This window comes from Hymenobacter jeollabukensis (genome assembly GCF_005771675.1).
Taxonomy (GTDB): Bacteria; Bacteroidota; Bacteroidia; order Cytophagales; family Hymenobacteraceae; genus Solirubrum; species Solirubrum jeollabukense.
The window spans coordinates 57,672-112,190 of record NZ_VAJM01000001.1 but is presented as its reverse complement, the minus strand read 5'-3'; the positions used below and the strand labels follow the sequence as shown (position 1 = coordinate 112,190).

The window sequence follows — 54,519 nt, the reverse complement described above, 5'->3', positions numbered from 1 at the left end:
CAGCTGGTAGTGAATGTCCTGGGTGAGCAGCGAGGCGGCGGGCTGGTCGTCGGCGTCGAGGGCGCGCACGTTCAGGCGCAGCCGCACGCCGCGGAAGGAGTTATTGCCGACGAAGAAGTGCACGTCTTCCAGCTCGCTGCCGGGGCGCAGGGCCAAGATGGTGCCGACTTCGCGGCCCAGCTTACGGGCGGGGTCGGCGTCGCCGTTGAGGTGGAAGTTGTACTGGGTGAAGCTGAACGAGCCCTCGTGCCCGACGCGCCGCCGCTGCCAGGCCCCGGGCCGCACCGTCACCGCCGAAAGGGTATTGGTTTGGGGGAGCAGGCGCACCGGCTGGCCCTCGGTCAGGGTGCTGGCCAGCAGCTTGCGCGGCGCGTAGCCCACGCAGCTCACCACCACCGTATCGGCAGGCTGGGCGCCGGCCAGGGCCTGGGGGGCGAAGTAGCCGGCGGCATCGGCCACGGTGCCCAGGGGCTTGAGCTGGACGCCGACCGAGGCGTAGGGCACGGGCTGGCCCGTGGCCGCGTCGAGCACCTGCGCCCGCGGCTGCTGCGGCGGGCAGGACGAAAAAAACAGCAAGGCCAAAGGGGCGGATACAGGGGCAAACAGCATTAGCGCACGAGCAGAATGGTATGCTGGCAGGAGGCCACGCCGCGGCTGGCGGTTGCAGCGGGCCTTGCCAACACCCGCCGGCTGGCCCGAAGCCGCTGAGTGTTAGCCCAGAATAATGCGCGGTTCGGGCACCCGCCCGGCTTCATGGCCCGGCCACTCGGTCCCCAGGTCCAGCAGCCAGCGCGGCGGCGCGGCCTCCAGGGCCAGGGCGGCCAGGTTGAGCCAGCTGCCGGCGCGGTCGAGCACCACTGAGTCGGAAGTCACAACGATGTCGGTGGCGGCGGCCAGCACATGGTCAGGGTTCATCACCACTTCGGCCGTCCAGGGCAGGCCCAGCTCCGGGCCCAGGTCGCGCAGGCGGGCGGCGAGGCGGCCGCTGTTGGATACCGGCTGATCGAGCAGCCAGCGGACGGGGCCAGGATTGAGGTGCCGCAGCGCGGCGGCCAGGCGGATGGCGCGGTCGGTTTCCTGCACGGCCCGGTAGGTGCCGTGAATGCTCGACAGGTCGCGCAGGGCCGAGTCGCGGCCGCGCAGCACGACGCCGCCGCTCAGGGCCGTTTCCAGCGTGATGAGCAGGTTGAAGCCGTCAATCGACACAGGGCGGCCGCCGAGGTCGGCGGCGGGCAGCTGCTTGGCGGTGCGGAGGTGGTACTGCTCATCGGGGCAGGCGGCGCGGCCCACGGCCCAGCGCTGCCGCTCGGTGAGGGCGTACCGGTCGCCCACCAGCTTGAGGGTGCCGCCGGGCGGATAGCCGCGCGTCAGCAGCCAGGACATTTCCGCCACAGCCCGGCGCAGCACCGGTACCCACTGGGGCGCGAATAGCTCAGTATCGGCGGGGTGAGGGCCGCGGTGGCGGGTGTCGGCAGGGCGCATGGGCGGTTGGGGTGATGAAGCGCGGGGGGGTAGGGCCGACGGGTATTAAGGGGCGAGGCGCACCGGCACTATGCTGGCGGCGACCGGTCGGCCGGCTTTGGGCCGGCTGACCGGGGCGGTAAGCTACTCCGTCAGCAGCGAGAAGTACAGGCTGGGCTGCAGCGGATGAATGGTCCAGAGGGCCTGGCTGTTTTCGCGCTCCACCATCGTCTGCTTGGCCTCGCGCTTCACCGGGATGCTGAAATACTTGTTTTCGGGCTTGCTGGTCTCGCTCTGCAGCCACTGAATAGTGGCCACTACGGGCTGGGCGGCCAGCGCAATGTTGTAGGGGCGCAGGTCGAGCGTCACCCAGCCTTTTTGCCAGCGCACCACCTTCAGCTGCACGTCCTGGCTGAGCAGCGGCTTGCCCGGGCGGCCGTTTTCCAGCGCGTAAAGGTTGAGGCGGAAGCGCAGGTGGTCGTAGGTGTTGTCGAAGAGGAAGAGGTGGAATTCTTCCAGCAGGGCCGGCCGCTCGGGCGTGAGCACGGCGCCCAGCTCCCAGCCCCACTCGTCGTCGACGGTTTCCTTGCCCGAAGAACCGGCCATCCAGCGCACGTCGCCCTTTTCCTGGGTGCGGCCCAGGGTGGCGGGGCGCACGGGGCGGTGGGCAATCTGCACGGTTTGCAGGGTGGTTTGCTCGGGCCGGAGCTTAAACTCGCGTTGCCCGGCGGCCAGGGCGGCGGGCAGCACCACCTCGCGCGAAAAGCCTACGCTGGTCACGATGAGCGTATCGGCCAATGACGGCAGGCGCAGCACGTAGCGGCCCTGCTCGTCGGCCACGGTGCCCAGGCCGCGGCGGGGCACGCCGAGGGTGGCAAAGGGCACAGGCAGGCCGGTTTGGGCGTTGAGCACCTGGCCGGTGAGGGGTGGGGCTTGGGCCGGAGCCAGGAGCGGGAGCAGCGCGAAGGGGAAGCTGGCCAGAAGCCGTCGAAACATGCCGGAGCGGGATAAGGAAGGAGGATAAGCGGCAGGTGGGGCCGAGGGAGGCACGAGTGTGCGCGGCGCAAACTACGGCATCCGGCTGCAAACGGATGCGCAGCAGACGGGCAAATAGGCCGGTCGGTGCGTCACGGGGCGAGAAAGACGCTTATGCGCTCGGGTTCATGCCTCCGTACTTCGCCGAGACCGGTCCATCCGCCGGAACGAAGAAAAAACGCCCGTCGACCCAGGGGCCGACGGGCGGAGCAAGCTACTTGGCGGCCCGTTTTTCCAAGGCCTGTTCCAGCTCGTCGGCAGCCTTCTCGATGTCGTGGTAGCCCTGCTGGGCGGCGCGCTCCTTGGCGGCCAGCAGCCCGTCGCGGTGTACGGCCTTGAAGTCGCCGAAGGGGAATTTGTAGCGGCCCTTGGTATCCTCGCCCAGGCTGGTATCGAGGCCCAGGTGCCACCGGGCGTACTCCTCGATTTCGTGCTTGGCGAGGTACTTGTTTTCGGCCGCAGTGTCGGGGTTGTGCTCCCGCCAGTGGCCGGAGTCGTTCTTGAATTTGCCGTCCTTGATCAGCTGCCGGGCGTAGCGGACGGCGTCGGGATTGAGTTTTACGGACATAGCTCCTGTGGTTGTTGGTGCAGTCGGGCAGTACGCGGTCCGGCAGCCGGCCGTTAAGGTCGAGCTGCGGGCGGCACATGGGGCGAAATGCAGCAGAAGTCTCGGCCGCAGTAGCCGCCCCTAGCCAAAGTGCAGGCCGTGGCCCAGCACCACCCGGACCAGCACCAGCACCAGCACCACCAGCACCAGCAAGCCGCTGGCTACCCGCGTTTTCTGCGGCATATCCACCGTAAACTCGAACAGCTCGTTGCTGCTGCCCACGGCCAGCGGCACCAGGGCCACAACCAGCGTGGCCAGGTGCAGCCACTCGCTGGTGCTCATGTCGGGGTACTTGGCCAAGCCGATCAGCGCTGAGCCCAGCAGCCAGGGCGCAAACAGCGTGGCCCCCAGCAGGCGGCGGCGCTGGCCGTAGCGCATGAGGGTGCGCGAGTCGTGGCTCTGCAGAAACAGCGGGGCCGTTAGGTAGCCCAGCGCCAGCAGAGCCAGCCCGCTGAGCACGGCCACGGCCACGTTGACGGCATTACCGGCCAGAAATACCCAGCTCGGCACGTACCAGAAGCCCGACTGCGTAATCGTATCGGCCACCATGGCCCCGAAAAAAAGGTTGAGGCAGTGCAGCACCAGCCACAGCAGGTACTGCTTCAGCAGGCCGCGCCGCAGCCGGGCCCGCTGCCAGAACCACAGCGCCGCCACGACGCCTAACACCAGGCACACCAGCGGCCCCACGCTGTAAACAGCCACCACCGCCTGCCGCCACCAGCTCGAATCGGCAATCAGAAACTTCACCCGACTCAATTCCCACACGCCCGGAATGTGCAGCTGCCGGGCCATGAGCACGGTGGCCAGCCGGTACGCGGTATCGGCCGTGAGGTAGGCCAATATGAAGAGCAGGGTGGCGTTGAAGCCGGCAATCAGCGTCTTCTGGCCGATATCGGTGGAAGAAGACTGCAGGGACGTATCGGTAACGGACATGGCGGGGGGAACTAGCGCTAAAATAAGCGGGTTGCCCTCGTACCACCAAGGCAGCGCCGGGGCCGCCGGTAGTTTTTGCGGCCCGAAAACGCTACCTTCGCGGTTGCAACACGCCTTTATTACCGCTGAGTGAAGAACATCCGCAACTTCTGCATCATCGCCCACATCGACCACGGCAAAAGCACGCTGGCCGACCGCCTGCTGGAATTTACCAGCACCGTAGCCAAGCGCGATATGCAGGCCCAATTGCTCGATAACATGGATCTGGAGCGCGAGCGGGGCATCACCATCAAGAGCCACGCCATCCAGATGCAGTTCCCCTACAAGGGGGAAATGTACACGCTCAACCTCATTGATACCCCCGGCCACGTCGACTTCAGCTACGAAGTGTCGCGCTCCATTGCCGCCTGCGAAGGCGCTCTGCTGATCGTCGATTCCTCGCAGGGCATCGAAGCGCAGACGATTTCCAACCTGTACCTGGCCATTGGGGCCGACCTGGAAATCATCCCGGTGCTCAACAAAATCGACCTGCCCCACGCCATGCCCGAGGAAGTCTCGGACGAAATAGTGGATTTGATCGGCTGCAAGCACGAGGATATTATCCATGCCTCCGGCAAGGCCGGCATCGGCATCGAGGAAATCCTGAACGCCATCGTGGAGCGCGTCCCCGCGCCCTCCGGCGACCCGGAAGCCCCCCTGCAGGCCCTGATTTTCGACTCTGTCTTCAACTCCTACCGCGGCATCGAAGTGCTGTTCCGCATCAAGAACGGCACCATGCGCAAGGGCGACAAGCTGCGCTTCCTGGCCACCGGCAAGGAGTACGGCGCCGACGAAATCGGGGTGCTCAAACTCAACCAGGAGGCCCGCGGCGAAATGTCGGCCGGCAACGTGGGCTACCTGATTTCGGGCATCAAGGAAGCCCGCGAAGTGAAGGTGGGCGACACCATCACCCACGTGGCGCGGCCCACCACCGAGGCCATCGTGGGCTTCGAGGACGTGAAGCCGATGGTATTCGCCGGCATTTACCCCGTCGATACCACCGAATACGAAGAGCTGCGCTCCTGCATGGAAAAGCTGCAGCTCAATGACGCCTCACTGGTGTGGGAGCCGGAAACCTCGGCCGCGCTGGGCTTCGGCTTCCGCTGCGGCTTCCTGGGCATGCTGCACATGGAAATTGTGCAGGAGCGCCTGGAGCGCGAGTTCAACATGACCGTGATTACCACCGTGCCCTCGGTGCAGTTCAAGGTCATCTCGAACCGCGACGAGCTGAAAATGGTATCGGCCCCGAGCGAAATGCCCGAGCCGAACCTGATCAAGCACATCGAGGAGCCCTTCATCAAGGCCCAAATCATCACGGCCGCCGAATTCGTCGGCCCGATCATCACGCTCTGCATGGAGAAGCGCGGCCTGATCAAGGGGCAGTCGTACCTGACCTCGGAGCGGGTGGAGCTGTCGTTTGAGCTGCCCTTGTCCGAAATTGTGTTCGACTTCTTCGACAAGCTCAAGACCATTTCGCGCGGCTACGCTTCCTTGGACTACGAGCTGATCGGCTTCCGGCAGTCGGACATGGTGAAGCTGGACGTGATGCTCAACGGCGAGAAGGTGGATGCCCTGTCGGCCATCGTGCACCGCTCCAAGAGCTACGACTGGGGCAAGCGCCTCTGCGAAAAGCTCAAGGAGCTGCTGCCGCGCCAGATGTTCGAAATTGCCATTCAGGCCGCTATCGGGCAGAAAATCGTGGCCCGCGAAACGGTGAAAGCCCTGCGCAAAAACGTAATTGCCAAGTGCTACGGCGGCGACATCAGCCGTAAGCGCAAGCTGCTCGAAAAGCAGAAGGAAGGCAAAAAGCGGATGCGCCAGGTCGGGTCCGTTGAGATTCCGCAAGAGGCCTTTCTGGCCGTCCTTAAAATTGATTAATGCAAAAACGCGGTTCCGATCGGGCCGCGTTTTTTGTTTCCTTTCACTTCATGCAATTCTTGCAAAAGCGCTGTGTGACTAACCCCAACCCCATGAACGACGCGCTGACCAAGAACTGCACGAGCGAAGCCCAACTCGAAAAAATCCGCCGCGGCCAGGAGCTGCGCTTCCGCTGGCGCGACGATTGGCCGGTGATGGAGCAGGCCATCCTGAAAGCCGGCCGCGAAGCCATTGCCCGCAACACCGAAACGGCTGCCAGCGAGAAGTAACCCCAAGCCGGCCGTCGCCGCGAAGTGCCAATGACGCAACAAACCTTTCTGAGCACCGAGGACCTGCGCGCTTTCGTGACGCAGCTGGTTGGTACCCGGCCATGGCGCAGCCGCGCCGGCAATGGCACCGGCTCCATCTTCACGCTGGAGTTCGGTGAGCCGCTGCCCACGGATGCGAATCAAGGAGCGTTTTCCCTGATGGTGTATTGCGCCTGGCGAATCGTGCGCGAAGACCAAGTGCTGCTTAGCTGGCACGACGACTCCGATGCTTTCCTGGCCCCAGGGCTGAAGGCGCTGGAAGGCCTGACGGTTGCTGCCGTGGAGCTGTCGGCCTGGCGGGACCTGACCATCCGGTTTGCCGATGGGCAAGCCTTGCACATCCTGAACGAACTCTCGCCCCACCGGGACTGGGACTGCAGCTGGTTTGTTATCCACCAAAACCGCCAGATCTACGGCGTGCAGCCCGATAACGCCATCGTACTGGAGCCAGTCGGGCGTAACAGCTGACCGGCCGGCCGGCCGCTAATTCCGAACACCAACCCTTCTCTCACATATGACCACTGCTCCCGACGCCACGACCTACCGCCTCATCGACGGCAAGCAGACCGCCGAGAACATCAAGCAGGAAATTGCCGCCGAAGTAGCCGCCCGCAAAGCCGCCGGCCAGAAGCAGCCCCATTTGGCCGCCATCCTGGTGGGCCACGACGGCGGCTCCGAAACCTACGTGCGCAATAAGGTGCTGGCCTGCGAGGCCGTGGGCTTCGGCTCCACGCTGCTGCGCTTCGAGGACGACATCACCGAGGCCGAGCTGCTGCGCCAGGTCGACGCGCTGAACAACGACCCGGAAATCGACGGCTTTATCGTGCAACTGCCCCTGCCCAAGCACATCGACCCGAACAAGGTCATCGAGGCCATCCGGCCTGAGAAGGACGTGGATGGCTTCCACCCCATGAACATCGGGCGTATGGTGGCCGGGCTGCCCGCGCTGCTGCCCGCCACGCCCTCGGGCATCGTGGAGCTGCTGCGCCGCTACGAGCTGCCTACCGACGGCAAGCACTGCGTGGTAATCGGGCGTTCCAACATTGTGGGTACGCCGGTTAGTATATTGCTGGCTAAGAACTTGGAGCCAGGTAACTGCACCGTTACTTTATGTCACTCGCGCACCCAGGACCTGGGCAGCATCACCCGCACCGCTGACATTCTGGTAGCCGCCCTGGGCCGGCCCGGCTTTGTGACGGCCGACATGGTGAAGCCCGGCGCGGTGGTTATTGACGTGGGCACCACGCGGGTGGAGGATGCCTCGAAAAAGTCGGGCTGGGCCCTGCGCGGCGACGTGGACTTTGCCGGCGTGGCCCCGCTGTGCTCCTACATCACCCCGGTGCCGGGCGGGGTGGGGCCGATGACCATTGCCATGCTGCTGCTAAACACGCTGCGGGCCGCCAAGGGCGAGGTGTATCCGCGCTAGCGGCGGGCAAATGTCCCGCTGAAATTGCCAAATTCACCGGGGAATTGTATTTTTAAGGTCGGGCCGCTGGGTGGCCGGAGGAACCCCAACCGGGGGGAGCTTCGTTTACCAAGCGGCCCGACCTTGTTTTCTGCCCTACTGTTTCGCTTTGCTTTACCCTCTGCCCACCCTTGCCTTGTCTGATGCGTCGACCACTCCCGCGGCCCTGCCCGTGATGGAGCAGTTTTACACGATTCAGGGCGAAGGAGCCAACGCCGGTCGGGCCGCCTACTTCATCCGCCTCGGCGGCTGCGACGTGGGCTGCCACTGGTGCGACGTGAAAGAATCCTGGGATGCCGACCTGCACCCGCGTCTGAGCATCGAAAGCCTAGTCGCTGAAGCCTCGGCGCATTCCGGCCGCAACGTGGTCATCACCGGCGGCGAGCCGCTGATGCACGACCTGGGCCCGCTCACCCGCGCCCTGCACGAGGCCGGCCTGCAAACCTGGATGGAAACCTCCGGGGCTCACCCGCTCTCGGGCGAGTGGGACTGGATTTGCCTCTCGCCCAAGAAATTCAAGGCCCCGCTGCCCGAAGTGCTTCGCAATGCCCACGAGCTGAAAGTCGTTGTGTTCAACAAGAGCGACTTTGCCTGGGCCGAGGAGCACGCCGCGCAAGTCGGGCCCGACTGCCGCCTGTTCCTGCAGCCCGAGTGGGGCAAGGCCGCCCAGGTCACGCCGCTCATCATCGATTACGTCAAGCAGCACCCGCAGTGGCAGGTGTCCTTGCAGACGCACAAATACCTCGACATTCCCTAGCGCCCCGTTTATGCGTCGCGTGTTGCTGCCCCTGCTGGTTGTGGCTGCCGGCGGTCTGCTGCCTTTGCAGCCGGCCCTTGCGCAAGTCAAAGTGCCCATCACCAATTCCAAAGCCAAAAGCCTGTGGGAAAAAGCGCAGCAGCAAGTCAAGGACCGCGAGTTCAACAAAGCCATTGAAACGCTGAGCACGCTCAACCAGAAATTTCCCTCGATGGGGGAGCCGTTTCTGCTAAAAGGCCAGCTCTACAAGGCCATGGGCGACACCCGCTCGGCCTTCGAAGCATACCGGGAAGGCGTTGAGAAGACGGCCTTTGACCCCGGCCGCATGAACGACTACTTCACCCTGGGCGAGCTGGCCATGAGCTTCGGCGAGTACCAGCCGGCGCTGGATGCCTACCAGAAGTACCTGAAGGTGGCGCCCAAGGGCCAGCGCTACATCCCGAAGGCGCAGCAGCAGGTGGCCAACTGCGAATTTGCCCTGAAAGCCCTGCAGAACCCGGTGGGCAAGGCCCCCGAACGACTGGGCGCCCCGCTCAACACCTTCCGCTTCCAGTATTTCCCGGCCGTTACGGCCGACAACCGTTTCCTCGTCTACACCGCCCGCAAAACCGGGGAGTCGGACGAGGATATTGTCATCAGCCGCATTGAGAAGGACGGCTCGTTTGGTGACCCGCAGCTGATTTCCTCGGCCATCAACTCGCAGTTCAACGAAGGCGCCGGCTCGATTTCCGGGGACGGCAAAACGCTGGTCTTCGCCTCCTGCGACCGGCCCGGCGCCGTGGGTAACTGCGACTTATACATTTCGCGGCGCACCGGCAACTCGTGGAGCAAGCCGCGCAACCTGGGCCGCAACGTCAACTCCGTGGCCTGGGACTCGCAGCCCACGCTTTCGGCCGACGGGCGCACGCTCTACTTCACCTCCGACCGCCGCGGCGGCGTGGGGCTGGAAGACATCTACGTGACGACCCTGCAGGAAGACGGTACGTGGGCGGTGGCGCGCAACCTGGGGGCGCCGGTGAATACCGCGGGCAAGGACATGGCCCCGTTCATCCACGCCAGCGGCAGCACGCTCTACTATGTTTCCGATGGGATGGTAGGCATGGGCGGCCTCGACGTGTACAAGGCCAATATCAGCGCGGGCAAGTTCGGCAACCCCGAAAACCTGGGCTACCCGCTCAATACCTTCGAAAACGAAGCCTCGCTGTTCATCAGCTCCGATAACCGCCGCGGCTTCTGCGCCCGCACCCGGCCCGCCGAGGCCGCCGTGGCCGAGCGCGACCGGCCGGTGGAGCTGTTCGGCTTCGAGGTGCCCGCCGCCGTGCGCTCCAGTGAGCAAAGCACCTACACCCAGGGCCGCGTATTCGACGCCGTGACCAAGAAGCCCCTGCAGGCCGACGTGCAGCTCTACGACCTGAAAACCGACGAAATGGTGCAGGCCGTGATGAGCGACCCGGAAAGCGGCGACTACACCGTGGTGCTCAACGAAGGCCACCAGTACGGCATGTACGCCGTGGCCGATAAGTACCTGATGCGCAGCCTGAACTTCGACTACTCCGACAAGCGCAGCTTCGACCCGCTTACCCTCGACATTTACCTGGAGCCCGTGCGCGCCGGCCGCGCCATCGTGCTCAACAACCTCTTCTTCGATTCCAAGGAGTACGCCCTTAAGCCCAACTCCCGCACCGAACTGAACCGCCTCATCAAGTTCATGAGTCAGTACCCGGACGTGCAGGTGGAAATTTCGGGCCATACCGACGACGTGGGCACCGACGACGACAACATGGTTTTGTCGAAGAACCGGGCCAAATCGGTGTATACCTACCTGGTGGAGCACAAAGTGAAGGCCGAGCGCCTGCGCTTCCGTGGCTACGGCGAATCGAAGCCGCTGGCCCCGAACGATTCGGACGAGCACCGCCAGCAGAACCGCCGCATCGAGCTGCGCATCCTGTAGCCGTTTCCGCTTTTTCCAGCCAGTCAAACGGCCGGTTTTGCCCCGCAAAACCGGCCGTTTGACTTTTTTTTGTGCTATATCTGGGCTTTTCTGTGCTTGGTTTAATGTGTTGAAAATGAGGGTTAATTGTTGTTTTGATAAAAGCTTGTGGATAGAATAGTTACAAAATTTCTTTTTGCTATTTCATTTTTATCCCCACACATTTGGTCGAACCCAATGCAGTTACCGGGCCGCCGTTTTGGCCTGGATACTGGGTTTCGCTCTTTGTCACTTCACTTAAACCCGTTTTCACCATTGTCCAATCTCCACACTCCCGTCCCATGAAAAAGCTCCTCCTGCTGGCTGGCCTGGCCTTTGGGTTCCTGACCGCTGCCAACGCAGCTACGGACCCCGAGGGTGACAACCCGCTCAACCAACGCGCCACCGTGCTGACGCGGGCCATGGCCAGCAAAATGCAGCTCGACGAAGGCCAGTACCTGAAGCTAAAGCAGCTGAACCTGCGCATGCTCAGCACCATGGAAGATCTGAAGGACCGTTTCGCCGCCGACCCCGAAATCCGGGACATCCGGATGGCCGAATCCCAAACCAGCTACCACATGGAACTGGCCCTGATGCTGCGCCCGACCCAACTCACGGCCTACAAGCAAAGCCAGGCCAGCATGACCGCCCTGGGGCTCCCCAGCGGCCGCTAATGCACCTGACAACGTCCCTGCCGAGCTCACACGGCGGGGACGTAGCTTGGGCCGGGTTGATTGCCGCATTGCCAAGCCACAACACAATCCACCGCTCATGAACAAACTGTTTTTTCTTCCCTCGCTGGGCCTGTGCCTGGTACTAGCCCAGGGGGCTACGGCCGGCCAGGAGCCCACGCTCAACGACCGGGCCACCACGCTCACCCAGCAGATTGCCCAGAAAGTACCGCTCAACGAAGCCCAATTCGTGAAGGTGCGTCGCCTCAACCTGCAGTTCCTCACGACCACGCAGGACCTGAAAACGCGTCTGGCCGACAATCCGGCCACCCTCGACCAGCAGCTGGCCGAGCTGCAGGACCGCTTCGACTGGGAAATGGCCGCCATCCTCTGGCCCCGCCAGATGACCGCCTACCGCCAGACGCGCACCAACATGACCGCCCTGGGCTCTTCATCGGAGCGCTAAGCCCCTTGCCGGCAACCACTCACTCGCTTTCACTCACCACGTTTCACTCACACACTCACTCAGTTCTTTGCTTAGCCGGGTGGGCTGTTGCAGCAGCCCGCCCACACGCAAAAACGCCAGCCTTTCTGGGGCTGGCGTTTTTTTATGCGGTACGGGGAAGTGGCTGACTAGCCGCGCTCGTTGATCGGCACGTAGTTGCGCTCCTTCTCGCCCACGTAGATCTGGCGCGGGCGGCCGATGGGCTCCTTGTTCTCGCGCATCTCCTTCCACTGGGCAATCCAGCCGGGGAGGCGGCCCAGGGCGAACATCACCGTGAACATCTCCGTGGGGATGCCCAGGGCTTTGTAGATGATGCCCGAGTAGAAGTCCACGTTCGGGTACAGCTTCCGCTCGATGAAGTACTGGTCCGTCAGGGCGGCTTGCTCCAGCTCCTTCGCGATTTTCAGCAGCGGGCTGTCCTGCAGGCCCAGGGCCGTCAGCACCTCGTCGGCGGCCTTCTTGATGATGGTGGCGCGCGGGTCGAAGTTCTTGTACACGCGGTGGCCGAAGCCCATCAGGCGGAAGGAGTCGTTCTTGTCCTTGGCCTTGGCGATGAACTTGCTGGTGTCGCCGCCGTCGCGCTCAATGGCTTCGAGCATCTCGATAACCTCCTGGTTGGCACCGCCGTGCAGCGGGCCCCACAGGGCGTTGATGCCGGCCGAAACCGAGCCGTAGAGCGAGGCGTTGGCCGAGCCCACCAGGCGCACCGTCGAGGTGGAGCAGTTCTGCTCGTGGTCGGCGTGCAGGATGAGCAGCTTGTTGAGGGCGCTGACGACCACCGGGTTCAGCTCGTACTTCTCGGTGGGGAAGCTGAACATCATGTGCAGGAAGTTGGACGCGTAGTCCATGTCGTTCCGCGGGTAGTTCAGCGGGTGGCCCATCTGGTTTTTGTAGGTCCAGGCCGCAATGGTGGGCAGCTTGGCCATCAGACGGATGACGTTCAGGTCGATTTCCTCCTTGCTCAGGTCCGGCGACACGCTTTCGGGGTAGAAAGCCGTCAGCGCGCAGATCAGCGAGGAGAGGATGGCCATCGGGTGGGCCGCCGACGGGAAGCCGTCGAAAATCTTGCGCACGTCCTCGTGCACGAGGGTGTGCTTGGTAATCTGGCCCGAGAAGTCCTTCAGCTCGGCTTCGGTCGGCAGCGTGCCGTAGATCAGCAGGTAAGCCACTTCCAGGAAGCTGGACTTTTCGGCCAGCTGCTCGATGGGGTAGCCGCGGTAGCGCAGGATGCCCTCTTCGCCGTCGAGGAAGGTGATGGCGCTTTTGGTGGCGCCGGTGTTTTTGTAGCCCGAATCCAGCGTCACGTAACCGGTCTGGTCGCGGAGCTTGTTGATATCGATAGCCTTTTCGTTCTCAGTACCCTCGAACACCGGCATCGGGTACGATTTGCCGTCGAGGATGATTTCAGCGGTTTCTGCCATTACAAACTGATTAGTGGACAGGGAGAGTGGGTGGCGTGCGGGGGCGAAGTACGGCATTAGCACTTTGCCCTGCAACCCGGCGGCGAGTTTGCCACGGGCCAGGTGTAGTACAAATGAAGCTGAGCGGTTGTTTGGCCTTGACTGCCAATTAAAACCACTAGCGGCTTCTGACTGAGGTTAAAGAAAATTAAGGTGGCGAATTTGGTGGTCCGTGCACTTTTCGACGGGGCCGCCAGCCGGTTTCGCAACCGAGTTGGCCACTGGCCGAAACGGGTCGGCGGCAACTTTTCGCGGCGTAGCGGCTTATTCAGGGGTACTATCCTGCTGCGCATGAAGCTCCATCCCCTCGGCACCTCCGATTTGCGCGTCAGCGCCGTCAGCTTCGGCTGCATGTCGCTCGGCGACGACCACGCGGCCAACGCCCGCCTGCTGCACCAGGCCCTCGACGCGGGCATCAACCTGTTCGACACCGCCGATTTATACCAAAAAGGCGACAACGAAGCCAGCGTCGGCAAAGCGTTCAGAGAGCGGCGCGCCGAAGTGGTGCTGGCCACCAAAGTCGGCAATCAGTGGCGCCCCGACGGCAGCGGCTGGGACTGGAACCCCACGAAGGACTACATCCTGCGGGCCGTGGAAGGCAGCCTGCGCCGCCTGCAGACCGACTACATCGACCTCTACCAGCTGCACGGCGGCACTATTGAGGATCCAATCGACGAGACCATCGAAGCGTTTGAGCTGCTGCGGGAGCAGGGCAAAATCCGGGCGTACGGCATTTCCTCCATTCGGCCCAACGTCATCCGCGCGTACGTGCAGCGCGCCAACCTGGCCAGCGTGATGATGCAGTATAGCCTGCTGGACCGCCGGCCCGAGGAAAGCTGCCTGGATTTGCTACACGAGCACCACATCGGCGTGCTGGCGCGGGGCAGCTACGCCCAGGGCCTGCTGCTGGGCAAGCCCGCCAAGCCCTACCTGAACTACTCGGCCGAGGAAGTAACCCGCGCCGCCGAAGCCGTGCAGACGGCCGCTCAGCCGCCGCGTCCGGCAGCGGAAACGGCCGTGCAGTTCACGCTGGCCCACCCGGCCGTGACGTCGGCGGTACTCGGCATCCGCACCGCCGAACAGCTGCAAGCGGCCCTGGAAGCGGGGCAGGCCCCGCCGCTGACGGAAAGCGAATTGGCCACGCTCCGGCACGCGGTGAAGCCCAACACTTACGAGCAACATCGGTAACAGCAGCCGGCGGCTAGTCCCGGCCGCTTCGCCGGCTACTTGCCGATGCAGAAGCGGGTGAAGATGCTGCCCAGCAAATCGTCGGAACTGATGTCGCCGGTAATTTCGCCGAGGGCGCGAAGGGCACGGCGCAGATCGGAAGCTACCAGCTCAGTGCCCAGGCCGTGCTGCAGGCCGTGCTGCACGGCCGACAGGGCTTCGGCGGCCACTTCCAGGCTGCGGGCGTGGCGCAGGTTGGTCACGATGGTGGCCGCGCCGGCGTCGAGGCCTTCCCGGCGCACGGTGGCCAGCAGGTGCTGGCGCAGCTCCTCCAGGCCCGCGTGGCTGGCAGCCGAGAGCAGCAGCATGTCGGGGTAAGCGGCCTGCAGCTCCGCCACGGCCGCGGCGGGGGCTTCGTCCAGCTTGTTGCCGACGAGCAGCAGGGCCGCGCCGGCCGGCAGGGGCAGATCCGCCACATCGGCCGCAACTTCGGCGGGCGTGGCCGTGGCCAGGTCGAAGAGGTAGACCACCACGGCGGCCTGCTGCACGCGCTGCCGGGTGCGCTCCACGCCCATGGCCTCGACCACGTCGGTGGTATTGCGCAGCCCGGCCGTATCGACGAAGCGGAACTTGATGCCTTCGAGGCTGACTTCGTCCTCGATAAAGTCGCGGGTGGTGCCCGGAATGGCCGAGACGATGGCGCGCTCCTCGTTGAGCAGGGCGTTGAGCAGGGTGCTTTTGCCCGCGTTGGGCCGGCCGGCAATGACGGTGGTGACGCCGTTCTTGATGACGTTGCCCAGCTCGAAGGAGCGCAGCAGCCGCTGCACCAGGGTTTTGACCTCCGTCAGCAGGCGCAGCAGGCCGGTGCGGTCGGCAAACTCCACGTCTTCCTCCCCGAAATCCAGCTCCAGCTCCAACAGGGCGGCGAAGTCGATGAGGCGCTGACGCAAATCGGCCAGCTCGCGCGAGAAGCCGCCGCGCATCTGGTTCAGGGCCACGCGGTGCTGCAGGGCCGAGTCGGCGGCAATCAAATCGGCCACGGCCTCGGCCTGGGCCAGATCGAAGGCGCCGTGCAGGAAGGCCCGCTTGGTAAACTCGCCCGGCTCGGCCAGCCGCGCCCCGCGCCGCACCAGCAGCGCCAGCAGCTCCCGCACGATGTAGTCGGAGCCGTGGGTGCTGATTTCCACCACGTCCTCGCGGGTGTAGGAGTGCGGCCCGCGAAACAGGCTGACCACCACCTCATCGAGGATATTTTCCCCGTCGCGGATGGTGCCGTAGTGCAGGGTGTGACCGGGCTGCGTGGTCAAATCCTTGCCGCGGAATACCTCGTTGGTCAGGCTGATAGCGGCCGGCCCCGAGAGGCGCACGACGGCAATGGCCCCGGCGCCGGGCGGGGTAGAAAGGGCAACGATGGTATCGGACAGGGCGAGGGGCAGCATGTGGAGAGGTGGTGAGATGGTGAAATGGTGAGTTGCTGTTCGGGAGTGCAGAACCGCGCAGCTGGGGCAAGCGGAACGACACTCACTACTTCACCAGTTCACCACCTCGCCCTTTAGGAAGTGACGAACAGATTGCGGCTAACTTCGGCGGATATTTGGGTTTTGGGGGCGCTGTTGATGCTTATTTCTAGTGAGTTGTCGAATAAAATCTTATCTAGTACTTTAATGTCGCAGCCCAGCACGATGCCTACTTTGTTGAGGTACTGCAGGAAAGGCTGGGAGGTGTTCTTGACGGCCACCAGCAGCCCCTGCTGCCCCGGTTTCAGCTCCGACAGCAGCCGGTGCTGCGGGCGCAGCATGGCCCCGTCCTCGCGCGGAATCGGGTCACCGTGCGGGTCGACTTCGGGAAAGCCCAGGAACTCGTCGAGGCGGCGCACCAGCACCGGGGAGCTGATGTGCTCCATTTCCTCGGCCACCTCGTGCACCTCGTCCCAGGCAAAGCCCAGCTTCTGCACCAGGAACACTTCCCAGAGGCGGTGCTTGCGGATGGTGAGCAGGGCTACCCGCCGGCCTTCCGCGGTGAGCAGCACGCCGCGGTAGCGCTGGTAGCTCAGCAGGCCCTTTTCACCCAGGCGGCGCAGCATGTCCGTCACCGAGGCGGGCCGGGTCTGCAGCGCCTCGGCAATGCTGTTGGTGCTGACTTCGGCGCCGGGCTCCGCTTCGGAAAGCTTGTAAATGGCCTTCAGGTAGTTTTCCTCGGTGTGGCTGGGCAAGGGAATGCTGAATTAGGAATTATGAATGCTGAATTGGCTCCAGGATTCAGGGCAAAGGTCCCAAAAAAAAGTGAGGCCGACGCACCGCGCCGGCCTCACCCGCAAAACGTGCAGAACAAGTAATTCAACATTCAGCATCCATAATTCAGAATTCGCGCAGCGCCTACCACTTGATCAGCGCCGAGGCCCAGGTGAAGCCCGAGCCAAAGGCGGCCAGGCACACCAGGTCGCCGGATTTCACGCGGCCTTCCTGCACGGCTTCGCTCAGGGCCAGCGGCACCGAGGCGGCGGTGGTGTTGCCGTACTTCTGGATGTTGCTGAACACCTTGTCGGGGCTCAGGCCCATTTTCTGGCCCACGTACTGGGTGATGCGCAGGTTGGCCTGGTGCGGCACCAGCAGGTCGATGTCGCTGGCCTGGTAGCCGTTGGCCTGCAGGGCTTCGTTGATGACCTCCGGGAAGCGCGTGACGGCGTGCTTGAACACCTGCTGCCCGTTCATGTAGGGATACATCGATTCCGGATCGTCGAGCACGACCTGCACCCGGTTTTCGCGGTTGGAGCCCGGCTCCTTGGTAATCAGCTCCTCGGCGTACTCGCCCTGGGCGTGCAGGTGGGTGCTGAGGATGCCGTGGCCCTCGCGGGTGCTGCGGCGCAGCACGGCCGCCCCGGCGCCATCCCCGAAAATCACCGACACGGCCCGGCCGCGGGTGCTCTTGTCGAGGCCCGAGGAGTGAATTTCGGAGCCCACGACCAAGGCCGTTTCGTACATGCCAGTCTTGATGAACTGGTCGGCCAGCGAGAGGGCGTAGATGAAGCCCGAGCACTGGTTGCGCACGTCGAAAGCCGGAATGGGCGCCTTGATGCCCAGCTCGCGCTGCAGCAGCACGCCCGAGCCGGGGAAGAGGTAGTCGGGCGAGAGCGTGGCGAAGACGATGAGCTGCACGTCGTCGGGGGTGAGGCCGGCCTGCTCCAGGGCCATGCGGGCGGCGCGGGCGCCCATGTTGGCGGTGGTGTCTTCGCCTTCGTTGAACCAGCGGCGCTGCTGGATGCCGGTGCGCTCCTGAATCCACGCGTCGGTGGTTTCCATGATGCCTTCGAGGTCGGCGTTGGTGACCACGCGGGAGGGAACGTAGTGGCCCATGCCGGCAATTTCGGCGGTATACAATTGGGACATGATGATGGGGTGTGGGGAAGAGGCGGAGCGGTGAATTGCGGGGAAAAAGGGGCCAAAGATAAACCCGTTGGCCTAACTTAAACGGCGGCCGGCCACGGGGCAATCCAAAGGCCGATAAGTGCCGGGGCCGGCGCGCGGGGACGCGCCGGCCGGACTTCCGAGGCTACAACGGCGGGCCGGGGCGGGCGGTTTCGGCCGGTAGGGCGGCCCGCACGGCGGCCCGCACGGCGGCCAGCAACCGGGGCGCCTCCGAATCCCAGCGGGCCGCCGCCACCGGGCCCTGCGGGTAGAAACGCCGCCCGCTCAGCTGTCGGGCCAGGGCCGGCGCGTCCAGCTGCGGCTGACGGAAATCAACGACCAGCCCGGCCTCGTGGCGCTGCACCTCGGCCGCCCAGAGCGGGTTCGGCGGGATGAGCACCGGCAGACCGCTGGCCAAGTACTCGTAGAGCTTGGTGGGCAGGCAGCGCCAGGAGCTCGGATGCTCCCGGTACGGCAGCAGCCCCAGGTGGTGCCACCCGATTTCGGCTACGATAGCGGCGTGCGGTACCGGCTCGGCCCCGCCGATCAGCCGGAGCCAGGCGCTGTGCTCCGCAGCCAGCTGCCGTAGCTGCGCCAGCTCGGCCGGCTGCTGGCAGTAGCCGATGACAGTCAGGGTGAGCCCCGGCCAGACGGCGCGCAGTTGCCGGGCCAGTTCGATGGCGTCGAACACCCCGTTCAGGGCCGAGATGGTGCCGGAATAAAGCAGCCGCAGGGGCTCGGCGGTAGTTGACAGGTTGAGCGGGGCGCGGGAATAGGAGTGAGGTTGTTCGGCGGAAGGCGGGGCGTACTTGTTTTCCAGTACCACAGTACGGCCCGCGGGCAGCCAGGGCAGCTCGTCGGCGTAGCTGCGCTCGGCCAGCAGCACGGCGGCGGCGCGGCGGGCGGCGCGTGCTTCCACCCAGGTCACGGCGCGGGCCAGCAGACGTTTGATGCCGCCCTGGTACACCTGCTGGGTGCGAATGTTCAGGGCGTAGTTTTCGCGCACGTCGTACAGGAAGGGGCGCCCGGTGCGGCGGTGCCAGAGCAGCGTGAGGGGCAGCAGCTCGGGGGCGTGCACGATGACCAGCTCGGGCTTCATCTTTCGCAAAAGCCGCCAGTACTCCCACTGGGCCAGCAGACGGGAAAAGCCCAGGCGGTGGCCGTGGAATAGCTCCACCTGTATGATGCCCTCGGCCGTAACGATTGGTGTGGGGCCTGCCCCGCGGCCCGCTATGATGGGCAGGTAGCCCGCCGCGGCCAGGGTGCGGCCGAACTTCTCGTACATGCGCGTATCGTCCGTGGGCTTCAGCACGGAAGCCAGCAGGATGAATGGCGTAGGGCGGGAGGGTGGCAGCACAAGGCCAAACCTACTACTTTCGCGCCTCTGACGGCCACCGCCGCCCGTACAACCGTTTTCGACATCTGACTTTATGACCGACATTCAGCCTCTCATCGAAGCCGCCTGGGCCGACCGCAGCAAGCTGCAGGACGCCGCCACCCAGGACGCCATCCGCCTCGTCATCGACCACCTCGACCGCGGCCTGCTGCGCGTGGCCGAGCCCAGCGCCAGCGAAGACGGCGGCTGGCAGGTCAACGACTGGGTGAAAAAAGCCGTCATCCTCTACTTCCCGCTGCAGCAGATGAAAACCGAGGAAGTGGGCATCTTCGAGTTTCACGACAAGATGCAGCTCAAGACCGACTACGCCCGGCAGCAGGTGCGCGTGGTGCCCCCGGCCGTAGCCCGCTACGGCGCCTACCTCGCGCCCGGCGTCATCATGATGCCCTCGTACGTGAACATTGGTGCCTACGTGGGCGAGGGCACGATGGTGGACACCTGGGCCACCGTGGGTTCCTGCGCGCAGGTGGGCAAGCATGTGCACCTCTCGGGCGGCGTGGGCCTGGGCGGCGTGCTCGAGCCGGTGCAGGCCTCCCCGGTCATCGTGGAAGACGGCGCCTTCATCGGCTCGCGCTGCATCCTGGTCGAAGGCTGCCACATCGGCAAGGAGGCCGTTATCGGGGCAGGCGTCACCATCACCGGCAGCACCCGTATCATCGACGTGAGCACGCCCGAGGGCCAGGAGTACCGCGGCTACGTGCCGCCCCGCTCGGTGGTCATTCCCGGCTCTTTGCCCAAGCAATTCCCGGCCGGCGAGTTTCACGTGCCCTGCGCCCTCATCATCGGCCAGCGCAAGCCCTCGACGGACCTTAAAACCTCGCTCAACGAAGCCCTGCGCGAGCATAACGTGGCGGTGTAATCAGCGAATCCGGCCTGAATATCATGAAGCAAAGCCCTGCCAATCGGCGGGGCTTTTGCGTTGAAAAGCGGCTCGTCGTCTGCTTCCACCTCGGCCGTTCGGCCGGGGGGCTGTTTGGAAAAACCTGGTTAGATGCTGGGCCAACTGAAAGCCAACATCGTAAGGTCAGCAAACGCCACCAGAACGTTTGCCCGCCAGGTGGATCATCTCCCGTGCGGTTCTAAATCCACACCCAACTGATCGATGGCCTACCGTATCTTTCAAACGGAAAGTAGCAGCCGTGGGACAGGGTTAGTGCTTAAGCAGGCGAGTCCGTAAACTCGGGGTGTATGCTGAGCACCGTAAGTAACGGGCGGGCGTTGGGTTGCCCGGTTAGTGCTTGTCGGCCCTGAACAGGCCCTCGGGCAACCCAGCCACAGCTACTTCTCCCCGTTTTTTGCGCCGCCGGCTTCCGTTCTGACCACCGCGCCGTTGGCATCGAAAATCACGTCCATTTTCTTGCCGGGCCGGCGTAGCTCGGCTTCGTAAGTGGTGGCGCCGGTAGCGGCCGTCACGATTCGGGCGGCTTCCGTCACCTGGTAGCCCGCGTAGGCCCGAACCAATTTGCTGCGCACGGCGGCCGGCAGCTGCGCCGTCCGGATTTCCGTCTCGGTTTCCAGCAGCTGGCCCGCCGGCGTTATCACCACCGACAGCCGGTCGGCGCCCTGCTGGAATTCGGCTTCGTAGTTGCCGTCCTCTTTCTCCCATTTGATTGACTTGGCGGCGGGGTACGCTTTCTTAAGGCTCGCCACCGCCGCCGGGGGCACTTGCTTGGCGGTAATTTCTTGCGCCTTGGCGGCGCCGGCCAGGCCCGTGGCCAGGGCCAGCAACAGGTACGTTTTCATGGGAGCGGGAATGAATGGTTGACGCCGTAATCCTACGCGCGCTTTCTGTGGTTTTTCTGGCGGCGGCTCACGGCACCACGTCCAACGACACGACGCGGCCCCGGTCGTTCAGGTACAGCTCGTAGTAATGGTGGTTGAGCTGCCACACTTCCTCGATCTTGATAATGGGCCGTCCCTGCTGCAGGCGGTGCATCGCGGCTTGTACCGATGGGGGCAGCTGCGCCAGCGCCACGGGCTGCTCGATGGCGGGGCTCTCGTCGATTTCCAGCTCCAGCGTGAGGCTGCGGCTGCGCCACCAGCCGGTCACCTCCAGCTCGTCGCCGAGCAGGGCGGTGCTGGCGCGCAGGTTGTCGGTGGTGCGCAGCTCGGTGGCGGCCGCGGTGAGCATGAAGCCCCCGCTGAGCACCATGGCCGCGTAGCCGAGGCGCCGGAACGAGGCTTCGGGCAGGTAATGCACGATGCGCTTGGTGGCCGCCGTGGCCAGCACGGCGGCCACCGCCACCACGGCCCCGGCCTGCCACGCGGGGCCGGTGAGCAGGCCCAGCGAGAGGTACAGCGCCAGCTTAATGAGGTGCAGCAGCAGTTCGTTGGCCGCGCGGGTGGCAATGACCTGGTCGCGGCTTAGCCCGTACTGGAAGTAAAACTTGTTGAACACCAGCCCCACGGCGCCGGTCAGGCCCGACAGAAAGCCCGCCAGCAACCCGATGCTGCTCAGCTTCAGCCAGCCGACGGGCGCGGGCTCCACCACCGTCGCCGGGGCCGAGCGGCGCAGCATGGTTAGGTTCGAGAGCAGAAACAGGCCGATGAACACCTCCAGGTACAGCGGGTTGAGGTATTTCAGCAGGTAGGCCCCCAGCAGCACGCCCGGCACCGCGCCCGGAACGAAGCGCCGCGTGACGGCCCAGTTGACGTGGTGCCGGAACAGGGCCAGCTTCGAGACGGTGCTGGTGGCCGTGCCCACCGTGAGAGCCGCCGGCACCGCCGCGGTGGGCAGTACCCGCGCCAGTACCGGCAGCAGCAGCAGGCCCGCGCCACCCCCGCTGACGGTGCTCAGCCCGAACGCCAGCACGGCCGCCACAAACACGACGATTAATTCCATAGCAACGCCTGTCGAGAGTGAGCTAGCAACGCGCTACAGCACTACTACCACGGTAGCCCCGGCGGCGCCGTTCAGGTAGCTCGGCACGACCACGGCCCGGTCGCCGAGGCCTTTCAGCAGCTGCCGGTGCAGCCAGGGATACGCCCAATAGGCCAGCTCGGTGGACACGATGCCCACCGCCGCGCCGGCCATTACGTCGGACAGCCAGTGGTTGTCCTTGGCAATGCGCAGGCCGCCGGTGGCCGTGGCGGCGGTGTAGCCGCCCACGCTGTACCAGAGGCTGCGCCCACCGTACTCCTTGTGCAGCAGCGTAGCCGCCGAAAACGCGGCGCTGGTGTGCTGGCTCGGGAACGAGTCGAAGCTGTTGCCCAGGGGGCGCTCCACGCGGGTCAGGTGCTTGAGGCGGCTGGTCAGGGCGTTGTTGATGGTGTAGCTCAGGCCGAACAGCAGGGCCTGATTCAGCGTGTTGTGCCGGCCCCGTACGCCCGCCAGGCTGAGGCCCAGGCTGGCATAGGCGGGTACGTGCCGCAGCTGGTCGTCCAGGTTGGTGCGGATGCGCAGGTGCTCGTGGACTTCCGCGCGCAGCTCTTCGTCGGTTTCGAATACATCCACCTTTTCGGTGCCGAGCACGGCCAGCGTGAGCAGCGCGGCCGGCACCACCGCGCGGCGAAACGCGGGCCGGGCCAGCAAGTGCCGGACGGGCGGACCAGCCGACGGCCGCAGGGTATCGGCGACAGGCAGCTGTACGACGACATGGCGGGGTGCTGGGATGGTCAGCGAATCGGGCCGCGTTTGGGCGGCCAGGCCGGACGGCCGCAGCGCCCACAGCAGGAGCAATACGCTGCCCCAGCGGGTCAGCAACGAGGTTATTGGGGTCGGCATGCGGCCAGCAGTGGGGGCAATGAGCGGGGCCGCGTGGTTTCCGCCGGCACCCAAAGGCCCGCAGTTTAGCCGGCAACTCTGAAGAACATCTGAAGCGCAGCCACTTGCCGGCGGTGCCCTCAGAACCCCACGCGCAGGGTGTGCCAGGCTCCGACCGGGTTGAACGTGTACGTCAGCTGCCCGCCGTAGTGGGCGCAGATCTGCTGGGCAATGCTCAGGCCCAGGCCCGGCGAGTCGGAGGCGGCGTTGTGCTTGCGGAAGCGGCCGAGCAGTTGCATCGGCTCCCCGGCCAGCGGACGGCCGGTATTGCGGATTTCCAGCGTACGCGCGTCGATCTGCACGTGCAGCTGGCCGCCGGGTAGGTTGTGCTTCACCGCGTTCTGCAGCAGGTTGCTCACCAGCGAATCGGCCAGCAGCGGGTGCATGGTCACCGAGAGCGGGGCCGCCACCTGCAGCACGGGCTCGATGCGCTGGGCGTCGAGAAAGTCCTGCAGCTGCCCGAGCTTGTCGCGCACCAGCGCGTCGAGGCGCACGGGCTGGGCATCAGTAAACTGGCGGTTTTCAATCTTGCTGAGCAGCGTGAGGGCCTGGTGCAGCCGCGAGAGACGCAGCGTGGCGCGGTACAGCTCGCGCACGGGCGAGGCGGCGGCCGCGGGCAGGTCGGGCAGCTGCATGAGCTGCTCCAGCTGGGCCTGCATGATGGCCAGCGGCGTCTGGGTTTCGTGGGCCGCGTTTTCGGTGAATTCCTTCAGGGCCCGGTAATCGGCCGTGACGCGCTGGGTGAGCTGGGCCAGGGCCTGGTTCAGCTCGCTGAACTCGTCGATAGGCGTGGCGGGCAGCTCCAGGGCCTGGGGCTGCTGCAGGCGGTAGCGGCGCAGGGAGGCCAGCGTGCGGTGAAACGGCGCCCACAGCCAGCGCGACAACCAGCGGTTCAGCAGCACCAGGCTCCCGAACAGCAGCCCCATCACCGTGAACATCACGCCCAGCACCACCCCAAGCACCTCGCTGGTTTCGATGAGCGACTTGCGCAGCGTGAGCCAGTAGCGTTGCCCGCGCACCTGCACCGAAAACGACAGCTCCCGGAAGGGCACCTGGCTACGCTCCGTCGGGTCGTAAATCAGCGTGTCGCTCAGCCCGGCCGGGCGCGGGTGGCGGCTGATGGTCAGCTCGCTGGGGCTGGTGACGGGCGGCAGCGCGCCGGTTTCGCGGATGCGCTGCCGCAGAAAGCCGTGGTGCAGCTCGAGTTGCTCGTCGACTTCCTCGATCAGGGCGTGTTGAATGCCGATGTAGAGCGCGCCGGTGCCCACGGCAAAGAGCACCGTGACCAGGGCCAGGTAATAACGGTTGGTGGTGGTAAGCAGCTTCACGCGGGTCGTTTGTCGTGGCGGGTTTATCGTTAATCGTCCCTGCTCCGCTGCCTGTCAGCGCGGTGGCCCGTAGCCCACGAAAAACCAATAACGAATAACGAAAAACGCGGCTTATTCTTCCGCCATCAGCTTGTAGCCCAGGCCGTAGATGGTGCGAATGTAGTTATCGGCGCCGGCGTCCTGCAGCTTCTTGCGCAGGTTCTTCAGGTGGGTGTAGATGAAGTCGAAGGAGTCGGCCATGTCGGCCGCATCGCCCCAGATGTGCTCGGCAATGGCTTCCTTGGTGAGTACGCGGTTGGGGTTGGTCAGGAAGAACAGCAGCAGGTCGTATTCCTTGCGGGTGAGCGTGACGGGCTGCTCCTGCACCAGCACCAGCGCCTGCTCGGGCCACACCATCAGGTCGCGGAAGGCGAGGTGGCGCTGCCCCTGAAACTGCCGCCGCCGCAAGATGGCGCGCAGGCGGGCGTTGAGTTCGGCCAGGTGAAAGGGCTTGGCCAGGTAGTCGTCGGCGCCCAGCTCCAGGCCCTGAATCTTGTCGTCGAGCCCGTCGCGGGCGGAGAGGATGAGCACCCCGGCGGGGGAGTTATCAGCTTTGAGCGTGCGCACCAAGTCCAGGCCGTTGCCGTCGGGCAAGGTCAGGTCCACCAGCACGCAGTCGTATTGGTAGAGCTTGATCTTTTCGTGCGCCTGCTGGTAGTTCGCGGCCGTTTCGCACACGTAGCCGTCGTGCCGCAGGTAGTCGAGCAGGCTCAGGCGCAGCGGCGTTTCGTCTTCGACAATCAGGACTTTCACGGGAGTAACTACGAAAGCGGCAGGAATCAGCGGAGCAACGGGACAAACACGGCTTCGAATCTGAAGACTTCCTGTAGCCCCGCCGGCCCGGCTTCAGAGTTTACTCAGAATCGTGGGGCAAGTTGGCATTTCTCCGCGTCTCCCGTTTGGCCGAAAAGGCGGTGTCAGGCTGGTTTCCTGCGCTGCTTTGGCTGACGGCGCGGCGTTGTAACACCCATACCACCCTGTTTCCTCGTTGTTCCATGCCCGTTTCGCACTACGAGCGGCTGCGCATGACGCACCGCACCTTGCTCAAAGCCCCGCTTTCCCGCGCCGAGCTGCGCGAGCTGCTGACTGACCTGCCCGAAGTGCTGACCATCATCGGGGAAAGCCGCCCGGCCCTGGTCCCGGAAATTGAGTTCAGCCGCCGGCAGCTAGCCCAACTGGAAGCCGACCTGGCGCACCCGCTGGCGCCGGACGGGGCCGCGCCGGCCTGGTCGGCCCGCCTGCATCGGGTACTGGCCGGGCTGTTTGGGCCGTAGGCGCGGTTAGTGGGTCGGGCGCCAGGTCAGGCCCAGGCCGGCGCCGCCGGGGTACACCGTGGGCGTAAACGTGGTGCCGTCCAACAGGCGCGGCTTGCGCCCCCACCGGTTGCGGTGCGAGAGGTAGGCCAAGTGGGCCGACAGAATGCCGAAGCCCGCCCCGGCCACCACGTCCGACTGCCAGTGCTTGGTATTGATCATGCGCAGCGCGCCCACGCCGGTGGCAATGGTGTAGGCCCCGATGCCGTACCACTGGCTTTTGTCGCGAAACTCGGTGTGCACGATGCTGGCCGCCAGAAACGCCTGCGCCGTGTGGCCCGAGGGAAACGAGAGGTTGTCGGAGCCGTCGGGACGGGTTTCGCGCGTGAGGTTCTTGACGGCGAATACCGACGCCAGCATGATCAGCTCCGACTTGCCGACGACCAGCAGCGTGTTCAGCCGGTCGTTGCGCGACTCCACCCCGGCCAGCGCCACCAGCCCCAGCTCGGCGTAGGGCGCAAAAATCAAGATGTTGTCGACATGGGTGCGGTAAGTGGGAAACAGCCGGTGAATGTCGCGGTTGGCCTGCTGGTTGGTGTAGAAGCCGCCCCCGTTGAACGTGTAAGCGCCGTAGCCGATCAGCGCGGCCGGCACAACCACCGCCTTCACCAGCTTGCCGCGGTACCAGGGCTTCTTCACAGCTGCCGGCACACCGCCGGGGTTTTCAAATTTGTGAGTCGTATCGGGCACCGCCACGGGCGGCACTATCTGCCCCAGGGCCGACGTGCCGGCACTCAGGCCGCCGGCAACCGCCAGTGCAAAGCGAAAAGAACGCAACATCGTTATCATCAATAATGGTCACCAAACTGCCGTCGAGGCCGGGGGGCGGCCGCCGGGTGAGCGGGGTGTACGGGACGATTCTGGAGGAATTCTGTGGGAGCGGCAGCACGAGCCGGGCCGCGGCGACGCGGCTTCCGCGCTCAGGCCTCCCGTCGGCTCAGCGCCGCGCACTGCGGGCAGCGCACGCGGGTTTCCTCGACGGTGCGCGGCTCGTAGTATTGCCACTCCCCGCTGCGCTTGACTTCCTGTCCCACGGGGCAGGCGTCGTTGTCGTGAAACGGGTAGCGCTCCGGTTCGGGCGCGGGGGCCTTGGCGCCCGTCATGTGCGGCGTGTGCCGGAAAAAAGGAGGCGTAAAAGCCATAGCGGGGCAGAACGGGGCTGATTGGCCGGCAAGCTCGGCGTCGATTCTGAAGATATTCGGTAGCAGCGCCGCCGCCTCGGGCTCAGGCCCGGGTAGCCGCCCACAGCTGCTCCAGCCGGTGCAAGGCGGGCGAGAAGAGCAGGTACACGCCCGTCACCCAGCCCACGGCCGCAATCCAGCCGGCCACCACGTCGGAAGGGTAATGCACGCCCAGGTAAATGCGCGAACAGCCCACACCCAGCGCGAAGAGAGGACCAAGCGTCCACAGCAGCCAGCGCCAGCGAGAATGCGCCAGCAGCAGGCCTATTGCGAGCATGACGGCGGCCGAGCCCATGGCGTGGCCGCTGGGGAAGCTGGGCGTCGTTTCGGGCGCCAGCGACACCCACAGGGCCGGGCGGGCGCGCCCCAGTAGTACTTTGGCCGCAACGTTGAGCGCGGCCGCGCCGCCCACGGCCACGCCAAAAAACCAGGCGTGCCGGCGTTGGCGCTGCTGCACCAGCAGCCCCGTCATCGTGGCACTCACCAGCAGCATCACTGGTGGGCCGCCCAGGCGGGTGAGCAGCAGAAACACCCGATCCAGCGCGGGCGTGGCGTGGGCGTGCGCCAGGCGCAGCAGGTACTGGTCGCCGGGAAATCCTTCGCCCTCGCGGATTTCGGTAGCGGCTTTCAAAAACACGCTCCACGGCAGCACCAGCCCGATCAGCAGCAGGAGCAGCAACCGCCGCTGCCGGCGCAGCAGAAGCCGCAAAAAGGTCAGAATTCGCGTCGAAAGCATCTGGCAAACTGTGCTTGAATCACTGAAGACACTTCACTAAACCGTCGACCAGCCGCCGCGGCACGGCGGGGTCAAACTGCGCGGGGCAGCGTCTCACCGCTTGGCCTGAAACCGCCAGTTCACCGACAGGTTGACGACGCGGCCCTCCACCGGCGCCCACAGGGGCCTGAACAGCGGGTTGTCCAGGGGCGGGAGCACCACAGCTTCGCGGCGGGTTTGGCGGTAATCCAGCAGGTTTTCCCCGTTGAGCACCACCGTCCAGGGGCCGGTGCGGTAGCGTACCAGGGCCGCCACCAGCGGGTAGCCCGGCGTGGTTTCGCCGGTGTCGAGGTACTGGCGCCCGGTGTAGCTGGCCTCAATGCCCGCCCCCCAGTGCTCCGAAAACTCGCGTACCAGCACGGTGGCCAGCTTGTGGCGGGCGGCCAGCTCTACGTGCGGGTTCACCGCGTCGTAATGGCGGCGGGCGTCGGTGAGCACGTAGCCCAGGTACAGCTCGGTTTCGTCGGCTTCCAGGCGTAGGTAGGTTTCCAGACCCTGGCTCACCACGGGCCGGGCCTGGCTGCGCCAGCGCAGTAGCGTCAGCGGATTCGTGGCATCCGGCTCCAGCGTGGAGGGGTGGTTGAGGCGGGTGTAAAAGAAGCCCTGGTTGAGCGTCAGGTGCAGGCCGGAGGCAAAGCCGTGCGACCAGTTCACGTCGCCGTTTACGCCCACGGACCGCTCCGCTTTCTGGTCGGTGAGCGGCAGCACGCGGGGGTAGTCCCGCTCGTCGAGCTCGTTCACGTAGGGCACCGGGGCGCGGTAGCCGGCCCCGCCGTTGAGCCGGAAGGTCAGCGCCGGCTTGGCCTTGTAGAGCAAGGCCAGACGGGGCAGCAGGAAGTTGCCGTAGCGGTTGTGGTGGTCGAGGCGCAGGCCCGCCTGCAGGCTGAGGGGCGTGAGTACCTGCCAGTCGTCCTGCGCAAAAGCGCCCAGCGTGGCGTAGCTGTAGCGGCCGAGCAAAGGCGTGAAGCTGGCCGCATCGGGCCGCAGCTGCTCCCCGCTCAGGCTCAGGCCGCTCACCAGCGTGTGGTGCGCGCCCAGCCGGCGCAGGTAGTTGGCCTCGCCGAAGTACGAAAGCTGCCGCGCGTCGAAGGCCACCGTGTTGGTGCGTACCCGCCGGCTGAAGGTGCTGGCCGTGCCCTTCACCGTGAGGCTGCCGCCGGCCAGGCTGTCCTGCGTGTAAATGGCGTCGAAGGAGTGGCGCTGCAGCAGGTTGGTGACGAAGTACTGGTGGTCGAGGCCGGCGGCCGCACCACGCTGGAGCCGCTGCGCGTCGCCGCCGCGGCGGCTTTCCTCGGTGCCGGTGTAGCCCACGACCAGCTGGCTGTGGGCGCCGGGGTACCAGAACAGGCGCGGGTGCACCGTCAGGTTGCGCAGGCGCGGCACGTCCACGAACCCGTCGCCGTCCACGTCCACAGCCTGCTGCCGGGTAAAGCCGCCGTAGAGGGTGTAGCCCAGGCGCCGGTTGCGGGCCGCCGCAAAGCCGTTCACGTTGCTTTCGCGCAGGGTGCTCTGGTTGAGCGTCACGGCGTACTGCGGCGTGCCCCGCGTGGGCGACTTGCTGACCAGGTTGACCAGCCCGGCAATGGCCCCGCCCCCGTACAGGGTGCTCGACGAGCCCTTGATCAGCTCAATCTGGCGCAAATCGAGCGGAGGAATCTGCAGGATGCCGAAGCCGCCGGCGTAGCCGCCCAGCAGCGGCAGCCCGTCGCGCAGAATCTGCGAGTAGCGGCCCTGCAGGCCCTGAATGCGCAGGTCGGCGTTGCCGGTGGTCGGTGAGGTGGGCTGAATCTGGGTGCCGGCAATGTCGCCGAGCAGGGAGGCGATATTGCCGGGCTTGATGCCGTTTTCCTCGCGCATTTCCTCTTCGCCCAGCACTTCCACCCGCGTAGGAGCATCCTCCAGCCGCGAATTGGTGCGCGTGGCCGTCACCACCACTTCCGCAATCTGCTCGGCTGCCGGTGCCAGCAGTACAGCCACCGTGCCCGCGCCCGACAGCCGCAGCTGCTGCGTCCGGTAGCCCAGGGCCATCACGGTGAGCACGCTGCCGGGCGGGGGAGGCGGCGTGAGCGTAACGGTGCCGCTGGCGTCGGTCTGGCCGCCGGTGCTGCTACCCGGAATGCCCACACTGGCCCCCACCAGCGGTTCGCGGGTCAGGCTGTCGCGCACGCTGACGCGCACGGCGGCGGTCTGGGCATGAACCGCGCCGGCGGTCAGCAGCAGGCCGGCCCCGGTAAACCAGCCCCGCGCAGCTGGACCCGTGAGGAAGTGTCGGACGAGAGGTGGGCGAAACAGCATAGCATGCACGAAAGGGTATCGGTGCAAGACTACCAGGCAATTCTGAAGTAAATCCGTAGCAAAGCGAAGGGCCGTGGCTGGCGCTGATGGTGTGGGGGGCATCAACCCACCCGCCGCTCAGGCCTGCTGCCGCTCTCGTGTAAACTTCTGAGCTAGGCGTTGAGCCCAAGCCTCACAACAAAGCAGCGCTTTGTGCAGATCCGCAGCTTGTGGCCGCCAAGGCACCTGCAACGATGTTTGTTCACTCGACGCGTGCCCCCTTTTCGCGGGTAACCTCCGGTAGGACATTGCCTGTTTGCAAAAAAAACGGGCCGTGCGTCGCGTAGGCGCGATGTTCTCGCATCGGCCGATTTGCCGGAGTTTGAGACACGCCCGCATCGGCTGGGTAAAGCGCTCAGATTCCCGCATGGATACGCCGGTTCGCGTGCTCACCCGAGCAAATTCTCCATCCCCAGCCGAACTGACATCAGGTGCAAACGCGGCATATCAGCAGCTGCCTGTTCCGTAAATCATGCTTGCGGAGCCGATAGAAGCAGAGCGGTTGTCCCCAAAAAAATGCCACTCCACTGGAGCGGCATTTGTAGAAGGACCTGGGAAAGGTCAGGCCAGGTCGGCCGTCAGGCTTCAGTTATTGTTGGTCGTTGCCGGATGGCTGGGCTAGTCAGCCGATACCTGCGGCTTCAGCTTCTCCCCGAACAGCGCTTTCACCTTGTCTACCTTAGGCTTGGCCACGAACTGGCAGTAGGGCTGCGAGCTGTTCAGGTTGTAGTAGTTCTGGTGGTAGGCCTCAGCCTTGTAGAACGGGCCGGCGGGCAGGATTTCCGTCACCACCGGCTGGTCGAAGGCGTGGGCTTCGTTGAGCTTCTGCTTGTAGCCCTCGGCCAGGCGCTTCTGCTCGTCGTTGTGGTAGTAGATGCCCGAGCGGTACTGGGTGCCCACATCGTTGCCCTGGCGGTTCAGGGTCGTTGGGTCGTGGGTTTTCCAGAAGATTTCGAGCAGCTCCTCGAAGCTGATGACCTGCGGATCGAAGGTGAGTTGGATGACCTCGTTGTGGCCGGTCAGGCCCGAGCAGACTTCCTTGTAAGTGGGGTTGGCAATGCGGCCGCCGGTGTAGCCCGATTCGACTTTCTCGACGCCTTTCAGATTCTGAAACACGGCTTCGACGCACCAGAAGCAGCCGGCCCCGAAGGTTGCTAATTCCATGAAGGGAGGGAAATAAGGTGTGGAATGATGGTTAAGCGTAATTCAGCCGGGAAGGTTGCAGCGGCTTCGCCAAAGCCCTTTCCGGCCGGCACACTCTGCCATTAGCCATACAAATACCAGGCCCCGACACCACGCGGGCATCGGGGCCTGACAGACCCGCCAGAATGGCGGTAAGGGGCAGCGAATCAGACTACTTGCGGAAGCGCGGGGCCACCACCAGCTCCTTGGAGCCCGGCGTCCAGCTGTAGAAGCCTTCCCCGGACTTGGCGCCCAGGCGGCCGGCCGTCACCATGTTCACCAGCAGCGGGCAGGCGGCGTACTTCTGGTTGCCCAGCCCGTCGTAGAGCACGTTCAAGATGGCCAGGCACACGTCCAGGCCAATGAAGTCGGCCAGCTGCAGCGGACCCATGGGGTGGGCCATGCCCAGCTTCATCACCGTGTCGATTTCCTCCACGCCGGCCACGCCCTCGTGCAGCGTAATGATGGCCTCGTTGATCATCGGCATCAGGATGCGGTTGGCCACGAAGCCGGGGTAGTCATTGACCTCCGTGGGCACCTTCTCCAGCTGCCGCGACAGGTCCATCACCTGCTTGGTCACTTCGTCGGAAGTGGCGTAGCCGCGGATAACTTCCACCAGCTTCATCACCGGCACCGGGTTCATGAAGTGCATGCCGATGATTTTGTCGGGGCGCTTGGTGGCGGCGGCAATGCGGGTGATGCTGATGGAGCTGGTGTTGGTGGCCAGAATGCAGCTGTCCTTGGTCAGCTCGTCGAGCTGGCGGAACAGGTCCAGCTTGATGCTGACGTTTTCGGTGGCGGCTTCCACCACCAGGTCGGCGTTGCGCACGCCGTCGGCCAGGGAGGTGCTGCGCTGCAGGCGGTTCAGGGTGGCGTTTTTGTCGTCTTCGCTCAGGCCGCCCTTGGCCACCTGCCGGTCCAGGTTCTTGCCGATGGTGGTCCAGGCCTTGTCGAGGGCGGTCTGGTTGAGGTCGATGAGGGTGACGGGGAAACCGTGCTGGGCAAACACGTGGGCAATGCCATTGCCCATGGTGCCCGAGCCAATGACGGCGACGTTCAGCATGTGTGGGAAGGGGAGGGAATTGGGCAAACAAACGGCGCCCGGCGGCTCCGGGCGGCGACAAAGCTAACCCAAACCCCGGCTATGCCCAAGCCGCCGCACCCTGCCCCGGAAAAGCACAACCCCGCCTAACCGAAAAATTTCAGAATTGTTTGGGCACAGATAACCAAGTTGCTAGCATAGCCGGGCAACTATGTGCCGAAATATTTTTTACCCGCGGATATCCTTTTGTACAACCCCGCGTACAAACCCGCAGAACGCCCCGCCAATGGCCTTCCTGACTAGGATGCTACCGGGGCGCCGAACACCCGTTCACCACCTCTCTCAACCAACCTTTCACCTTAAAACCTTCCCCAACGTCATGGGCAACCTACTGTACATCATCGCCGTCATCCTGGTCATCATCTGGCTGCTCGGCTTCCTGGGCTTCAACAGCTTCGGCATGGGCAACCTGATTCACGTTCTGCTGGTCATTGCCATCATCGCCGTGGTGCTGCGCCTGATACGCGGCAGCGCGGTGTAGGTACCGCACCTTAGTCTGAAAAACACGCAACGGGCGGCTTCCCACTGGGGAGGCCGCCCGTTGCGTGTTTGAGGCGTCCGGAATTGCTACTTGCCGCCCAGGTTATACACCAGGCTCAGGCGCTGAATCAGAATGCCGTAGTAATTCAAATCCGAGTTCGTGTTGTAGAGCAAGGCGCCGTCCACGGCAAACCGGTCGCCGAGGCGCTGGCGGTAGCCCACGCCCACCAGCAGGGCCTGGGTGTTGCCCTGGGTTCGGAAGGACTCGTACTGGCGGCGGGGCACCAACTCGTTCACCACGCAGTCCTGCGAGCGGGTTGATTCGTACTCGGCCTGCAGGAAGATGTTCTTGTACACCGTGAACTGCGCCAAGCCGCGTACACCTACATCCTTGAACTTGTACCCGCCGGCGGGCAGGCCCAGGCTGGTGGCGTCGGGCCCGAAATCGACGCTGTGGTACACGAACACCGGCCCTGCCGCCACCGACAGCTTGTCGGTAATGCGGTAGCCCAGGGCGGGCGCGAAGCCGGCCGAGAAGTCCACGCCGCTGAAGAAGTTGCTGCTCAGGCCGAAGCGCAGCAGGCTGCCGTACAAAAACAGCTTGCCCGGCTGGTACTCCGATTGCAGCGTGGCGCCGGGCACCGTGCCGTTTTGCGGCAGCGTCTGCGCCGGCCGGCCGTCGTCATCGATGCCCCCGCCGGGTCGCTGGGGTGTGGCAGGCGCCGCAGGCTGGGCCGGGCGGCTGCCGGGCAGTGGCTGGGCCGAGCGGCCGTCGTCGTCGATGCCGCCGCTGGGACGCACCGGCTGCGTGGGCTGGGGCTGCGCGGGTTGCTGCGGCTGCGTGTAAACGGGGCGCGTGGGCTGAGCGGGCGCGGGCGGCGGCACGGCGGGCGGGCCGGTGGGCAGCTGCGGCTTCACGTAGGTGGTATCGGTGCGCTGGGCCAGCGCATCGGTGGTAGCGAACAGTCCGGCGAAGCCAAGGGCAGCGGCCAGTAACAAACGCTTCATAGCAGTGAGGAGCAAAGGGTCGTTCGAATAGTAAGTAACGAAAAGGCCGCGGATGGTTGTATCCGCGGCCTTCCCGATGTCAAGCGTTAGGCGCCAACCGTCTGGTACATGCGCTGGCGCTGGGCCTTAATGTTCTCGTCGGCAAGGTATTCCTCATACGACATGCGCTTGTCAATAATTCCCTCCGGCGTCAATTCGATGATGCGGTTGGCAATGGTATCGATGAACTGCAAGTCGTGCGAGGCGAAGAGCATGGAGCCCGGGAAGTCGCGCAGCGAGTTGTTCAGGGCCGTGATGCTTTCCAGGTCCAGGTGATTGGTCGGGTCGTCGAGCACGAGCACGTTGCCGGATTCCATCATCATCTTGGAGAGCATGCAGCGCACTTTCTCACCCCCGCTCAGCACGTTCGACTTTTTCTGCGACTCCTCGCCCGAAAACAGCATGCGGCCCAGGAAGCCGCGGATAAACGACTCGTCCTTCTCCGTCGAGTACTGGCGCAGCCAGTCCACCAGGTTCAGGTCGGTGTTGAAGAAGTCGGTGTTTTCCTTCGGGAAGTAGCTGGGCGTGATGGTGGTGCCCCATTTGAAGGTGCCCTTGTCAGCCTTGCGCTGCTCGAACAGGATGTCGAACAGGAGCGAGGCGGCGCGGTCGTCACGGCTCACGATGGCCACTTTGTCCTTCTTGTCGAGGGTGAAGTGCACGTCGCGGAAAATCACCTCCCCGTCGACCGCGGCCGAGAGGTTTTCCACCGTCAGCAGCTGGTTGCCGGCCTCGCGCTCCGCTTTGAAGGCGATGTAGGGGTACTTGCGCGACGACGGCTTAATCTCCTCCAGGGTAAGTTTTTGCAGCAGCTTCTGGCGCGAGGTAGCCTGCTTGGATTTCGAGGCGTTGGCCGAGAAGCGGCGCACGAATTCTTCCAGCTCCTTGCGCTTGTCCTCGGTCTTCTTGTTCACCTCCTGGCGCTGGCGCAAAGCCAGCTGCGACGACTCGTACCAGAACGAGTAGTTGCCGGGGTACATGGTGATTTTTGAGAAGTCCAGGTCGGCCATGTAGTTACACACCGCGTCGAGGAAGTGACGGTCGTGGCTCACCACGATAACCGTGTTCTGGAAGGAATCGAGGAAATTCTCCAGCCAGAGCACCGTCTCGGCGTCGAGGCCGTTGGTGGGTTCGTCGAGCAGCAGTACGTCGGGGTTGCCGAACAGGGCCTGGGCCAGCAGCACGCGCACCTTGTCGGAGGTGCCCAGGTCGCCCATTAGGGTGTAGTGCTTGTCCTCGCCAATGCCGAGGCCCGAGAGCAGCTCGGCGGCTTCGTAGTCGGCGTTCCAGCCTTCGAGGTCGGCAAACTCGCCTTCCAGCACGGCGGCCCGCTCGCCGTCGGCGTCCGAGAAGTCCGGCTTGGCGTAGATGGCGTCCTTTTCCTCCATCACCTTCCAAAGGCGCTGGTGGCCCATAATCACCGTTTGCAGCACCGGGTACTGGTCATGGGCAAACTGGTCCTGTTTCAGCACCGAGAGGCGCGCGCCCTTGGGCATGTCCACCGAGCCGGTATTGGCCTCGATTTCGCCCGAGAGAATCTTCAGGAAGGTCGACTTGCCCGCGCCGTTGGCCCCGATGAGGCCGTACACGTTGCCGGGCATGAATTTGATGGTGACGTCTTCAAACAACACGCGCTTGCCGTAGCGCAGGCTGACATTGGTAGTGCTGATCATGCAGAAAGGAAAAGCGGAATAAGGGCGGACCGCAACGCGAAAAAACCGCGCAAAGGTAGGCAAAAAATGCCCGTTGTGGGTGCCCGGGTCAGGGCTTTAACAGCAAGTCCCCCCGAAAAAATCCCGGATGCTGAAAGTTCACTGTCAGGTCGTTGGCCCAAATAAACCGGCGAAAAAGCGCGAAACCCGGCAACCGGCGGCCACGAATCACAGTATTAAGTGAGAAACCGCTGAGTACCAGGGCCGCTACCACCGCCCAAAATCAGTGGAACCCGGTTCTTCTCTCCAACACCTTCCCAAAACTCCTCCCGCCTCATGGCTGATCAACACATTTCCCCCGAGCGCAACGGCGTGCGTTACGGCCTGTTTACGGCCGTCGGCATGGCCATCTACTTCATCGTCGCCAGCCTGCTGGGCGTGGCCGACAACATCATGTACAGCTACGGCAACATCGTGATTCTGGGCATTGGGGCCTGCGCCGCCATTTCGCATTACAAGCGCGTGCGCCACGACCGGATGCCTTACCTGCAAGGCTTTGGCACCGGCATTATCACCACGGCCGTAGCCAGCGTCGCTTTTGCTCTGTTCTTCGTGCTTTACACGGTAATCAGCCCGAGTCTGATGGAGCAGCTGCGCGCCTCCGACCTGTTTGGCTTCGAACTGTCGGTTACCATTGCCTTTCTGGCCATTCTGCTGCAGGGCGTGATGTCCGGCGTGATTATCTCGCTCATCGCCATGCAATATTTCAAAAGCCCCGACCACAATCCGTTGCAACAACACGTGGAGTAACAGGATTCTGACCAGCAACAAAAAGGCCTCGCAGCACGCTGCGGGGCCTTTTTGTTGCTGGTCGTCGGCTGGTTTCCCATAATGAACAATGTTCCCGAAATGGGAACATTTTACCATGGAATGAATGTTTATCAACATGACTTGTTTTGAAACTTTAATAATATATATTTGGATGAAAAGCAGATAAAAGCCAAGTTTTTACTGCTTTAGTCTCAATATCAACTTTCAACTTTTCCACCATGACGAAGGCACTTACCCTCGCCCTGATTTTGTGCGGCATGAGCGCAGCTGCTTCGGCCCAGATGAAAGACCGGATAGCGGCCATGCCCGGCGGCCAGCCCCAGCCCGTCACGTCGGCGGCAGAACTGACCCGCCAGATGGCCAGCCGGCTGAAGCTCAACGAAGCGCAATACATTCGCCTGCGCGCCATCAACCAGGTGAAGCTGGCTCGGATGGACGAAATCCAATGGCAGCACCAACAGGACCCCGCCGAACGACAACGGCTGTTGACGGAGCTGGAGGCGCAGTACGAGCAGGAATGCCAGCGCATCCTCACCCCGTCGCAGATTAGCCTGATGCGTGATGAGCTGAAGCGCGACGCCGTGCCTACGCCGACTACGCCGGCCGGCAACGGGCTGGGCTAAACCCAGGGCGTTGACTTTTACCGCCCGCGGGTGGCTTTCTTCGGAAGGCCACCCGTTTTTTATTGCACGCCGGCGGGAGCCGTGTACAATACCTCCGTCACGGTGCCGAGGGAGCCGAAGCGCACCGACAGGCGGCGGGTGGCCGCGGCCGGGTGGCCGGGGGCGCACTGCGGGCCGGGCGCCACGTAGTAGTAATACACGCGCTGGGTCTGTTCCTGCAGCTCCTCTTCGTCGGGGCGGCCGAGCAGGTCGGCCACGGCGTCGACGTGGACGTTGTAGAGTTCTTCGCGGTGCTGGTCCAGGGCCGCAAGCTGGGCCTGGCGCTGGCCGGCGCAGCCGCGTACGTCGCGGCGCCAGGCGGCGGCATCGAAGCCCGGTAAGGACAGCCGGGAGTGGCCGCAGCTGCCGAGCAGGAGCAGGGCACACGAAAGAAGAAAAGCCGGGCGTTGTAACATCGGGGGAACCAGCAAAGCCGACGGGCGGTTAGGAGGCCTGCGGTTGGACAAAACTACTATTTTTGTCTTTGCGCCGGGTTGCCGCCCGCTAGTACCTTCTGCTCCACCACTCTATGACGCTTTTTCGCTCTTGCCTGGCCGGGCTGCTACTGCTCACCGCGGGTCTGCGGCCCGCCCTTGCCGCCGCTCCGACTCAGGTGCCAACCGCTGCCCAAACCGTGGCCGTGGCCGCGTTCGAGCAGTTTCTGGCGCGAACCTATACCGGCGCCAAGCTGGCCCAGACGGGCATGAGCGTGCAGGTACTGCGCAACGCCCTGATCGGGTATTTCAACCTGCGCGGCCGGGGCCTGGCCCGGCGCCCGGTGCTGACGGTCATTGACTTCAGCCGCCCGAGCCGGCAAAACCGCCTGTGGGTTATCGACCTGAGTCACACCCGGCTGCTCTACCACACGCTGGTGGCCCACGGCAAAAACTCGGGCGGCGACCTGGCGCAGACGTTTTCCAACCGGGAGGGTTCGGAAATGAGCAGCCTGGGCTTTTACCTCACCGGCGACACTTATCAGGGCAAGCACGGCCTCTCGCTGAAGCTGCAGGGGCTGGATGCGCGCTACAACTCCCACGCGGCCGAGCGCGCCGTGGTGGTGCACGCGGCCGACTACGTGTGCGAGGATTTCATCCGGCAGAATGGCCGCCTGGGCCGCAGCCAGGGCTGTCCGGCACTGCCGCCCGCTCAGTCGGCCGGCATTATCAAAACCATCAAAAGCGGCTCGGTGCTCTACGTGCAGGGGCCCAGCAGCGCAGATTATGCCTCGGACTGGCTGAACCTGAATGCGGCGCTGCCGGTCTTTATGCGCACGATGGACGTAGCCAGCAGCACCGGGCAATAAGCACCCGCTGTGGGCGTTTTCAGCCCCAACACAAGCGGCCCGCTTCCGATGCTTCGGAGGCGGGCCGTTGTGCTTATTGAGTGATGACTGTGTTTGAAAAAGCGTTAGGCCCGGTCGCCGGTGGCGCGGACCAGGCTGATGCCGGCAAAGAAGAAAATCAGGCCGACGCCGAGCGGGACAAAGGAGTTGACTTTGCTCAGGGCCACCATGCCGAGCAGGCCCATGGCGCCGTAGATGATGCCCGCAATGCCGAGCAGGGTAAGCAGAGAGCCGAAGGTGCGTTTCTGATTCATGAGTCGGGGAAAGTAGTGGAGAAGCAGCCGGGCCAGCCCCAGGGGCGGCGGCTTTTGTGCCTGATACGCAAGCCCGACAGATTTGGCTGTTTCGGGGCGTACAACCCTGCCGCGCAGGTCGCGTTAGACTCCTTGCCGCGGTCCTAAGGCGGCTTTCCTTCCCCACACCCCGACCTTTTTCATCCCATGAGAGGCAACCTGCGTTACATCATAGCCCTGCTGGTTGCAGGGTTTTCGTTCCTCACCTACTACTGCAACCGGCAGACCAATCCCGTGACGGGCGAGGTGCAGCACGTGAGCATGACCGCCGAGCAGGAAATAGCGCTGGGCCTGCGGGCCGCCCCCGAAATGGCCCAGCAATACGGCGGCCTGCACCCCGATCAGCGGGCCCAGGCCGAAGTGGACCGCGTCGGGCAGCAGCTGGTGCAGTCGTCGGGCGCCACCAAGTCGCCCTACAAGTTCGACTTTCACCTGCTGGCCGATGAAAACACCATCAACGCCTTTGCGCTGCCGGGCGGGCAGGTGTTCATCACCGCCGGCCTGCTCAAGAATCTGAAAACCGAAGGGCAGCTGGCCGGTGTGCTGGGCCACGAAATCGGCCACGTCATCGGGCGGCACTCGGCCGAGCAGCTGGCTAAGTCGCAGCTGACGCAGGGCCTGGCCGGCGCGGCCGGCATTGCCGCCTACGACCCCGACCGCCCGGGTGGCTCGATAGCCAATGCCGCCATTGCCGCCGCCATTGCCAAGGTCGTGACCCTGCGCTTCGGCCGCGAGGATGAGCTGGAGGCCGACCGCGACGCGGTGCAGTACACCGCCGAAGCCGGCTACGACCCGCGCGCCATGATTCAGGTGATGCAGATCCTGCAGCAGGCCGGGGGCCGCAGCGGCGGGCCCGAATTTCTGAGTACCCACCCCGACCCGGGCAACCGCATCGGGGTGCTGGAGCGCGAAATCAAGGAGGAATTTCCCAACGGGGTGCCCAGCAACCTGAAACCGTAAGCGCGGGCCCGGCCAAGTGCCAACTCCGTATGCGACCTGCTCAAAAACGGCCGAAGCAAAGAGCTTCGGCCGTTTTGGCGTCCGGTGCGTTATTGTCCTTATTTTCCTCCCGGGGCGGAATTGCCGCCGCCCTTGCGCCTCTTATGCCCACTACCACTCCCATCCTGCGCCGGCTGCTGTTCGTGATGAACCCGATTTCGGGCGACATCGACAAAGCCAGCGTGCAGCAGCTCATTGAAACCGTTTGCACGGAACGCGGCCGCACGGCCCAGTTCTACGAAACCAGCGGCGAGGACGACCTCAACCGGCTGCGCAGCTACCTGCACCAGCACCCCCAGGACGCCGTGTTTGCCGCCGGCGGCGACGGCACCGTAAACCTGGTGGCCCAGGCCCTGAGCGGCACCGAGCTGCCGTTGGGCATCGTGCCGCTGGGCTCGGGCAACGGCCTGTCGAAAGACCTGGGCATTCCGCAGAACGTGGAAGAGGCCCTGCAGCTGATCTGGCGGCACGAGGTGCAGCGCGTCGACACCCTGATGGTCAGCGGCCATTTCACGGCGCACCTGGCCGATCTGGGTTTCAACGCGCTGATCGTAGAGCGGTTTGCCGAAGGTGAAACCCGCGGGCCCGGCGCCTACGTGCGTATCGCCCTGCAGGAGTACATGCGCTACCAGCCCGCCCGCTACCGCGTGGTGACGGATACCGAAACCTGGGAGGGCGAGGCGTTTATGCTCACGGTGGCCAACGCCCGCACCTTCGGCAGCAACGTGGTCATCAACCCCGCCAGCCGCATGGATGACGGCCGCTTCGAGGTGTGCCTTATCGAGCCGTTTCCGGCCACGGCGGCGCCCGGTATCCTCTACCAGCTCTACACCGAAGGCTTCGACGAGTCGGCGTACACGCGGCGGCTGCAGTGCCACTGGGCGCGCATCGAGGTGCCGGGCGAAACGGCGGTGCGCGTACAGGTCGACGGGGAGCCGCTGCAGCTATCCACGCCGGTGGAAGCCACGATTAACCCGCAGAATCTGCGGGTGCTGGTGCCGCCGGCGGAGTAGGGGCCGGGGCCGGTACCGGGGTGAGGGGCCAGCGGAACGAGGTGGGCGCGGGCGTGCCCTGCTGGTCGGCGGGCTCCCAGGTTTGCAGCCACAGCTGGCCGTCGGGGTAGTAATCGAGGCTGAAAAAGCCTTTCCGCTCGTGCACGAAGGTGGCTTTGCCGCCCGCCGCCACGTAGGCCGTTTTGCTGCCCGAGCCGCTGACGAGGTAGTGCACGCCGCGGCGCAGGAAATACTGCAGGTTGTGGTCGTGGCCGGCGGCGTATACGGTGCCCGGAAACTCGCGCAGCACTTGTAGCAAGCGGCGGCGCATGCGCCGGTAGCGCGGGTGGGCCATGTCTTCGGCGGCGCCCAGCAGGCGGCGGTAGGCCGGAAACAGGGAGCCGAGAATGGGCAGGGGCAGGTAAGCGCGCTTGTGGGCGGCCGTCAGCGGAAACACGTGCTGCTTAACGGTGAACTTGCCGCCGTGCATGGCATTGGAGTAGAGCGGGTGGTGGCCGGCTACCAGCATCTGCTGCCCGGGGTACTGGCGCAGCAGCTCCCGCAGCTGGGCGAAGGGCTGGCGGGCATCATCGGCGCTGCAGCCGTGGGCGCGGCCCAGGGGGCGGGGGCCCCGCTGCACCCACCACTGGGTGTTCAGCACCAGCAGCATCAGGCCCTCGGCCAGGGGCAGGGCCACGGGGCCGGGGCAGCCGTTTTCGGGCAGATACAGGGCGCTAGGCAGGTGCTGGCGCACGTAGGCTTCCTGGGCCTGTAGGTAGGCGTAGCCGTCGGGGCGGCCCTTGTTCCAGTCGTGGTTGCCGCTGAGAAACACGACCTGCCCCGCAAACTCGCGCAGCAGGCTGAGCTGCACGTCGAGGCGGCGCTCGGCGGCGGGGCGCAGCGGGTGGCCGACGGGCGGCAGGCCCACGGGGTACACGTTGTCGCCGAGCATGACCACCGTGCCCTCGGCGCCGGCTTCCTGCATCCAGCGGCGCAGCAGGTTCAGCACCGGGTCGCGGCCATCGGTAGCCACCGCGCCCAGGTCGCCGACGAGGCAGACCCGGTGCCGGGGTGCCTCGGCGGGCGGCGTAAGGCCCGCCCAGTGGCGGGCAGCGGCCGATACGAACGGGCGGCGGCGGTGGCGGCGCTCCAGCGCGAAGCGGTAGGCCAGCCAGCAGATGAGCACAAGCGCCGCGGCAGCCAGCGGCCAGAAGAGGTAAGTTGTCACGCTCTACTGTACGGGCAGCGGGGCGGGTGGGTAGGCTACGGAGCCCGAGGCGGCGTTCTTTTTTCGCTTCAAGCTTAAAAATTCGGGGGCGTGAGGTGCTTGAAATGGCCGTTCTGGCGCACGCGCTCCTTAAGCCGCTCGGTTTCCAGCACCACCGGCAGGATGTGCTCCAGGTGCCGCAGCACGTACTGCTGCCGCTCGGGCTCGGTGGGCAGCTGCAGCAGCTCAAACTCCTGCTCGGTGGAAAGGCCCAGGTGGTGCGCCACGTCGAAGGTGCAGTAGTCGGGCGGCAGCTCGATAAAGAGCTTCTGCAGGCTCAGCGCGCCGTAGAGCTGCTCCACCTGCCGGCTGATGCGCAGCTTCAGCTCCGCGTCCTCGGGCGTGTCGTCGGGGAAGTCTTCCACCTGGCCGGCGGCGTAGAGCTTGCCCGGCGCCTCGCGCAGCATGTCGACGATGCGGAAGCGGCCCACGGCCTGGGTACGAATGTCGGACTCGCCGCCGGGGTAGCTGCGCTCCACTTTCAGCAGGCGCATCTCGGTGCCGATGAGCTGCACATGGTCGTTCAGAAACGGCGGAATGCCGAAGGTCTGGCCGGTTTCGAGGCAGTCGGTTACCAGCTGGCGGTAGCGCGGTTCGAAGATGTGCAGGTTGAGCTTTTCGCCGGGGAAGACGACGAGGTTCAGCGGGAAGAGCGGAAGGAGGCGCATGGGTGCGGGAAAGAGCGTGGGCGGCGGTGCTGCACCGCGGGCAAGGGGCGTCCGGGGTTTGATAGGTCGCTGAAATTGCACTTTAAAATAGGACTTCTGCATCGGCATCACCAAATGAGCTACCCAGGCGCAGGGGGGGCGGCCGAACATGTGCCTGCCTGGCCGGTAAGGCGGTCGGCCGCCGCCGGGCATGACATAAATCATTTTCGGGGGTGCTTTTCGTCATGCCGCTTACGGGGCCAATCCGCCATTTTCATAACGTAGGTATGGCCGACCCGGCCGGCGCCTGCTGGTTGTACGCTGACGAATGAACGGTTATGGAAACGCTGGAAACCACGCTGAAACCGGAGTCGGCCCTGGCCGACCGCGACATCACCGCCGCCGTGGAGCGCCTGTTTGCCCGCAAGAAGGGCGTGGCCACGCACCTGGTTGACGTGAGCACCCGGCAGGGCATCGTCACGCTCTGCGGCTACGTCGACAACCTGCTGGCCCGGGAGCGGGCCGAGGAAATTGCCAAAGCCGTGCGCGGGGTGCGCGGCGTCATCAACGAAATCGGGGTGCGGGCCATCGACCTGCCCGACGCCACGCTGCGCCGCGACGTGGAAGAAGCCCTGCTGCAGGACGCCGTCACCAGCGAATACGAAATCTGCTGCACCGCCCGCGAGGGCACGGTGATGCTGCTGGGTGAGGTGCCCTCGTGGCCGGAAAAGGAGCTGGTGCTGCGCGTGGCCAAGGGCGTGCGGGGCGTGTGCGCCGTCGACGACCACCTGCGCTACCGCCTCGTAGACCAGCGCCCGCCCAAGTCGGCGGCGGAAATCAGCGCCGAGCTGGACGAGCTGCTGGGCTGGGACGTGCGCATCAACCACGCCCTCATCGAGGTGCGGGCCGATGGGCAGGGCCGCGTGGTGCTCGGCGGCACGGTGGCCAGCGCGGCCGAGCGCAGCCACGCCATCACGGCGGCCTGGCGCGCGGGCGCCAGCAGCGTCGACGCCGCTGAGCTGCGGGTGGCGCCCGACGCGCACGGCCACGAGCTGCGCGGCGACAAATACCGCGCCCGCACCGACGCGGAAATCCGCCAGGCCATCGAGGATAGCCTGCTGACCGACCCGCGGGTGCGCGCCAACGCGGCCGAAATCGAGGTGGAGCAGGGGCAGGTGACGCTGCGCGGCTCCGTGAGCAACCTGCGCGCCTGTCGCGCCGCCGAGCAGGACGCGCTGGGCATCGTGGGCGTGGCGGCGGTGAGTAACTACCTGCGCGTGCGGCCCGTCCGGCCCACGGCCGACGCCGAGATTCAGCGCCGCACGCGGGCCGCCCTGCTGCGCGACGCCTACCTGCACCGGGGTGCGGTGGAGGTGGTCGTTGGCAACGGCAAGGTGAGCCTCTACGGCACGGTGGATTCGCAGTTTGAAAAGCAGCACGCCGAGCAGGTGGCCGCCGGCATCAGCGGCGTCATTGCCGTCGACAACCGGCTGGTGGTGCCGGCCTGGGCCACCACCCCGGACGGCGAATATTTTGCCTGCAACGTGGCCTACAGCCAGCCGCTGCCCGGCCAGCCGCCCACCGATGAGGCCATCGAGCAGGCCATCCGGCAGCAGCTGGACTGGACGCCGGGCCTGAGCCAGCAGGACATCCGGGTGGGCGTGGCCAAAGGCCGGGCCACCCTGACCGGCACCGTGGACACGCGCCAGGAGCAGCAGCTGGCCACGCTCTGCGCCTACGACGGCGGCGCCCACGCCGTGGCCAACCAGCTGCACGTGCGCCACGGCGCCGCGCGATGAGCGGCGCCCGGGCCCGCGGTTATTTCCCCCGAACCTCTTCCGTTTTGTGCGATGAAACCGACGTTTGTGGTCCTGACTGATCTGTCGCCCAGCGCTGAGCGGGCGGCGCACCTGGCGGCCCTGCTGGCCGAATCGGCCGGGGCGGAGCTGGTGTTGCTGCACCTGGAAGCCGAGGCGGTGGTGGAGCCTGAATTCGGCCTGCTGCCGCTGCCGGCCCACTACCTTGACCGGCAGGAGCGCGACACCGTGGCGGCCCTGGCCGCGCTGGGACGCCAGCTGGCCGCCCCGGTGCGCGTGCAGCCCAACCGCGGCGGCCTGCACGACACCCTGCAGACCGTTATCCGTCATCAGGCGCCGTTGCTGCTGGTGCTGGGCCTCGCGCCCGAATCCGACCTGATCGACCAGCTGCTCTACAATTACGCCCTGCCGGTGCTGCGCGAAACCCATCTGCCGCTGCTGCTGGTGCCTGTCGCCGCCCACGAGCCCGCGCTGCCCCGGCAGGTGGCCCTGGCCATCGATGGGGAGCCGTTTCAGCTCAGCCCGGCTTCCTGCAAAGTGGCGGCGCTGGTGGAAAGCTGGCAGGCCGAGTACACCGTGGTGCACGTGGTGCCGCCCGACGGCCCCACCCTGAACATGCACGACGTGGTGACCACCGCCCACGACAGCGGGCTGCTTTCGGCGCGGGTCATCAGCAGCTCCACTTATCAGCTGCGCCACGCCGTGTGCGGCGCGGGGCTGGTGCAGGCCGTCGGCGATACGCAGGCCGAGCTGCTGGTGCTGGTGGCCCGGCCGCGCAGCTTCCTCGACGAGCTGTTTCACCGCAGCGCCACGGCCGAAGTGCTGCCGCGCAGCCCCGTGCCGGTGCTGGTGCTGCCCGCCGCGGCCGTAGCGGCGCCCTCGGCCACGCACCTAGCCGTAGATGGGCTGCTGTATTGACTACCAGCAGGCTAGTCCTTCACCTAGTAGCTCGTTTCTGTCCCAGTTTTAACCCTTACTTATCGTGCTCGAACAGCCCATTTTGACCGAAGCCGGCGGCATGGCCCATTTCGCCGGACGTTTCTTCCGCGAGGGGTTTCGCCCGCGCTACGAGGTGGGCGAGTGGCTGTACCAGTGCTACGTCATTGGCTACCAGTCCTTGCCGCTGGTGGGCGTGACGGGCTTCATCATGGGCATGGTGCTGACCCTGCAGAGCCGGCCGACCATGGCCCAGTTCGGGGCCGAGTCGTGGATTCCGGCCATGGTGGGGCTGACCATCATCCGCGAGATGGGGCCGATTATCACGGCGCTGATTTTCGCCGGCAAAATCGGCTCCAGCATCGGGGCCGAGCTGGGCTCGATGCGCGTGACGGAGCAGATCGACGCCATGGAGGTGTCGGGTACCAACCCGTTTAAGTACCTGGTGGTGACGCGGGTGCTGGCCACCACCCTCATGCTGCCGGTGCTTACGCTGCTGGCCGACGCCATTGCCCTGTTTGCCTCCTTCGTGGGCCTGAACATGCGCGGGGTGACCACGCTGGCGCTGTACACCAACAACGTCCTCTCGCGCCTGGCCTTCGGCGACGTGCTGCCGGCCTTTATCAAAACCTTCTTTTTCGGCTTCGCGGTGGGCCTGATCGGCTGCTACAAGGGCTACTACTCCGACAAGGGCACCGAGGGCGTGGGCCAGGCCGCCAACTCGGCCGTGGTGGTGTCGTCGCTGGTCATTTTCGTGCTCGACCTGCTGGCCGTGCAAATCACCGGCCTGCTGGGCCTCAACTAGCCGCGCCATGCTGCCCGAACCCGAAACGCTGGCCGCCGCGCCGCCCGCCCCAGCCGAAATGGCCACTCCGGAAACGGTGCTGGCGGTGGAGCACGTGGTGAAGTCCTTCGGCGACAACCACGTGCTGCAGGACTTTTCGCTGGCGCTGCACCGGGGCGAAAACGTGGTGGTGCTCGGCAAGTCGGGCTCGGGCAAGTCGGTGCTGATCAAGTGCGTCATCGGCCTGCTGGTGCCCGATGCCGGTAGCATCACGGTGCTGGGCCAGGACGTGACCCAGCTCGACCACGCGGCCATGGACCAGCTGCGCGCCCGCGTGGGCTTCCTGTTCCAGAGCAACGCCCTCTACGACTCGATGACCGTGCGCGACAACCTGCTGTTTCCGCTGCGCCGCCACTGGCTGGCCCACCGCCGGGCCGAGGAAGATACGCTGGTGCAGCAGGCGCTGGAAGACGTAGGCCTGGGCCACACCGCCGACATGATGCCCGCCGAGCTGTCGGGGGGCATGCGCAAGCGCGTGGCCCTGGCCCGCACCCTCATCCTGCGCCCCGACATCCTGCTCTACGACGAGCCCACCACCGGCCTCGACCCGGTGACCTCGCGCGAAATCAGCCACCTCATCCGCGAGGTGCAGCAAAAGTACGGCACCGCCGCCCTCATCATCTCGCACGACATGAGCTGCGTGCGCCTCACCGCCGACCGCGTGGCCCTGCTCGTCGACGGCCGCTGCTACGCCGAGGGCACCTACGCGCAGCTGCAGGCCCTCCCGGACCCGCGCATCCACGAATTCTTCGCCTAACCCCTGACCACCATGGCCCAACGCACTGCCAGTAACCATGCGCGCCTCGGCCTGTTCGTGCTGGCGGGCCTGAGCTGCCTGATTGTGACCCTGTTCATGCTCGGCCGCCAGCAGAACCTGTTCAGCCGCAGCCTGCTCGTCGAGGCTGACTTCCGCAACGTGTCGGGCCTGCTGACGGGCAACAACGTGCGCCTGGGCGGCATTCCGGTGGGCACCGTGCGCAAGATTCAGATCATCAACGACACCACCATCCGGGTGACGCTGAGTTTGAGCCGCGACGCGCAGCCCTACGTGCGCCGCAACGCCGTGGCCACCATCGGCACCGACGGGCTGGTGGGCAACACCATCATCAACCTGAACGCCCAGCCCGCGCCGGCCCCGCCGGTGCAGGCCGGCGACCGGCTGCCCACCCGCACCCAGCCCGGCATCGACGACATGCTCAGCACCCTGAACGTGTCGAACCGCAACCTGGTCGGCGTGACCCAGGACATGCGCGAAATCACCCGCAAGCTCAACGGCAGCGACGCACTCTGGCAGCTGCTCCACGACCAGCAGCTGGCTCAGAACGTGCGCGGCACCCTGCGCAACGCCGCCACCGCCACCGGGCAGCTGCAGGTAGCCGCCCACGACGTACAGCTGATGACCCGCGGCATCCGGCGCGGTGAAGGCCTGGCCGGCTACCTGCTCACCGATACCGTCCTGGCCGGCCGTCTGGGCCACGCCACCCGGCAGCTCGCCGGCACTTCCGACACCTTGGCTGCCACCATGGCCGGGCTGAAGCGGCAGGTGCAGACGGGCGCCGGCCCGCTGAACACCCTGCTGGTCGACACCACCTTCAGCCGGCAGATGCGCCAGAGCATGCAGCACGTGGAGCAGGGTACGGCGGGCTTCAGCCGCAGCATGGAGGCGCTGCAGCACAACTTCATGCTGCGCGGCTACTTCAAGCGTCAGCAGAAAAAGCAGGCCCGGGCCGCTTACCAGGCCAGCCAGAGCGCCCGGCCGTGAACCACGTCCCTGATGCCCTGGCTCCGTTTCAGGCTTCCGCGGCGGGCAGCACCAGCACGGGCACGGGGCTGCGCGCCAGCAGGGCATCGGTTACGCTGCTATGAAACAGCTCGCCCAGGGTGCCGTGCCGGCGGGCCAGCATCAGCAGCCAGTTGGCGCCGGTGGCCGCCAGGGCCTGCAACAACCCCTCCGTCGGGTGCTGGGCGTAGAATCCTTCGACTTGCGGGCTGGGCGTGGCCGCTGGCAGCAGTCCGCTCCGGCGCACGTGCTCCAGGGCTTCGGCGCAGCTCTCGTCGGCCTGGGTGGGCGCCACGGTTACCACGGTGGCGCGGGCCGGGGGCAGCTGCCGCAGCAGCTGCCGCAGCAGCTGCCGGGCCGGGGCGGCGCCGGCGTCGAGGGCGAAGGGCCCGGTGTCGGCGGCTATGGCCAGGTGCTGCGGCGCGGCTGGGCCCGGGTATACTTCGGGCACCAGCAGCAGTGGTATTCGGGCGTCGCGCAGCACCTCCAGCACCGCCGCGCCGGCGTCGAAATCGGCGCGGTCGTCGGCGGGACGGCCGAGCACGAACAGGGCCGGGTAGTACTCGTTTATCAGCGCCTCCAGTGCCTCGGGCAGCTGGTCGTTGATCAGGGCCAGGTCGGTGGGCACGGGCTGCTGGTCGGCCAGTTCCTGCAGGGCCTCGTGCAGCTGCCGGGCGGCTTCGGGCGAATCCGGGCCGGGCACTTCCACGTTGAGCAGGGCCAGCTGATCGAGGTGAACCAGCACCAGGCGGGCGCCGAGCGGCTGGGCCAGCTCGACGGCCAGCCGCAGAGCCCGGCGGCTTTCGGGGAAGAAACTGGTGAGAACCAGCAGCGCCAGGGGCTGCTCGGCCGCTACCGGCGCCGGCTGGGTGGGCAAGGTTGACATGGGACTGGCGAGGCTTGACGGTGAATCGGCAAATGCGGCTGCGGGCAAGGTGGCGCGCTGCGCGGATTAGGCCGGCAACTCGGCTGTCAGCCTGGCCAAGGCCGTATTCGCGGGCAATAAGCGGCGGTCGGCGCCACGCTCCCAACGAGCAGTTATCACCCGTTGAAGCGGGTCACCCCGCCTTACTCCAGGGACGGCAGCAGCAGCAAGGGAATCGGGCTTTGGGCGATGAGCTGGGCCGTGACGCTGTGGTGAAACAACCCGCTGAGCAAGTGATGCGGCCGGGCCACCAGCACCAGCAGATCGGCCTTGGCTTCGGCGGCTCCCTGCAGAATGCCATCGACCGGGCTGGCGTGATAAATCAGCAGAGGGCGGGTATCGGCGGCCAGCGTGGCCACGCCGCTGCGTTGCACTTCGCGCAGCACCTTCTGCGTCGTTTCAGCCTTCGGTTCCGCCTCGGCCGCCGGGGCCGGCTCGCATACGACGTGGACGATGCTGAACGTGGCGTCCAGCGCGCCGAGCAGCTCCGGCACGAGGTGCTGGTCTTCGTAAAGCGAAAACGGCTGCCCATCGACGGCCAGCGCCAGCCGCCGGGGCGGAAAGGTGTCCCAGCCCAGATAGGGCACCAGCAGCAGCGGGCAGGGCGCGTAGCGCAGCACGTCGAGCGCCGCCCCGACGACCACCTCGGTGGGCGTGGTGGCGGCATCGGGGCGGCCCAGCACCACCAGGCGGGGCCGGTGATGACGCACGGCCTCGGCCACCGCCACCGGCAGGTAGCCCTCCTCGATGTCGACCTGCGTGGGCACCGGCTGCTCGTCGGCCAGGGCGCTGAGGGCCTGCCGGGTGCGCTGCGGCGAAGCGGCGTCGCCGGCCCGGTGCTCGGGCGAGAGCAGCTCGTCGTGGCGCACGTGCAGCAGCACCAGGTGGGCCTGCAGGGGCACGGCCAGCCCCGCCGCGTAGGAGAGGGCGCGGTTGGTGACGGCGTAAAAATCCGTCAGGACGACAAGGGAGGGGGAGGTCATGGCAAAGAGGAATAAGGCGAAATAGGTGCAGGAGGTGGAGCGGCGGCCCGGCTTAGCCCCAGCTGGCCAGCCGCAGGTGGTTGTTGACGTCGCGGGCGCCGCAGGCCCGGGCGTGCTGGGCGGCCACGCGCCGCTGCCAGTGGGTGTCGACGGTGCCCAGGAGCGTCACGCGGCCCTCGTGCACCCGGATATCCACGTCCTGGTCGTGGAGCAGGGCCGACCAGTAGTAGTGGCTGCGCAGGCGCTGCTCCAGGGCGTAGTCGGGCTCGGGGTGGCCGTCGGCCGGGGCGCTGATCGGGTCGGCGGAGGCAGCCGCGGGGCCGGCCTGCACATGGTTGTCGAGGGTGACCACGCCCGTGACGCCGGCGGCCACGTCGGCGGCGCGCTCCTGCTCGAAATGGGCGTTGACAGTACCGTAGAGCTGCACCTTGCCGTTGCTCACGTTTACCGTGAAGGTGTAGGGCCCCACGTACGCGTCGCAGGCCAGGGCGGCCTTGATGTGCTGCTGGGTGGCGGCGTCGGGGGCGGGGTAGTGGGTTTCCACCTGCAGCAGGTTGTGCACCTCGCGCACGCCCACGATGTTTTCGGCGTCGCGCTCGGCCGCCTGCTGCGCCAGCAGGTTGCTCACGGCCCCGGCCAGCGTGGCCACCCCGTCGCGCACCCGCACGGTGGGCCCGAAGGCGCGGACCCGCGGATCGAGGCGCAGCGCGTCGCGCACGGCTTGGGCCACGTCTTCGTCGGCCCGCAGCACGAATTTCTCCCGGCGCAGGGCCTTGTCGAGGGCCCAGCGCGCCACGAACAGGTCGCGGGCGTTGACGTGGGTGGCCCCGGCCTGATAGGCCGTTGCCACCACGAAGTCGCGCTCGGCGGGCGTGCCCACGGTGCCGGCCAGGTGCACCACCCCGTGCGCCGTGCGGATGCTCACCAGCTCGCTCTGTACGCGGATGTCCCAGTCCAGCAGCTCCCGGATCTGAATGGTAATTTCCGCGTCGGTGTTGGTGATTTCGCCCCGGTGCACGTCGAGCCGGTTGCGAATGGCCGTCACGCCGCGCACGCCGCGCAGGGCCTGCAGCACCAGCTGCTGCTCGGCCCAGGACTGCACGGCGCCTTCCACCGTCACCTCGCCGCTGCTGGCGTGGCAGCGCACGTTGTAGCCGGTGGTGGCCGGGTCGCGGCTCAGGGCGGCTTCCACGGCGCTGAGCAGGGCCGCATCGGGCACGTCAGTGGCGCGCACCACCACCTCGTTGATGACCCCGCGCACCCCGCGCACCGCCTGGGCCAGGGCCGTGGCCCGTTCGCGCTCCAGCAGGGTGCCGGCAAAGCCCGTCAGCTCCACGATGCCGTCGTGGGTGGCCACGTCGATCAGCGGCGTTGTCATGCCTTTCTTGGTGAAAATGAATCGTTCAACGGCCGCCGTGATGTCGTCATCGGCCAGGCGCTCCGTGGGCGCCGTGAGGGAAGCGTGGAGAGGCATGCCAGAAGCAGGAAAAGGTGGGGAACAAGCAGGAGTGAAAATCCGGCAGCGCGGGCAGCTGGGTTATCCGCCACCGCCCAGCGCCAGGCCGCAGGCCCGTGGAAGGCCCGTTCCGTGCGTTGCCGATTCGGGGTGGAAAGCCGCGCGGGCGCTGCCGACCGTCAGGTCAGGCGGCCGGTTGGGCTGAGCGGGTCAGGTGCCAGGTAGCGGCGGTGAGGACCAGCAGCAGCAGCGAAAACCAAAGCGTGGGCGTGACCATGGCAGTAGGTGGCTTGGGGAATTGACAAGCGCGGGCCGGGGCGCCGGCCGGGGTTGTCAAAGATGTTGGTTGCTCACGGTCAATGCGTTGACAATCGTCGTCAAATCAGGTGACAGAAGTCATCTTTTTCGCGGGGGCAGCGCTCCAACTTGTGGGAGGCTCCGTCACCTGGCCGGCGCCTTACCTGCTTGCCTATGGTTTCGTCATCCGCCGCCCCGCTGCCCGCCGGACTGGCCCCCGCCGAAGTGACGGCGCGGCGGCGGCAGTTCGGTCGCAACACCCTCGTGCGGGCCGACCGCGGCAGCCGCTGGCTGCTCGTGCGGCGGCTGCTCACCGAGCCCATGTTTGTGCTCTTGCTGCTCACGGCCGGGCTGTACCTGCTCATGGGCAGCCGCGCCGAAGCGCTGACGGTGCTCAGCGCCACCGTGCTGGTGGTCGGCATTTCGCTCTACCAGGAAGTGCGCAGCGACAAAGCCCTGCAGGCCCTGCAAACGCTCACCCAGCCCCGGGCCCGGGTGCGGCGGGCGGGCGAATGGGCCGAAGTAGCTGCCGACGAAGTGGTAGTCGGCGACGTGCTGACGGTGACCGAGGGCGAGCAGGTGGTAGCCGACGGCACCTTGCTGGAGGCCCACGACCTGCTGCTCGACGAGTCGTTTCTGACCGGCGAGTCGCTGCCGGTGGCCAAGGCGGCCGGCGGCGGCGAGGCGCTGTACGCCGGTTCGGCCGTGGTGCGCGGCGGGGCGGTGGTGGAGGTGACGGCCGTGGGGGAGCACACCCGCCTGGGCCGCATCGGCGGGCTGATCCGACAGGTGGAGGCGCCGCCCACGCCGCTGCAGCGGCAGGTGGCCGGCTTCGTGCGCCGCATGGCGCTGGTAGGGGGGCTGGCCTTTGTGCTGGTGTGGGCCTACCACTGGTGGGACTCGGGCAGCCTCAGCCACGGCCTGCTGCACGGCCTGACCCTGGCCATGGCCATTCTGCCCGAGGAAATTCCGGCCGCGCTGGCCGCATTCATGGCCCTGGGCGCTTGGCGGCTGATGCGGCGGGGCCTGCTCGTCAAGCAGCCCCAGACCGTCGAAACCCTGGGCTCGGCCACCATCATCTGCGTCGACAAAACCGGCACGCTCACCCAGAACCAGATGGCCCTCACCCAGCTCTACTGCCCCGGCGACGCCGGCCCACAGCCGCTGGCCGAGGTGCCCGCCCCGGCCCAGCGCGAGCTGCTCAGCTACGCCATGTGGGCCAGCGAGCCGCAGCCCTTCGACCCGATGGAGCAGGCCCTGCACCGCGCCTACGCCGCCGCGGCCGAGGTCGACCTGCGCCCCGCGTTTCAGCTCGTGCACGAATACCCGCTGGGTGGGCAGCCGCCCCTGATGACCCGCGTTTTCGCCGGTGCGGCCGGCCAGCGCGTGGTGGCGGCCAAGGGGGCTCCGGAGGGCATTCTGGCCCGCTGTGCGCTGGCCCCAGTCGATTTAGTCGCGGCCCAGGCGGCTTTGCAGGCCATGGCTGCTGCCGGACTGCGCGTGCTCGGCGTGGCCCGCAGCCAGTGCCCGCCCGCCGACTACCCCGCCACGCAGGAAGGCTTTGCCTGGGAATTCGTGGGCCTGGTGGGCTTCAGTGACCCGCCCAAGGCCAGCACGGCCGCGGTGCTGCGGGCCTTCTACGGGGCCGGCATCGAGGTGAAGATGATAACCGGCGACAACGCCCTCACGGCGCTCAGCATTGCCCGGCAGGTGGGCATGCGCCGCCCCGAGCCGCTGCTCACCGGCTCCGAAGTGCTGGCCCTCGACGAGGCCACACTGCGCCGGCGGGTGCGGGAGGTGAACCTCTACGCCCGCATGGTGCCCGAGGCCAAGCTGCGCGTCATCGAGGCCCTGAAAGCCGACGGCGAGGTGGTGGCCATGACCGGCGACGGGGTGAACGACGCGCCGGCGCTCAAGGCCGCCCACATCGGCGTGGCCATGGGGCGGCGCGGCACCGAGCTGGCCCGGCAGGCCGCCGCCCTGGTGCTGCTCGACGCCGAGCTGACCGGCATGGTAACCGCCGTGGAGCTGGGCCGGCGCATCTACCAGAACCTGCAGAAGGCCGTGCTCTACATCGTAGCCATTCACGTGCCGCTGGTGCTGGCCGTGCTGGTACCCTCGCTGCTGGCCGGCCGCTTTCCGGTGCTGCTCGGGCCGGTGCACGTCATTTTCCTGGAGCTGCTGATGGGCCCGACCTGCTCCATCGTGTTCGAAAACGAGCCTACCGAGGCCGGCACTTTGCAGGAGCCGCCGCGCCCCCTGAATCAGCCGTTTCTGGCCTGGGCGCAGCTGGGCGAGGGCGTGGGGCAGGGCCTGGTGGTGGCCGTGGGCGTGCTGGGGCTGGCTTATTACGCGCTGCACGCCGGCCTGGGCGAGGGGCTGGCCCGCACGCTGCTGTTCGTCACCCTGGTGCTGGCCAACGTGCTGCTGACGCTGGTCAGCCGCTCGCGCCGCCACTCCCTGCGCAGCACCTGGCGCTACGCCAATGCGCTGCTGCCCGTGGCGCTGGGCCTCGGCCTGCTGCTGCTGGCGGCCTGCCTGCTCTGGCCCACAGGGCGGCAGCTTTTTCAGCTCGTGCCGCTCAATGGCCCGCAGCTGGCCCTCTGCGCCGCCGTAGCCGTTGGTACCACTGTCTGGTTCGAAGCTTACAAACTTTGGCGCAACGTCCGGTGTCGCGCCCGGCAACTTGCATTGGCCCCAGCTCATTCGGCCTGAAAATGCCCTCCGGCGGTGTCGCCTGGCAACCAAGCGGGCCTTACAAGTCGGACATCGAGGTGATGACCAGGTCCGGGTTCAGCTCGTAGACGCGGATGCCCCCGGTGGGAATTTCCAGTGCCTCCACCTGGGCCACCGTCAGGCCTTCCAGCTGCATGCGCAGGGCCCGCAGGGTATTGCCGTGCGACACCACCAGCAGGCGCTGCCCCGCCCGCAGGGCCGGCGCCAGCACCTCGTTGTAGTAGGCCACCACGCGGTCGAGGGTGTGGTGCAGGGTTTCGCCCTCGGGCGGGGCGTCTTCGTAGCTGCGGCGCCAGCGCGTGACCTGCTCCAGGCCGTAGCGGGCAATGGTTTCGGCTTTGTTGAGACCCTGCAGCGCGCCGTACATCCGCTCGCGCAGGGCGTCGGCGGCGTGAATTTCCAGGCTGGACTCATCCAGCTCGGCCAGAATCAGCTCCAGGGTGCGGCGCGAGCGAACCAGC

Annotated in this window: 54 protein-coding genes (2 of these 54 running past the window's edge); 23 read left to right on the top strand and 31 right to left on the bottom strand. The window is 65.8% G+C overall.

The window, feature by feature from the left end:
- The 5 genes from FDY95_RS00515 to FDY95_RS00495 form a co-directional block, all read right to left on the bottom strand.
- Positions 1 to 582, bottom strand: the 5' portion of a protein-coding gene (locus tag FDY95_RS00515) for a carboxypeptidase-like regulatory domain-containing protein (RefSeq protein WP_171025464.1). 258 nt of this gene lie to the left of the window's left edge; only the first 582 of its 840 coding nucleotides appear in the window; the start codon lies at positions 580 to 582; its stop codon lies beyond the left edge, outside the window.
- A gap of 129 nt (positions 583 to 711) precedes the next feature.
- Complete coding sequence (locus FDY95_RS00510; RefSeq protein ID WP_138074770.1) at positions 712 to 1,482, bottom strand: DUF434 domain-containing protein; 771 nt, start codon at positions 1,480 to 1,482, stop codon at positions 712 to 714.
- A gap of 123 nt (positions 1,483 to 1,605) precedes the next feature.
- Positions 1,606 to 2,457 carry a carboxypeptidase-like regulatory domain-containing protein gene (locus FDY95_RS00505; protein WP_138074769.1) on the bottom strand — a complete coding sequence of 284 codons (852 nt, stop codon included), beginning with the start codon at positions 2,455 to 2,457 and terminating at the stop codon, positions 1,606 to 1,608.
- Between the two features lie 253 nt (positions 2,458 to 2,710).
- On the bottom strand, positions 2,711 to 3,064 hold the full coding sequence (locus FDY95_RS00500; protein ID WP_138074768.1) for a hypothetical protein: 354 nt from the start codon (positions 3,062 to 3,064) through the stop codon (positions 2,711 to 2,713).
- Positions 3,065 to 3,184: 120 nt separating this feature from the next.
- Positions 3,185 to 4,036: a hypothetical protein gene (locus FDY95_RS00495; protein WP_138074767.1), complete on the bottom strand. Its 852-nt coding sequence runs from the start codon at positions 4,034 to 4,036 to the stop codon at positions 3,185 to 3,187.
- 129 nt (positions 4,037 to 4,165) lie between these two features.
- Here FDY95_RS00495 and lepA point away from each other — a divergent pair, with 129 nt between their 5' ends.
- The 8 genes from lepA to FDY95_RS00455 all read left to right on the top strand — a co-directional run bounded on the left by lepA (position 4,166) and on the right by FDY95_RS00455 (position 11,589).
- The gene (lepA, locus tag FDY95_RS00490) at positions 4,166 to 5,953 is read left to right on the top strand and encodes a translation elongation factor 4 (RefSeq protein ID WP_138074766.1); all 1,788 of its coding nucleotides are present in this window, start codon (positions 4,166 to 4,168) and stop codon (positions 5,951 to 5,953) included.
- 50 nt (positions 5,954 to 6,003) lie between these two features.
- Positions 6,004 to 6,222, top strand: coding sequence for a hypothetical protein (locus FDY95_RS00485; protein ID WP_133256886.1), 219 nt, complete (start codon positions 6,004 to 6,006; stop codon positions 6,220 to 6,222).
- A gap of 30 nt (positions 6,223 to 6,252) precedes the next feature.
- A complete protein-coding gene (locus FDY95_RS00480; protein WP_138074765.1) occupies positions 6,253 to 6,729 on the top strand; it encodes a hypothetical protein in 477 nt (158 codons plus the stop codon).
- A gap of 46 nt (positions 6,730 to 6,775) precedes the next feature.
- Positions 6,776 to 7,687, top strand: coding sequence for a bifunctional 5,10-methylenetetrahydrofolate dehydrogenase/5,10-methenyltetrahydrofolate cyclohydrolase (locus tag FDY95_RS00475; RefSeq protein ID WP_111476705.1), 912 nt, complete (start codon positions 6,776 to 6,778; stop codon positions 7,685 to 7,687).
- Positions 7,688 to 7,901: 214 nt separating this feature from the next.
- Positions 7,902 to 8,483, top strand: coding sequence for a 7-carboxy-7-deazaguanine synthase QueE (locus tag FDY95_RS00470; RefSeq protein ID WP_138075433.1), 582 nt, complete (start codon positions 7,902 to 7,904; stop codon positions 8,481 to 8,483).
- A gap of 10 nt (positions 8,484 to 8,493) precedes the next feature.
- Entirely contained in the window at positions 8,494 to 10,434 is a 1,941-nt protein-coding gene (locus tag FDY95_RS00465) for an OmpA family protein (protein WP_246073888.1), read from the top strand.
- A 320-nt stretch (positions 10,435 to 10,754) separates the two neighbouring features.
- The gene (locus tag FDY95_RS00460) at positions 10,755 to 11,126 is read left to right on the top strand and encodes a hypothetical protein (protein ID WP_138074764.1); all 372 of its coding nucleotides are present in this window, start codon (positions 10,755 to 10,757) and stop codon (positions 11,124 to 11,126) included.
- 97 nt (positions 11,127 to 11,223) lie between these two features.
- Entirely contained in the window at positions 11,224 to 11,589 is a 366-nt protein-coding gene (locus FDY95_RS00455) for a hypothetical protein (RefSeq protein WP_138074763.1), read from the top strand.
- 167 nt (positions 11,590 to 11,756) lie between these two features.
- Here the strand turns inward: FDY95_RS00455 and FDY95_RS00450 are convergent, their stop codons facing one another.
- Entirely contained in the window at positions 11,757 to 13,049 is a 1,293-nt protein-coding gene (locus tag FDY95_RS00450) for a citrate synthase (protein ID WP_138074762.1), read from the bottom strand.
- Between the two features lie 330 nt (positions 13,050 to 13,379).
- On the opposite strand from FDY95_RS00450, the gene FDY95_RS00445 reads away from it, so the two are divergent.
- Positions 13,380 to 14,276 carry an aldo/keto reductase gene (locus tag FDY95_RS00445; protein ID WP_138074761.1) on the top strand — a complete coding sequence of 299 codons (897 nt, stop codon included), beginning with the start codon at positions 13,380 to 13,382 and terminating at the stop codon, positions 14,274 to 14,276.
- A 35-nt stretch (positions 14,277 to 14,311) separates the two neighbouring features.
- On the opposite strand, the gene mnmE is transcribed toward FDY95_RS00445, so the two are convergent.
- The 4 genes from mnmE to FDY95_RS00425 form a co-directional block, all read right to left on the bottom strand.
- Positions 14,312 to 15,694 carry a tRNA uridine-5-carboxymethylaminomethyl(34) synthesis GTPase MnmE gene (gene mnmE / locus FDY95_RS00440; protein WP_138074760.1) on the bottom strand — a complete coding sequence of 461 codons (1,383 nt, stop codon included), beginning with the start codon at positions 15,692 to 15,694 and terminating at the stop codon, positions 14,312 to 14,314.
- A gap of 113 nt (positions 15,695 to 15,807) precedes the next feature.
- Positions 15,808 to 16,467: a metal-dependent transcriptional regulator gene (locus FDY95_RS00435; RefSeq protein ID WP_138074759.1), complete on the bottom strand. Its 660-nt coding sequence runs from the start codon at positions 16,465 to 16,467 to the stop codon at positions 15,808 to 15,810.
- A 163-nt stretch (positions 16,468 to 16,630) separates the two neighbouring features.
- Positions 16,631 to 17,641 (bottom strand): 3-oxoacyl-ACP synthase III family protein, encoded by a 1,011-nt coding sequence (locus tag FDY95_RS00430; RefSeq protein ID WP_317129467.1) that lies wholly within the window; start codon positions 17,639 to 17,641, stop codon positions 16,631 to 16,633.
- Positions 17,642 to 17,804: 163 nt separating this feature from the next.
- Positions 17,805 to 18,971 (bottom strand): glycosyltransferase, encoded by a 1,167-nt coding sequence (locus FDY95_RS00425; RefSeq protein ID WP_171025463.1) that lies wholly within the window; start codon positions 18,969 to 18,971, stop codon positions 17,805 to 17,807.
- A gap of 118 nt (positions 18,972 to 19,089) precedes the next feature.
- On the opposite strand from FDY95_RS00425, the gene FDY95_RS00420 reads away from it, so the two are divergent.
- Entirely contained in the window at positions 19,090 to 19,914 is an 825-nt protein-coding gene (locus FDY95_RS00420) for a 2,3,4,5-tetrahydropyridine-2,6-dicarboxylate N-succinyltransferase (protein ID WP_138074757.1), read from the top strand.
- 419 nt (positions 19,915 to 20,333) lie between these two features.
- On the opposite strand, the gene FDY95_RS00415 is transcribed toward FDY95_RS00420, so the two are convergent.
- The 5 genes from FDY95_RS00415 to FDY95_RS00395 all read right to left on the bottom strand — a co-directional run bounded on the left by FDY95_RS00415 (position 20,334) and on the right by FDY95_RS00395 (position 24,938).
- Entirely contained in the window at positions 20,334 to 20,798 is a 465-nt protein-coding gene (locus tag FDY95_RS00415) for a PepSY-like domain-containing protein (protein ID WP_138074756.1), read from the bottom strand.
- A 67-nt stretch (positions 20,799 to 20,865) separates the two neighbouring features.
- Positions 20,866 to 21,897, bottom strand: coding sequence for a sulfite exporter TauE/SafE family protein (locus FDY95_RS00410; protein ID WP_138074755.1), 1,032 nt, complete (start codon positions 21,895 to 21,897; stop codon positions 20,866 to 20,868).
- A 33-nt stretch (positions 21,898 to 21,930) separates the two neighbouring features.
- A complete protein-coding gene (locus tag FDY95_RS00405) occupies positions 21,931 to 22,779 on the bottom strand; it encodes a phosphatase PAP2 family protein (protein WP_138074754.1) in 849 nt (282 codons plus the stop codon).
- A gap of 119 nt (positions 22,780 to 22,898) precedes the next feature.
- Positions 22,899 to 24,146: a sensor histidine kinase gene (locus FDY95_RS00400; RefSeq protein WP_138074753.1), complete on the bottom strand. Its 1,248-nt coding sequence runs from the start codon at positions 24,144 to 24,146 to the stop codon at positions 22,899 to 22,901.
- A 111-nt stretch (positions 24,147 to 24,257) separates the two neighbouring features.
- Positions 24,258 to 24,938, bottom strand: coding sequence for a response regulator transcription factor (locus tag FDY95_RS00395; RefSeq protein ID WP_138074752.1), 681 nt, complete (start codon positions 24,936 to 24,938; stop codon positions 24,258 to 24,260).
- Between the two features lie 242 nt (positions 24,939 to 25,180).
- Between FDY95_RS00395 and FDY95_RS00390 the strand changes: the two genes are divergently transcribed.
- Positions 25,181 to 25,459, top strand: a complete 279-nt coding sequence (locus FDY95_RS00390; protein ID WP_138074751.1) for a hypothetical protein — start codon at positions 25,181 to 25,183, stop codon at positions 25,457 to 25,459.
- A 6-nt stretch (positions 25,460 to 25,465) separates the two neighbouring features.
- Here FDY95_RS00390 and FDY95_RS00385 read toward each other — a convergent pair whose 3' ends face one another.
- The 6 genes from FDY95_RS00385 to FDY95_RS00360 form a co-directional block, all read right to left on the bottom strand.
- Positions 25,466 to 26,278 carry a phosphatase PAP2 family protein gene (locus tag FDY95_RS00385; RefSeq protein WP_171025462.1) on the bottom strand — a complete coding sequence of 271 codons (813 nt, stop codon included), beginning with the start codon at positions 26,276 to 26,278 and terminating at the stop codon, positions 25,466 to 25,468.
- 140 nt (positions 26,279 to 26,418) lie between these two features.
- Positions 26,419 to 26,640, bottom strand: coding sequence for a hypothetical protein (locus tag FDY95_RS00380; protein WP_138074749.1), 222 nt, complete (start codon positions 26,638 to 26,640; stop codon positions 26,419 to 26,421).
- Between the two features lie 82 nt (positions 26,641 to 26,722).
- The gene (locus FDY95_RS00375) at positions 26,723 to 27,415 is read right to left on the bottom strand and encodes a phosphatase PAP2 family protein (protein ID WP_138074748.1); all 693 of its coding nucleotides are present in this window, start codon (positions 27,413 to 27,415) and stop codon (positions 26,723 to 26,725) included.
- 93 nt (positions 27,416 to 27,508) lie between these two features.
- Positions 27,509 to 29,749, bottom strand: a complete 2,241-nt coding sequence (locus tag FDY95_RS00370) for a TonB-dependent receptor (RefSeq protein WP_171025461.1) — start codon at positions 29,747 to 29,749, stop codon at positions 27,509 to 27,511.
- Between the two features lie 657 nt (positions 29,750 to 30,406).
- Complete coding sequence (gene msrA, locus FDY95_RS00365; protein WP_138074746.1) at positions 30,407 to 30,952, bottom strand: peptide-methionine (S)-S-oxide reductase MsrA; 546 nt, start codon at positions 30,950 to 30,952, stop codon at positions 30,407 to 30,409.
- A gap of 190 nt (positions 30,953 to 31,142) precedes the next feature.
- The gene (locus FDY95_RS00360) at positions 31,143 to 32,033 is read right to left on the bottom strand and encodes a 3-hydroxyacyl-CoA dehydrogenase family protein (protein ID WP_138074745.1); all 891 of its coding nucleotides are present in this window, start codon (positions 32,031 to 32,033) and stop codon (positions 31,143 to 31,145) included.
- Positions 32,034 to 32,391: 358 nt separating this feature from the next.
- Here FDY95_RS00360 and FDY95_RS00355 point away from each other — a divergent pair, with 358 nt between their 5' ends.
- Positions 32,392 to 32,553 (top strand): lmo0937 family membrane protein, encoded by a 162-nt coding sequence (locus tag FDY95_RS00355; protein WP_111476718.1) that lies wholly within the window; start codon positions 32,392 to 32,394, stop codon positions 32,551 to 32,553.
- Positions 32,554 to 32,639: 86 nt separating this feature from the next.
- On the opposite strand, the gene FDY95_RS00350 is transcribed toward FDY95_RS00355, so the two are convergent.
- Positions 32,640 to 33,560 (bottom strand): hypothetical protein, encoded by a 921-nt coding sequence (locus FDY95_RS00350; protein ID WP_138074744.1) that lies wholly within the window; start codon positions 33,558 to 33,560, stop codon positions 32,640 to 32,642.
- An 86-nt stretch (positions 33,561 to 33,646) separates the two neighbouring features.
- A complete protein-coding gene (locus FDY95_RS00345) occupies positions 33,647 to 35,272 on the bottom strand; it encodes an ABC-F family ATP-binding cassette domain-containing protein (protein ID WP_138074743.1) in 1,626 nt (541 codons plus the stop codon).
- Between the two features lie 315 nt (positions 35,273 to 35,587).
- On the opposite strand from FDY95_RS00345, the gene FDY95_RS00340 reads away from it, so the two are divergent.
- Both FDY95_RS00340 and FDY95_RS00335 read left to right on the top strand, forming a co-directional pair.
- On the top strand, positions 35,588 to 36,061 hold the full coding sequence (locus tag FDY95_RS00340) for a DUF4199 domain-containing protein (protein ID WP_138074742.1): 474 nt from the start codon (positions 35,588 to 35,590) through the stop codon (positions 36,059 to 36,061).
- A gap of 239 nt (positions 36,062 to 36,300) precedes the next feature.
- Complete coding sequence (locus FDY95_RS00335) at positions 36,301 to 36,705, top strand: hypothetical protein (RefSeq protein WP_138074741.1); 405 nt, start codon at positions 36,301 to 36,303, stop codon at positions 36,703 to 36,705.
- 59 nt (positions 36,706 to 36,764) lie between these two features.
- Here FDY95_RS00335 and FDY95_RS00330 read toward each other — a convergent pair whose 3' ends face one another.
- Positions 36,765 to 37,160 carry a hypothetical protein gene (locus FDY95_RS00330; protein ID WP_138074740.1) on the bottom strand — a complete coding sequence of 132 codons (396 nt, stop codon included), beginning with the start codon at positions 37,158 to 37,160 and terminating at the stop codon, positions 36,765 to 36,767.
- A gap of 113 nt (positions 37,161 to 37,273) precedes the next feature.
- Between FDY95_RS00330 and FDY95_RS00325 the strand changes: the two genes are divergently transcribed.
- Positions 37,274 to 38,047, top strand: a complete 774-nt coding sequence (locus tag FDY95_RS00325; protein WP_138074739.1) for a murein L,D-transpeptidase catalytic domain family protein — start codon at positions 37,274 to 37,276, stop codon at positions 38,045 to 38,047.
- 104 nt (positions 38,048 to 38,151) lie between these two features.
- Here FDY95_RS00325 and FDY95_RS00320 read toward each other — a convergent pair whose 3' ends face one another.
- A complete protein-coding gene (locus FDY95_RS00320) occupies positions 38,152 to 38,340 on the bottom strand; it encodes a hypothetical protein (RefSeq protein ID WP_138074738.1) in 189 nt (62 codons plus the stop codon).
- A 186-nt stretch (positions 38,341 to 38,526) separates the two neighbouring features.
- Here FDY95_RS00320 and FDY95_RS00315 point away from each other — a divergent pair, with 186 nt between their 5' ends.
- Both FDY95_RS00315 and FDY95_RS00310 read left to right on the top strand, forming a co-directional pair.
- Positions 38,527 to 39,339 (top strand): M48 family metallopeptidase, encoded by an 813-nt coding sequence (locus FDY95_RS00315; protein WP_138074737.1) that lies wholly within the window; start codon positions 38,527 to 38,529, stop codon positions 39,337 to 39,339.
- Between the two features lie 143 nt (positions 39,340 to 39,482).
- The gene (locus tag FDY95_RS00310; protein ID WP_171025460.1) at positions 39,483 to 40,391 is read left to right on the top strand and encodes a diacylglycerol/lipid kinase family protein; all 909 of its coding nucleotides are present in this window, start codon (positions 39,483 to 39,485) and stop codon (positions 40,389 to 40,391) included.
- Here the strand turns inward: FDY95_RS00310 and FDY95_RS00305 are convergent.
- Together FDY95_RS00305 and FDY95_RS00300 are read right to left on the bottom strand one after the other, a co-directional pair.
- Positions 40,348 to 41,598 (bottom strand): metallophosphoesterase, encoded by a 1,251-nt coding sequence (locus FDY95_RS00305; protein WP_138074736.1) that lies wholly within the window; start codon positions 41,596 to 41,598, stop codon positions 40,348 to 40,350. The two genes, FDY95_RS00310 and FDY95_RS00305, sit on opposite strands and share 44 nt — an antisense overlap.
- A 74-nt stretch (positions 41,599 to 41,672) precedes the next feature.
- Positions 41,673 to 42,305: an LON peptidase substrate-binding domain-containing protein gene (locus tag FDY95_RS00300; protein ID WP_138074735.1), complete on the bottom strand. Its 633-nt coding sequence runs from the start codon at positions 42,303 to 42,305 to the stop codon at positions 41,673 to 41,675.
- Positions 42,306 to 42,622: 317 nt separating this feature from the next.
- On the opposite strand from FDY95_RS00300, the gene FDY95_RS00295 reads away from it, so the two are divergent.
- From FDY95_RS00295 to FDY95_RS00275, 5 genes are all read left to right on the top strand, one after another.
- The gene (locus FDY95_RS00295; RefSeq protein ID WP_138074734.1) at positions 42,623 to 44,083 is read left to right on the top strand and encodes a BON domain-containing protein; all 1,461 of its coding nucleotides are present in this window, start codon (positions 42,623 to 42,625) and stop codon (positions 44,081 to 44,083) included.
- Positions 44,084 to 44,134: 51 nt separating this feature from the next.
- Positions 44,135 to 45,019, top strand: a complete 885-nt coding sequence (locus FDY95_RS00290) for a universal stress protein (RefSeq protein ID WP_138074733.1) — start codon at positions 44,135 to 44,137, stop codon at positions 45,017 to 45,019.
- 64 nt (positions 45,020 to 45,083) lie between these two features.
- Positions 45,084 to 45,842 carry an MlaE family ABC transporter permease gene (locus tag FDY95_RS00285; RefSeq protein ID WP_317129466.1) on the top strand — a complete coding sequence of 253 codons (759 nt, stop codon included), beginning with the start codon at positions 45,084 to 45,086 and terminating at the stop codon, positions 45,840 to 45,842.
- A gap of 7 nt (positions 45,843 to 45,849) precedes the next feature.
- On the top strand, positions 45,850 to 46,638 hold the full coding sequence (locus FDY95_RS00280) for an ABC transporter ATP-binding protein (protein WP_394348385.1): 789 nt from the start codon (positions 45,850 to 45,852) through the stop codon (positions 46,636 to 46,638).
- 12 nt (positions 46,639 to 46,650) lie between these two features.
- Positions 46,651 to 47,643, top strand: coding sequence for an MlaD family protein (locus tag FDY95_RS00275; RefSeq protein ID WP_138074732.1), 993 nt, complete (start codon positions 46,651 to 46,653; stop codon positions 47,641 to 47,643).
- Positions 47,644 to 47,671: 28 nt separating this feature from the next.
- Here the strand turns inward: FDY95_RS00275 and FDY95_RS00270 are convergent, their stop codons facing one another.
- The 3 genes from FDY95_RS00270 to FDY95_RS00260 form a co-directional block, all read right to left on the bottom strand.
- Positions 47,672 to 48,547, bottom strand: a complete 876-nt coding sequence (locus FDY95_RS00270; protein WP_138074731.1) for a universal stress protein — start codon at positions 48,545 to 48,547, stop codon at positions 47,672 to 47,674.
- Between the two features lie 182 nt (positions 48,548 to 48,729).
- Entirely contained in the window at positions 48,730 to 49,569 is an 840-nt protein-coding gene (locus FDY95_RS00265; protein ID WP_138074730.1) for a universal stress protein, read from the bottom strand.
- 52 nt (positions 49,570 to 49,621) lie between these two features.
- Positions 49,622 to 51,043 carry a BON domain-containing protein gene (locus FDY95_RS00260; RefSeq protein WP_138074729.1) on the bottom strand — a complete coding sequence of 474 codons (1,422 nt, stop codon included), beginning with the start codon at positions 51,041 to 51,043 and terminating at the stop codon, positions 49,622 to 49,624.
- Positions 51,044 to 51,496: 453 nt separating this feature from the next.
- Between FDY95_RS00260 and FDY95_RS00255 the strand changes: the two genes are divergently transcribed.
- On the top strand, positions 51,497 to 54,037 hold the full coding sequence (locus FDY95_RS00255) for a cation-translocating P-type ATPase (protein ID WP_138074728.1): 2,541 nt from the start codon (positions 51,497 to 51,499) through the stop codon (positions 54,035 to 54,037).
- A 40-nt stretch (positions 54,038 to 54,077) separates the two neighbouring features.
- On the opposite strand, the gene FDY95_RS00250 is transcribed toward FDY95_RS00255, so the two are convergent.
- Positions 54,078 to 54,519, bottom strand: partial view of a 2,3-bisphosphoglycerate-dependent phosphoglycerate mutase gene (locus FDY95_RS00250; protein ID WP_138074727.1) — the 3' portion only. It continues 164 nt past the right edge of the window; 442 of the gene's 606 nt are visible here — the last part of the coding sequence; its start codon lies beyond the right edge, outside the window; it ends in the stop codon at positions 54,078 to 54,080.

What these genes read in the sequence shown, in the direction of transcription:
- FDY95_RS00510 (WP_138074770.1), bottom strand. Translation starts at nt 1,482, where the DNA reads ATGCGCCCTGCCGACACCCGCCACCGCGGCCCTCACCCCGCCGATACT.
- FDY95_RS00295 (WP_138074734.1), top strand. Translation starts at nt 42,623, where the DNA reads ATGGAAACGCTGGAAACCACGCTGAAACCGGAGTCGGCCCTGGCCGAC.
- FDY95_RS00255 (WP_138074728.1), top strand. Translation starts at nt 51,497, where the DNA reads ATGGTTTCGTCATCCGCCGCCCCGCTGCCCGCCGGACTGGCCCCCGCC.
- FDY95_RS00475 (WP_111476705.1), top strand. Translation starts at nt 6,776, where the DNA reads ATGACCACTGCTCCCGACGCCACGACCTACCGCCTCATCGACGGCAAG.
- FDY95_RS00410 (WP_138074755.1), bottom strand. Translation starts at nt 21,897, where the DNA reads ATGGAATTAATCGTCGTGTTTGTGGCGGCCGTGCTGGCGTTCGGGCTG.
- FDY95_RS00340 (WP_138074742.1), top strand. Translation starts at nt 35,588, where the DNA reads ATGGCTGATCAACACATTTCCCCCGAGCGCAACGGCGTGCGTTACGGC.
- FDY95_RS00455 (WP_138074763.1), top strand. Translation starts at nt 11,224, where the DNA reads ATGAACAAACTGTTTTTTCTTCCCTCGCTGGGCCTGTGCCTGGTACTA.
- FDY95_RS00430 (WP_317129467.1), bottom strand. Translation starts at nt 17,641, where the DNA reads ATGTCCCAATTGTATACCGCCGAAATTGCCGGCATGGGCCACTACGTT.
- FDY95_RS00385 (WP_171025462.1), bottom strand. Translation starts at nt 26,278, where the DNA reads ATGTTGCGTTCTTTTCGCTTTGCACTGGCGGTTGCCGGCGGCCTGAGT.
- FDY95_RS00330 (WP_138074740.1), bottom strand. Translation starts at nt 37,160, where the DNA reads ATGTTACAACGCCCGGCTTTTCTTCTTTCGTGTGCCCTGCTCCTGCTC.
- FDY95_RS00335 (WP_138074741.1), top strand. Translation starts at nt 36,301, where the DNA reads ATGACGAAGGCACTTACCCTCGCCCTGATTTTGTGCGGCATGAGCGCA.
- FDY95_RS00445 (WP_138074761.1), top strand. Translation starts at nt 13,380, where the DNA reads ATGAAGCTCCATCCCCTCGGCACCTCCGATTTGCGCGTCAGCGCCGTC.
- FDY95_RS00315 (WP_138074737.1), top strand. Translation starts at nt 38,527, where the DNA reads ATGAGAGGCAACCTGCGTTACATCATAGCCCTGCTGGTTGCAGGGTTT.
- FDY95_RS00500 (WP_138074768.1), bottom strand. Translation starts at nt 3,064, where the DNA reads ATGTCCGTAAAACTCAATCCCGACGCCGTCCGCTACGCCCGGCAGCTG.
- FDY95_RS00480 (WP_138074765.1), top strand. Translation starts at nt 6,253, where the DNA reads ATGACGCAACAAACCTTTCTGAGCACCGAGGACCTGCGCGCTTTCGTG.
- FDY95_RS00450 (WP_138074762.1), bottom strand. Translation starts at nt 13,049, where the DNA reads ATGGCAGAAACCGCTGAAATCATCCTCGACGGCAAATCGTACCCGATG.
- FDY95_RS00345 (WP_138074743.1), bottom strand. Translation starts at nt 35,272, where the DNA reads ATGATCAGCACTACCAATGTCAGCCTGCGCTACGGCAAGCGCGTGTTG.
- FDY95_RS00275 (WP_138074732.1), top strand. Translation starts at nt 46,651, where the DNA reads ATGGCCCAACGCACTGCCAGTAACCATGCGCGCCTCGGCCTGTTCGTG.
- FDY95_RS00420 (WP_138074757.1), top strand. Translation starts at nt 19,090, where the DNA reads ATGACCGACATTCAGCCTCTCATCGAAGCCGCCTGGGCCGACCGCAGC.
- FDY95_RS00350 (WP_138074744.1), bottom strand. Translation starts at nt 33,560, where the DNA reads ATGAAGCGTTTGTTACTGGCCGCTGCCCTTGGCTTCGCCGGACTGTTC.
- FDY95_RS00390 (WP_138074751.1), top strand. Translation starts at nt 25,181, where the DNA reads ATGCCCGTTTCGCACTACGAGCGGCTGCGCATGACGCACCGCACCTTG.
- FDY95_RS00380 (WP_138074749.1), bottom strand. Translation starts at nt 26,640, where the DNA reads ATGGCTTTTACGCCTCCTTTTTTCCGGCACACGCCGCACATGACGGGC.
- FDY95_RS00375 (WP_138074748.1), bottom strand. Translation starts at nt 27,415, where the DNA reads ATGCTTTCGACGCGAATTCTGACCTTTTTGCGGCTTCTGCTGCGCCGG.
- FDY95_RS00470 (WP_138075433.1), top strand. Translation starts at nt 7,902, where the DNA reads ATGGAGCAGTTTTACACGATTCAGGGCGAAGGAGCCAACGCCGGTCGG.
- FDY95_RS00405 (WP_138074754.1), bottom strand. Translation starts at nt 22,779, where the DNA reads ATGCCGACCCCAATAACCTCGTTGCTGACCCGCTGGGGCAGCGTATTG.
- FDY95_RS00300 (WP_138074735.1), bottom strand. Translation starts at nt 42,305, where the DNA reads ATGCGCCTCCTTCCGCTCTTCCCGCTGAACCTCGTCGTCTTCCCCGGC.
- FDY95_RS00265 (WP_138074730.1), bottom strand. Translation starts at nt 49,569, where the DNA reads ATGACCTCCCCCTCCCTTGTCGTCCTGACGGATTTTTACGCCGTCACC.
- FDY95_RS00460 (WP_138074764.1), top strand. Translation starts at nt 10,755, where the DNA reads ATGAAAAAGCTCCTCCTGCTGGCTGGCCTGGCCTTTGGGTTCCTGACC.
- FDY95_RS00280 (WP_394348385.1), top strand. Translation starts at nt 45,850, where the DNA reads ATGCTGCCCGAACCCGAAACGCTGGCCGCCGCGCCGCCCGCCCCAGCC.
- FDY95_RS00320 (WP_138074738.1), bottom strand. Translation starts at nt 38,340, where the DNA reads ATGAATCAGAAACGCACCTTCGGCTCTCTGCTTACCCTGCTCGGCATT.
- FDY95_RS00370 (WP_171025461.1), bottom strand. Translation starts at nt 29,749, where the DNA reads ATGCTGTTTCGCCCACCTCTCGTCCGACACTTCCTCACGGGTCCAGCT.
- FDY95_RS00290 (WP_138074733.1), top strand. Translation starts at nt 44,135, where the DNA reads ATGAAACCGACGTTTGTGGTCCTGACTGATCTGTCGCCCAGCGCTGAG.
- FDY95_RS00360 (WP_138074745.1), bottom strand. Translation starts at nt 32,033, where the DNA reads ATGCTGAACGTCGCCGTCATTGGCTCGGGCACCATGGGCAATGGCATT.
- FDY95_RS00260 (WP_138074729.1), bottom strand. Translation starts at nt 51,043, where the DNA reads ATGCCTCTCCACGCTTCCCTCACGGCGCCCACGGAGCGCCTGGCCGAT.
- FDY95_RS00415 (WP_138074756.1), bottom strand. Translation starts at nt 20,798, where the DNA reads ATGAAAACGTACCTGTTGCTGGCCCTGGCCACGGGCCTGGCCGGCGCC.
- FDY95_RS00485 (WP_133256886.1), top strand. Translation starts at nt 6,004, where the DNA reads ATGCAATTCTTGCAAAAGCGCTGTGTGACTAACCCCAACCCCATGAAC.
- FDY95_RS00495 (WP_138074767.1), bottom strand. Translation starts at nt 4,036, where the DNA reads ATGTCCGTTACCGATACGTCCCTGCAGTCTTCTTCCACCGATATCGGC.
- FDY95_RS00325 (WP_138074739.1), top strand. Translation starts at nt 37,274, where the DNA reads ATGACGCTTTTTCGCTCTTGCCTGGCCGGGCTGCTACTGCTCACCGCG.
- FDY95_RS00355 (WP_111476718.1), top strand. Translation starts at nt 32,392, where the DNA reads ATGGGCAACCTACTGTACATCATCGCCGTCATCCTGGTCATCATCTGG.
- FDY95_RS00310 (WP_171025460.1), top strand. Translation starts at nt 39,483, where the DNA reads ATGCCCACTACCACTCCCATCCTGCGCCGGCTGCTGTTCGTGATGAAC.
- mnmE (WP_138074760.1), bottom strand. Translation starts at nt 15,694, where the DNA reads ATGCTGCCCCTCGCCCTGTCCGATACCATCGTTGCCCTTTCTACCCCG.
- msrA (WP_138074746.1), bottom strand. Translation starts at nt 30,952, where the DNA reads ATGGAATTAGCAACCTTCGGGGCCGGCTGCTTCTGGTGCGTCGAAGCC.
- FDY95_RS00465 (WP_246073888.1), top strand. Translation starts at nt 8,494, where the DNA reads ATGCGTCGCGTGTTGCTGCCCCTGCTGGTTGTGGCTGCCGGCGGTCTG.
- FDY95_RS00505 (WP_138074769.1), bottom strand. Translation starts at nt 2,457, where the DNA reads ATGTTTCGACGGCTTCTGGCCAGCTTCCCCTTCGCGCTGCTCCCGCTC.
- FDY95_RS00270 (WP_138074731.1), bottom strand. Translation starts at nt 48,547, where the DNA reads ATGTCAACCTTGCCCACCCAGCCGGCGCCGGTAGCGGCCGAGCAGCCC.